The sequence below is a fragment of the Saccharopolyspora sp. ID03-671 genome (genome assembly GCF_045278815.1).
GTDB lineage: Bacteria > Actinomycetota > Actinomycetes > Mycobacteriales > Pseudonocardiaceae > Saccharopolyspora > Saccharopolyspora ipomoeae.
In genome coordinates this window covers 5,964,811-6,022,481 of the sequence record NZ_CP134054.1, presented here as the reverse complement: position 1 = coordinate 6,022,481, position 57,671 = coordinate 5,964,811, and the positions used below count along the sequence as shown (strand labels likewise).

Genomic DNA, 57,671 nt, shown 5'->3' with positions numbered 1-57,671 from the left:
AGTCGCCGAGCTGCTGGGATGCAGCCAGGGCAAGATCAACAAGATCGAGTCGGGCACGGTCGCGGTCAAGAACGCCGAGCTGCAGAAGATGCTGGAGGCCTTCAACTCCGGCAAGGCCGAGTCCGAGCTGATGCTGGAGCTGGCCCGGTCCAGCTCCGGGCAGCGCGGTCAGTGGGCCGGCTACCGCTCCGCGGTGCCGCAGTGGTTCCGCACCTTCACCGACCTCGAACCGGCCGCCACCGAGATCCTGAGCTGGCACGGCGAGCGCATCCCGGGCCCGCTGCAGTCCGAGCACTTCATGCTCACCCAGTTCTCCGAGGACCGCGCCACCGACGTGACCGCGCTGGTGCGCAACCGCCTGGACCGCAAGCAGGTCTTCGACCTGCCGCGACCGCCCTACTACCGGTTCGTGCTCAGCGAGGCGGCTTTCCACCGGGTCCCCGGCGGCCAGAACCCGTCGGTGGCGCTGGACCAGGTCGAGCACCTGCTGGACCTGCAGTCGCGGTACCCCAAGGCGTACGTGCACATCCTGCCGTTCGACGTGCGGCTGCCCTACGTGCCCAACGACTTCACGATCATGCGCTTCTCCGACGGCACCAAGGACTTCGTGTTCGTCGAGCACGTCGCGGGCGGCCTCTACCTGGACGACGAGGACGACTTCAACCTCTTCAACGACGCCTGGGACCGCCTCCGCGGCGCCGCCCTCGAACGCCACGACACGGTCGCCTACCTCCAGGACCTCGCCAAGAAGTACCGGTCCCAGATCGACTTCTGATCCCCTCACCCCCACCCGACGTCGAAAACCGCAACATTCGTCGCACGAAAACCGGGGTTTTCGACGCGACGAATGTTGCGGTTTTCGACTTCAGTGCCCTGATCGGGTGGTGGGTCAGGCGACCGGGGTGGGGAGTTCGGAGGGGGGCTCCCGGACGTCCCGGGGTGTTTTGGGGCGGGCGTGGGTGGCGTAGAGGGTGAGGCCGACGAAGACGACGCCACCGACGAGGTTGCCGAGGACCGTGGGGATCTCGTTCCAGACGAGGTAGTCGGCGATGGAGAAGTCGCCGCCGAGCATGAGGCCGCTCGGGAACAGGAACATGTTGACCACCGAGTGCTCGAAGCCCATGTAGAAGAACACCAGGATCGGCATCCACATGCCGATCACCTTGCCGGACACCGACTTCGACATCATCGCGGCGACGACACCGGTGGAGACCATCCAGTTGCACAGCACGCCGCGCACGAACAGGGTCAGCATCCCCGCGGCGCCGTGCTCGGCGTAGCCGAGGGTCCGGCTCTCCCCGATCGAGCCGAGCTTCTGCCCGACGGCGTTGGGGTCGACGCTGAACGCGAACGTCACGATGACCGCCATCAGCACCGCCACGGTTAGCGCGCCCGCGAAGTTGCCGAGGAACACCAGCCCCCAGTTGCGCAGCACCCCGGTGAGCTTCACCCCGGGCCGCTTGTCCAGCCACGCCAGCGGCGCCAGCGTGAAAACACCGGTGAGCAGGTCGAAACCGAGCAGGTAGAGCAGGCAGAAGCCGACCGGGAACAGCAGCGCGCCGATCAGCGGCGCACCCGTCTCGACGGTGACGCTCACCGCGAACGCGGCCGCCAGCGCCAGGATCGCACCCGCCATGTAGGCGCGGATCACGGTGTCCCGGGTCGACATGTGGATCTTGGACTCGCCGGCGTCGATCATCTTGCCGACGAACTCGGGCGGACTCACGTAGGACACGACAACTCCTCGAAGCCGGAAGGGGATGCGGATACCGTTCGCGGAACGGCGTCGTTCCCGGTCTGGCCAGCAGTGTCCGCAGCCGCGATGTCCCCGGTGTAACGCGGCCGCGAGATCCGCATCAACAGGAGCTCACCGCCGCGCGCGAGCCCCCGTCAGTCGAGCAGGTCGACGATCGCCGACGCCATCTCGGCCGGATCGCCGGAGTCGGGCCGCAGCACCAGGTCCGGCTGCTCCGGACGCTCGTAGGCGTCGTCGACGCCGGTGAACCCGGTGATCTCCCCCGCCCGCGCCCGCGCGTAGAGGCCCTTGGGGTCGCGCGCCTCGCACACCTCGACGGGCGTGTCGACGAAGACCTCCACGAACGTCAGACCGGCTTCCCGGTGCGCCTGCCGGGCGCGCTCCCGGTCGGCGCGGTACGGGCTGATCAGCGACACGATGGACACCACGCCGGAGTCGGCGAACAGCCGTGCCACCTCGCCGACGCGGCGGACGTTCTCGGCCCGGTCGGCGGCGCTGAAGCCCAGGTCGGCGTTGAGCCCGTGTCGCAGGTTGTCGCCGTCGAGCAGGTAGGCGGGCCTGCCGGCGGCCACCAGCCTGCGCTCCAGCTCGACGGCCACGGTCGACTTGCCCGAGGCCGACAGCCCGGTCAGCCACACCGTCGCGCCCCGGGTCCGCCGCTGCTCGCGGCGGACAGCCGTGGACACCCAGGTCACGTTCGACTCGGCCACGCCCGGTCCGGTGATCATGCCTGCGGCGACGGTGTTGTCGGTGGCCTCGTCGACGAGGATGAAGCTGCCGGTGGTGCGGTTGCGCCGGTAGGCGTCGAACAGCAGCGGCTGCTGGGTGCGCAGCCGAATCCGGCCGATCTCGTTGAGCGACAACGACGTCGCGGTCGTGTCGCGGTGCAGGGTGTTGATGTCGAGCCGGTAGTCCAGCTGCCGCACCTGGGCGCGGGTGGACCTCGTGGTGTGCTGGATGGCGTAGCGCGCACCGGGTTCCAGCGCCGAGCGCTCGGTGAGCCAGCAGACGAGGGCGTCGACGTCCTGGCCGGTGTGCGGGCGGTTCTGCGGGCGGCACAGCATGTCGCCGCGCGCGACGTCGAGGTCGTCGGTGAGCCGCACGGTCACCGCCTGCGGCGTGAACGCCTCCTCCAGCGGCTCGCCGCCGGGTCCCCAGATCTCGGCGATGCCGGTGGTGAAGCCCGAGGGCAGCACGACGACGTCGTCGCCGGGCTTGAGCACTCCCCCGGCGACCGTTCCGGCGTAGCCGCGGACGTCGCCGTCGCGGATCACGCACTGCACCGGCAGCCGGGCGTCGATGAGGTTGCGGTCGGAGGCGACGTGGACCTCTTCGAGGTGGTGCAGCAGCGACGTGCCCTCGTACCAGGGCATGTTCTCGCTGCGGTGCACGACGTTGTCGCCGCGCAGGGCCGAGACCGGGATGAAGGTCAGGTCCGGCGCGTCGAGCTTCATGGCGAAGGAGGCGAACTCGGCGCGGATCTCGTCGAACCGCTGCTGCGAATAATCGACCAGGTCCATCTTGTTGACGCACAGCACCAGGTGCGGGATGCCGAGCAGGCTGGCCACGAACGCGTGCCTGCGGGACTGCTCCAGCACGCCCTTGCGCGCGTCGATGAGCACCAGCGCGAGGTCGGCGGTGGAGGCACCGGTGACCATGTTGCGGGTGTACTGGATGTGCCCGGGCGTGTCGGCGACGATGAACTTGCGGCGAGGCGTGGCGAAGTAGCGGTGCGCGACGTCGATGGTGATGCCCTGCTCGCGCTCGGCCCGCAGCCCGTCGGTGAGCAGCGCGAGGTCCGGTCCGCCGTCGCCGCGGCCGGCGCGCTCGACGGCTTCGAGCTGGTCGCTGAGGATCGTCTTGGAGTCGTAGAGCAGGCGCCCGATCAGCGTGGACTTGCCGTCGTCCACGCTCCCGGCGGTGGCGAGGCGAAGCAGCTGCGTCATCGAAGCTCCTCTTCGGTTGCGCTGAGCGTTCCCGGTTGCCACGGCGTAGCCGTGTCTCTTTCCCCACCTCAGGCGCTCGCACCGCTCAGACGTCTTCTGGGGAGGACGGCCGACGTGCCGTGCATCGGCATGCACAAGCGGATCCCGGAGTCGGAAGGCGTCCGAGGTTCCGCTACCCGCACCGCCAAGCAACAAGGCCGCAGAACTCTCATCAGAAGTAACCTTCGCGCTTGCGGTCTTCCATTCCGGCCTCCGAGATGCGGTCGTCCGCCCTGGTCGCCGCGTTCGGTGACCCGGGCGGCGGCGACCTCGGCGACGACGTCGGCGACGGTGCTCGCGGTGGAGGGCACGCAGCCGGTGCAGGTCGCGTCGCCGACGGTGCGGAAGCGGACGGTGGCCTCGTAGGGCCGCTCGTCCTCGCCGGGTTCCAGGTGCGGGTTGGTGGCCAGCAGCATGCCGTCGCGCTCGAAGACGGTGCGCCGGTGGGCGTAGTAGATGGGCGGGAGCTCGATGTCCTCGTCGAGCACGTACTGCCAGATGTCGAGCTCGGTCCAGTCGGACAGCGGGAAGACGCGGATGTGCTCGCCCTTGCGGTGCCGACCGTTGTAGAGGTGCCACAGCTCGGGCCGCTGGTTGCGGGGGTCCCACTGGCCGAACTCGTCGCGGAAGCTGAACACCCGCTCCTTGGCGCGGGCCTTCTCCTCGTCGCGGCGGGCGCCGCCGAAGACGGCGTCGAAGCGGTGCTCGGCGATGCTGCGCAGCAGGGTCCGGGTCTGCAGGCGGTTGCGCCCGGCCCCGGGTCGTTCGACGGAGCGGCCGGCGTCGATGTCGTCCTGCACGCTGCCGACCACCAGCTCCAGGCCCAGGCGCTCGACGGTGCGGTCGCGGAAGTCGATGACCTCGGCGAAGTTGTGGCCGGTGTCGACGTGCAGGACCGGGAACGGCAGCGGCGCGGGCCAGAACGCCTTGCGGGCCACGTGCAGCATCACGGCGGAGTCCTTGCCGCCGGAGAACAGCAGCGCCGGGCGTTCGAAGCAGGCCGCGACCTCGCGGAAGACGTGCACCGCCTCGGCTTCCAGGCCGCGCAGGTGGGTCAGTTCGTAGGTCGTGGTCACGGCGGACCCGCCCTTCCGATCAGAACCTGATATAGAACGAGTTTCACAGAAAAGTAGAACAAGTTCTTGCGCTTGGTCAAGGTGCGCGGAAAGCTGGGGCCATCCCGGACGGACCGAGCGAGGAGGCGTCGTGGACCTGGTCGCGCTGGAGGAGATCAAGCGTCTGAAGTACCGCTACCTGCGAGCGGTCGACCTGAAGCTGTGGCACGAGCTGGCCGACACCATCACCGAGGACGCGGTCGGCGACTACGGCACCGAGGCGGCCGGCGAGAAGCTCCACCTCGTCGGGCGCGAGAAGATCCTGGAGTTCATGCGGGAGAACCTCGGCCCGGGCATCATCACCACGCACTTCGCGGGCCAGCCGGAGATCGACGTCGACGGCGACACCGCCACCGGGACCTGGTGCTTCGAGGACACCGTCATCGCCACCGAGTTCAAGACGATCATCCGGGGCGCGGCCTTCTACGAGGACACCTACCGCCGCGAATCGGACGGCGAGTGGCGCATCAGCCGGACCAGCTACACCCGGACCTACGAGTTCCTGCACACCTTCGACGACCTGCCCAACTTCACCCTCACGGCCAACCGCTGGGCATAGAACTCGTTCTACGAAGGAGGAGCCTGTGCTCACGCAGCCTTTCGCCGACGCCGTTGCCGAGGCCGAGGAGGTCATCAAGGGCGCCAAGCACATCCGCACCGATCAGGACCTGGTCGAGGGGTACGACTACCTGGCGGGCAGCATCCAGGCGTCGATGATGCTGGCCTGGGCGTTCGAGCGCGATCACCCGTACTTCATCCAGTCGACCGGCCCCTACACGAAGATGGGCCTGGACAACCCGGACGCGCTGTACTTCCACTCCTACATCCGCGACGACGCCGAGTACGTGGTGACCGGGAAGCGCGGCAGCACGACGGATCTCAGCTTCCAGGTGCTCAACGGCGACTACTCCCCGGTGGACGTCCCGGACAGCCTCGCCGCGTTCGACGACCGGCGCATCACCGTCGACGACAACGGTGATTTCGAGGTGCGCTTCGGTCCGGGACCGGCCGGGCCGAACTACTTCACCCTCGCCCCCGGTTCGGCGATGCTGGTGGTGCGCGAGGTCTACAGCGACTGGGACACCGAGCGGCGCGGCCTGATCCGGATCCGGCGGGCCGACACCGCGGGCACCGCTCCCCCGCCGCGCACGATGGACCTGATGACCAAGCGCTACGGCGTGGCCGGGAAGATCCTGCTCAGCCGGTTGCGGACGTTCCTGGCGTTCCCGGAGTGGTTCTACCTCAACCAGCCGGTGAACACGATGAACGAGCCGCGCTCCACGCCGGGCGGGCTGTCCACCCAGATGTCGTCCGCCGGGCACTTCGAGCTCACCGACGACCAGGCGATGATCATCACCGTGCCGCGTTCCGAGGCGCCGTACCAGGGTTTTCAGCTCGGCAGCCCCTGGTACATCTCCACCGACTACATCAACCACCAGACCAGCCTCACCGCCGAGCAGGCGCGCACCGATCCCGACGGCAAGATCCGCTTCGTGCTCGCCGAGCGCGATCCGGGCCTGACCAACTGGATCGAGCTGACCGGGCACCAGCGCGGCTACATGCAGATCCGCTGGCAGCGCCTCTCCCGCGACCTGGGGCCCGAGGACGGCCCGGAGGTCGAGGTCGTGCCGTTCGGCGAGCTGCCGAAACGCCTTCCGCACCACGAGGAATCGCGCACCACGCCCGAGCGGTGGCGCCAGCGCATCGCCGCGCGGCAAGCCGCCGTGCACAACCGGATGCTGGGGTGAGGCCGATGCTGGACGGACTGCTTCGCGACAAGGTCGTCGTCGTCTCCGGGATCGGGCCCGGCCTGGGCCGGTCCCTGGCGCTGCGCAGCGCGCAGGCCGGGGCCGACGTGGTGCTGGCCGCGCGCACCGAGAAGCGGCTCGAGCAGGTGGCCGACGAGGTGAGCGAGCTGGGCCGCCGCGCGCTGGTGGTGCCCACCGACATCACCTCCGAGGACGACGCCGCGAACCTGGTGTCGCGGTCGGTGGAGCACTTCGGGCGGGTCGACGCGCTGATCAACAACGCCTTCGCGATCCCCCCGCTCGCCGACCTCGCCGACACCGACCTGGACGCGATCCGGCAGGGCTTCGAGACCACCTCGATCGCCGCGCTGCGGATGACCAGGCTGTTCGCCCCCGCGCTGGCCGAGACGCGCGGCGCGGTGCTCATGGTGAACTCGGCCGTGCTGCGGCACTCCCGCCGCAACTACGGCGCCTACAAGATGGCCAAGTCCAGCCTGCTGTCGCTGGCGCAGAGCCTGGCCACCGAGCTCGGGCCGCAGGGCGTGCGGGTCAACACCATCGCCCCCGGCTACATCTGGGCGGACTCGCTCAAGTGGTACCTCGGCTACCTCGCCGAGCAGCGCGGCATCACCCGCGACGAGGTCTACGAGGAGACCGCCGCCACCACCGACCTGCGAAAACTCCCGGAACCGGACGAGATCGCCGACGCGGGCCTGTTCCTGATCTCCGACCTCTCGCGGATCATCACCGGCCAGTGCCTGGACGTCAACGCCGGCGAATTTCACCACTGAAAAGCGTTCACCCGGGTCATTTCGCGTAGCGGTGCGAGCTGCGAGGGCGGCTCGCACGGCTCGCGGCTCTCCGCCGCTTGCGACCGAGTTCCCGGGAAAACACCGTGAGGAGCTGCTCATGAGCATCGGTCGTGAGGACGTCGGCACCGTCGAGGACCTGCACGCCTCGGCCACCCGGCTCGTCGGGCTCGACGACTTCGGCACCGACGACTACACCGACGGGCTCGGCGTGCTGCTGGAGTCCTACGAGCGCGACGCCGGGCTGACGCCGCTGGGCAACAAGGTCGCGCGCGCGTTCCTGCGGGGCGCGCTGACCGCGCGGCTGATCAGCGAGGACGCGTGGAAGAAGCACCCGCAGCACGCCGAGGTCGCGATCGAGCGCCCGATCTTCGTCACCGGGCTGCCGCGCACCGGCACCACGGCGCTGCACCGGTTGCTCACCGCCGACCCCGCCAACCAGGGCCTGGAGCTGTGGCTGACCGAGGTCCCGCAGCCGCGCCCACCGCGCGAGACCTGGGCCGACGACCCGGTCTTCCAGGGCATCCAGCAGGGCTACACCCGGCACCACGTGGAGCACCCCGAGTTCATGGGCGTGCACTACATGTCGGCCGAGCAGGTCGAGGAGTGCTGGCAGCTGCTGCGGCAGTCGACGCGGTCGATCTCCTACGAGTGCCTGGCGCACCTGCCGACCTACTCGCGCTGGCTGGCCGGCCAGGACTGGACGGCGGCCTACGCGCGGCACAAGCGCAACCTGCAGCTCATCGGGCTGCCGGACCGGAACCGGCGCTGGGTGCTGAAGAACCCGAGCCACCTGTTCGCGCTCGACGCGCTCCTGGAGACCTACCCGGACGCGCTGGTGATCCAGACGCACCGCGAGCCGCGCACCGCGATCGCCTCGGTGTGCAGCCTCGCCGCGCACGCCACCCACGACTGGTCGGAGACCTTCCGCGGCGAGACCATCGGCCGCGACCAGCTGGAGCTGTGGTCGCGGGGCCTGGACGAGTTCACCGCGGCCCGCGCCCGGTACGATCCGGACCGCTTCTTCGACGTGCGCTACGAGGACTTCACGGCCGACCCGATCGGCGTTGTCCAGCGGATCTACCGGCACTTCGGGATCCCGCTCGACGACGCCGCGACGCGGGCGATGCGGGACCTGCACGCCGAGAGCACCGCCGGTCACGCCAAGCCCGCGCACCGCTACTCGCTGGCGGACTTCGGGCTGCGCGGAGAAGAGGTCGACGAGCGCTTCGCCGGCTGGGCTCCGGTCGGTTAGATTCCGGGCGGATTCGACGCACCGGAGGGCGAAGCATGGCGTACGGCGACTACCAGCTGGAGATCTACCTCAACGGTCTGAGCGGGGTGCTTCCCGACCTGCCGATGGAGTTCGAGGAGCTGGAGGAGCGGGCGAAATCCGCCATGTCGCCCTCGGTGTGGTCCTACGTCCACGGCGGAGCGGGGTCGGAGCGCACGCAGCGCGCGAACGTCGCCGCGTTCGACCGGTGGGGGCTGGTGCCGCGGATGTTCGTCGGCGCCGAGGAGCGCGACCTCTCGGTGGACCTGTTCGGGATGACGCTGCCGTCCCCGGTGTTCATGGCACCGATCGGGGTGCTGGGCATCTGCGGGCAGGACGGGCACGGCGACCTGGCCACCGCGCGGGCCGCCGCGCAGACCGGGGTGCCGATGGTGGCCTCGACGCTGTCGTCGGACCCGTTGGAGGACGTGGCGGGCGAATTCGGCGGCACACCGGGGTTCTTCCAGCTCTACACGCCGAAGGACCGGGATCTGGCGGAAAGCCTGGTGCGCCGCGCCGAGAAGGCGGGCTACAAGGGCATCGTCGTCACGCTCGACACCTGGATCCCGGGCTGGCGGCCGCGCGACCTGGCGACCTCGAACTTCCCGCAGCTGCGCGGGCACTGCCTGAGCAACTACTACACCGACCCGGTGTTCCGGGCGGGTCTGGACAAGAGCCCCGAGGAGGACCCGGGCGCGGCGGTGCTGCGCTGGGTCTCCACCTTCGGCAACCCGCTGACCTGGAACGATCTGCCGTGGCTGCGGTCGCTGACGGACCTGCCGCTGCTGGTCAAGGGCATCTGCCACCCCGACGACGTCCGCCGCGCCAAGGACGGCGGCGTCGACGGCATCTACTGCTCCACCCACGGAGGCCGCCAGGCCGACGGAGGGCTTCCGGCCCTGGAGGTCCTGCCGGAGGTCGTCGACGCGGCCGACGGAATGCCGGTCCTGTTCGACTCGGGAGTCCGCAGCGGCGCCGACGTCGTCAAGGCCCTCGCCCTGGGCGCCACGGCGGTCGGCGTCGGCCGCCCCTACGCCTACGGCCTCGCCCTCGGCGGCACCCCCGGCATCACCCACGTCCTCCGCAGCCTCCTCGCCGAAGCCGACCTGATCATGGCCGTCGACGGCTACCCCGCCCTCTCCGACCTCACCCGTGATGCCCTCCGCGCCCTCCGCTGAGCCCGTCTCGGTGCGCGGGTGGTCGCCAGGGGACGGTTTTTCCTCGAATCACCCATGATCAATGTCCGTTTTGCCCGGACAGTTCTCACTAAAACCGTCCACTGGCGACCACCTCACCAGGCCGAGCGCTCGGAGGACCCGATCGGACGAAGAGCGGGGTCACAGTCGGAATCGATAACGTGCGGGGAGTCAGGAGCGATCTTCCCAGTGGAGGTAAAACCTACCTTTACTCGGAGATCGGAGGTCGCGATGGCGCAGGTTCTGAGCCTGGCGTTCGTCGGCTCCGCCGTCGTGCTGCTCATCGCCGTGCTGATCGTGCGGGAGAGCGGACGTCGGAGCACCGCGCGGTGGGAGCTCGAACGGGAGCGGCTGCGGCGGGACACGCTCACCCAGCTCGCAGCGGACGACCGGGAGCACGCACGCGCGCTGCTCAAGAGCGCCCGCGAGCTGTTCGGCGCGGGCCACACCGCGACCGCGGCGATCCTGGAGATGCAGGCGACCGACTACGAGATGCGCGCCGACGACCACGAGGCCGCGCGCTCCGACCCGACCTTGCCGATGTTCCCGGCGCGGCAACGACAACTCTCCCTCTGACCACCGGAAACCGGGGCCTGCGCGGCACTTTCGCGCAGGCCCCGGTGTGGTCTCGACCATTCGCGGCGAAACCGCGCCGCCGAACGGACGATCGGCGCTCACACCGGACCGCCAGGGTCCCGCCGCGTTGCGACCACCGATAGACTCCCCGAAAACGTGATCAAATCCACGGGGAGCGCGGCACCGATGGCCATCGAGGGCGAAGCCGCCGACGTCGGGGCGGCGGCCGGCATCGACACCAGCAAGGCGAGCATCGCCCGCGTCTACGACATGTTCCTGGGCGGCAAGGACAACTTCGCCGTCGACCGCGAGGTCTACGAGACGATCCAGGCCGTCTCACCGCACGGCGACGACGTCGCCCAGTCGATCCGCCGCTGGCTGATCCGCGTGGTGCGCCACCTCGCCGGTTACGAGGTCGGCATAGACCAGTTCCTGGACATCGGCTCCGGGCTGCCGACCGTGGAGAACACCCACGAGATCGCCCAGCGCCACAACCCGGACGCCACCGTCGTCTACGTCGACAACGACGCGACGGTCGCCGCCTACGGCCGGGCGCTGATGGAGGAGAACGACCTCACCCACTTCGCCACCGCCGACCTGCGCGACCCTGCCGCGCTGCTGGCGACGCCGCACGTCGCCAAGCTCGACTTCGACCGGCCGGTGGCGATGATCCAGTGCGCCACGCTGCACCACGTCGACGACGCCGACGACCCCGCCGCGTTCATGCGGGCCTACGTCGACGCGCTGCCCTCCGGCTCCTACCTGGCCATCTCGCACTGGTGGGACCCGGTCGACGAACTGCCCGAAGGGCACCTGATGGCCCGCGAGCTGGAGCAGCGCTGGCGCGAGTCGTCGATGGGCAGCGGGCGCTACCGCACGCGCGAGGAGATCGGCGCGCTCTTCGGCGGCCTGGAACTCCTCGAACCGGGCCTGGTGGAGCTCAACCACTGGTGGCCGGACGGCCCCCGCATGCGCGAGATCTCGCTGGTGGAGCGCCTGATCCTCGGCGGCGTCGCCTACAGCCCTGAGCTCGGCGCCCGCGGTCAACCCGCGCGGTGCGCCCTGATGCGCGTCCACCCGGTCAGCGCTCGCGCAGCGCCGTGCGCAGGATCTCCGCCTGGTCGTCATCGAGCGACGCGACGAAGTGCGCCAGGACGACCTCGGGCGCCCCGGAGCCGTCGAGCACCTGGCCGAGCATGCGCGCGGCGGCCTCCTCGCGGCTGCGCGTGGGCCGGTAGCGGTAGGCCCGGCTCTCCATCTCCCGCTGCACCCAGCCCTTGCGGTGCAGGTTGTCGAGCACCGTGAGCACCGTCGTGTAGGCCAGCGATCGACCGGTGTCGAGCCGATCCAGCACTTCGCGCACCTTGACCGGCTCCGGTTCCTCCCACAGAACCTGCATCACAGCGGCTTCGAGCTCACCCAGAAAACGCATGGCCCCTCCTCCCCGGGGCACATCGTACGTCGGGGATTCGCACGTCGCGCACGCTATGTGAATGGCCTTCGGGTTAAGCGCGGACGCCCTCCCTGAGGACCGGCACGCCCGCGGCAACCCCGTTGACCACCAATCGGATTCACATCTACTATGCTTATTAGTAGCGGCGCTCACCCCCAAATCCCCGAGGCCGCTATGCGCGCGAGGTCCCCGACATCCCCCCTCGTCGGTCCTCGCCGATTGCTGAGCGGGCCCTTTCCCCCCAGAGGGCCCGCTCAGCCCCGTTCCGAGACGGCAAGCGGAATTGCCGAATCCATTTCGAGCGCATTCCGAAGGCGACCCCCGCCGCTCCCTCGCACCTGCCTACCAGCGACTTCGGGCAAAAGCGGGCGACCTATCCGGACGTGTCGACTTCGATGAACGACGAATGCACTGGCTAAAGCTCCCTGCGCTGGAACAACGCAGTTCGGCGCGCACAACCTCCAGTTAGTCCGACGCACAAGGTTACCGCGCCGTGATAGGTGCGTTCTCGGATCGTATTCGCCGATGTGAATTCGATCCTATTCCGCTCCAGTACGCTCTGCGATGCTGGCCAGCCGCCTCGGGCGATCGCGAATCCGGGGCAGACGCAGAAGAATTCGGATGGCTCCATGACACGCACACCGCAACCACGACGTCCCGACGCCGCGCGCCGGTGGGGCGTGCGATGACCGCGCAGAGCGACCACGGCGGCGAGGTCGAGCAGCTGCTGCGCGCCTTCGAAGCGGCGCTGGCCGAGACCGACCTGCTCGGCAGGCACGCCGACCCCGACGAGGAGCCGGATCAGCTGCGCGACCTGCGGCACCAGGTCGTGCAGTACGTGCGGGCCGTCCCGGCCGAGCAGCTGCCCCGCGCGCAGTGCGGGAACTGCTCCGGCCAGGGCGAGGTCTCGGCCGTGCACGTGCGGCGGGGCTCCCAGACCGACCTGCCCGAGGTCACCACCGCCCAGCGGCTGTGCCCCAACTGCTGGGGGACCGGGCTGACCCTGCGCCACACGGAGCAGCCCCCGGAGCTGTGAACCCGGCACCCGAAAAATGGGTGGCGGGGTCCGCCGTTCAGGAGCATCGTTCTTCCCGTGGTTGTGGACCACGTCGGTGAGGAGCTCCCGTGCGATTCTCGGGCTCGCGGTGGAGCCCCTCACCGACCCCCGCCGATCCGCCGGGCGATGGGCGGACTGGTGAAAGACGTTTCTGCGAGCGGATATTATTAGTCCACATCGGATGATCGACTGGGCCCTCGGGCTCTGGTAGGAAGCGCGCATGCGCTTCTACGCCGAACGACCGATTCGCGTTGCGGGACAGCTGCTCTTCGACCTCGTGGCGATCGGGTGGGTCGCCGCGTTCTGGTGGCTCGCGGACCGGACCGAGGCCGCGGTGCTGGAGCTGCGGGCTCCCGGCCACCGGATGATCGAGGCGGGCGGCGGCCTCCGGACCACCTTCACCGACGCCGCGCGCACGGCCTCCGACGTCCCGTTCGTCGGCGACGACCTGGCGGGCGCGCTGGGCAGGGGGACCTCGGCCGGTGACGTGCTCGTGGACGCGGGCGGGCGCGTGCTGGAGGTGATCGACCTGACCGCCGGCGCGGTGTCGGTCGCGATCGTGGCGCTCTCGCTGATCCCGGTGCTCGCGGTCTGGTTGCCGCGCCGGATCCGCTACGCCCGCGCGGCCGGGCAGGCCGTGGCGATGCGCGCCCAGGGCCCGGACCTGCTGGCCCTGCGAGCGCTGACCGAACTCCCCCACCGTCGGCTCAAGCGGGTCGGCCGCGAGCCCGCGATGGCTTGGCGCGAGGGCGATTCCGAGGTCATCGCCCAGCTGGCCGGGATGCGGCTGGCGTCGCTGGGGCTCCGGGTCAGCTGACCGTTTCGGAGCGGTCGACGAGGCCGAGGCGCAGGTGCTCGCTGTGGTAGACGGCCTCGTCCAGCAGCTGGGCGACGTGGTTGTCGTAGAGGCTGTAGACGATGCTGCGCCCCGAGCGGGCCCCGATGACCAGACCGAGGTTGCGCAGCAGCCGCAGCTGGTGGGACACGGCGGACTGCTCCATGCCGACCGCCTCGGCGAGCTCGGTGACCGGGCGCGGCCCCTGCCGCAGCTCCGCGAGGATGAGCAGTCGGCTCGGAGTGGCCAGCGCCTGCAGCGTGTTCGCCACGTGCTGCGCCGACTCGGCGTCGAGCCTGATCTCCTCCCGTTCCACTCCGTGTCCCATGCGGGCAGTCTAGACCGCTGTTTGCATGAACGCATGTTCATGTGTTCTCCTGTGCGGGTCACGCCCGCTCTGCGAAGAGGTCTTCACCCGTGGTCACCTCCACCACCGCTCCCCCGCGCACCGCGCCACCCGCGCGGACCAGGCTGTTCGCGCTGCCCGAGATGCGGTGGGCCGCCGCCGCGCTCGGCCTGTTCCTCGCCGGGCTCGCCCTGCAGCTGTCCGGTGCTCCCGAGTGGTCCTGGTGGGCGCTCTACCTGGCCTGCTACATCACCGGCGGCTGGGAACCGGCGCTCGCCGGGCTGCAGGCGTTGCGGGAGAAGACGCTCGACGTCGACCTGCTGATGGTGCTGGCCGCGATCGGCGCCGCGTCCATCGGCGAGATCACCGACGGGGCACTGCTCATCGTCATCTTCGCGACCTCCGGTGCGCTGGAGGCGCTGGCCACCGCGCGCACCGAGGACTCCGTGCGCGGGCTGCTCACCCTCGCCCCCGAGACCGCCACGGTCGTCACCTCCGACGGCGTCGAGCAGGTCCGGCCAGCCGCCGAGCTGGAGATCGGCGACGAGGTGCTGATCCGCCCCGGCGAGCGCGTTCCGGCCGACGGCACCGTGCTGTCCGGCTCCAGCGACGTCGACCAGGCGACGATCACCGGCGAGCCGCTGCCGGTGGACGTCACGACCGGCTCGGAGGTGTTCGCCGGCACGCTCAACGGCACCGGTTCGCTGCGCGTGTGGGTCGGGCGCCGGGCCGAGGACTCCGTGGTCGCGCGGATCGCCGCGCTGGTCGAGCAGGCCGGGCAGACCAAGGCGCGCACCCAGCTGTTCATCGAGAAGGTCGAGCAGCGCTACTCGATCGGCATGGTCATCGCGACCGTCGCGCTGTTCACCATCCCGCTGCTGCTGGGCTCCGACCTGCGGGAATCGCTGCTGCGGGCGATGACGTTCATGATCGTCGCCTCGCCGTGCGCGGTGGTGCTGGCGACGATGCCGCCGCTGCTGGCCGCGATCGCCAACGCCGGACGGCACGGCGTGCTGGTCAAGTCCGCCGTAGTGATGGAGCACCTGGGCACGACCACCAAGGTCGCCTTCGACAAGACCGGCACCCTGACCCGCGGCACCCCGGAGGTCGCCGAGGTGCGCGTGCTGGACCCGGCGCTCTCCCGCGAGGAGCTGCTGCGGCTGGCCGCGGCGGCCGAGCGGCCCAGCGAGCACCCGCTGGCGGCGGCCGTGGTGCGCGCCGCCGAGCGCGAGGAGCTGACGCTGCCGCCCGCCGAGGAGTTCGCGGCGCTGCCGGGGCGCGGCGTCACCGCCCGGGTCGCCGGCCACCACGTCGAGATCGGGGCCGCGCCCGACACCTACGAGGTCACCGCAGGCCGCACCCCGGTGCTGGTGCGGCGGGACGGCGAGCCGGTGGGCCTGTTGGCCATCACCGACCGGCCGCGACCGGAGGCCGCCGAGGCCGTGGCCTCGACCCGGGCGCTGACCAGCGATCCCGTGCTGCTGACCGGCGACAGCGCCGCCGGGGCGAGCGAGCTCGCCGCGCACGTGGGCATCACCGACGTGCGCGCGGGGCTGCTGCCGGAGCGCAAGCTCGACGAGGTCGAGGCGATGCAGGCGGCCGGGCACCGGGTCGCGTTCGTCGGCGACGGCATCAACGACGCGCCCGCCCTGGCCACCGCGCACGCCGGTGTCGCGATGGGCGGCGCCGCCTCGGACCTCACGTTGCAGACCGCGGACGCGATCATCGTCCGCGACGACCTCAACGCGATCCCGGCCGTCATCGATCTCTCCCGCCGCGCCCGCCGCGTCGTCACGGCGAACCTCGTCATCGCGGGCACCTTCATCGCGGTCCTGGTGACCTGGGACCTCGTCGGCCACCTCCCGCTGCCGCTGGGCGTCGCGGGCCACGAGGGCTCCACGATCCTCGTCGCCCTCAACGGCCTACGCCTCCTCCGCCGCGCGGCCTGGAAAGCGGCGTGACCCCGGCCGAACCGCTCGTCCCCGGAGCGGTTCGGCCGGGCTCCGCCCGTCTACTTCAGCGCGTCGGGGCCGGCGACCAGCGAGGTGATGCGCAGGCCGGTGACCTCCAGGCGCACCTCGTCGGTGCCGGTGACGTGAATCGGCTGCGGCTGGGACATGTCCGGCAGCGAACCCTGGAAACCGCTCACCACGTAGGTGTCCGGGGCGTTGGGGCCCGAGACGGCCTCGATCTCGGTGTGGACGAGGTCGCCGGGCTGGAGGGTGAACTCCTCCGGAGCGCCCGGCACCGAGATCTTGTCGACCGGGAGTTCCTCGATGGGCGAGTTGGTCATGTCCAGCCCGGCGAGGGCGGGAACGCCGCCGTTGATCGTGCAGGTCTTGTCGGATCGGTTGCCGAAGCTGACCAGGAAGTGGCCCGGCCGGCCCTGCACCGCGCTCGCGCTGGCGATGAAGTCCTCGGCCGAGCAGTTCGAGGTGCCGATGTCGGCCCGGTCCTGGTCCTGACCCGGCTGCGTGGCCGAGACGCGGGCCACCGACGCGGTTTCCGCCCCGCTGCCGTGCTGGGCCAGCGCTGCGGCTCCGCCGCCGGTGGCCAGCAGCGCGCCGGCGACGATCCCGGTGACGGCCAGGGTCTTCCTGCTGGTCTTGCTCATCACTTACCCCCAGGGTTGCGTTCGTGGCGCCCCAACGCCTTGACACCCCTGAAGACGTCCCGTCGCCGATGTCGTTGCGTCCTGATCGAGACGAGATTCCTCGGACGCCGCGGCGGTGGACGGTTTTAGCCATAACTGTCCGGACGAAACGGACATTGATCATGGGTGATTATGGCTAAAACCGTCCGCGGTCTCCCCGGCCCCACCGCGAGCCCGAGGAGACCCCGGCAACGGCTCACATGTTCTCGGCGGCCTGCTTGATGGCCTGGCGGATCCGGCCGTAGGTGCCGCAGCGGCAGACGTTCTCGATCTTGTCGATGTCCGCGTCGGTGACGTCGTCGCCCTTCTCGTTGAGCAGCGCGACGGCGGTCATGATCTGGCCCGGCTGGCAGAAGCCGCACTGGGCGACGTCGCGGTCCAGCCACGCCTGCTGCACCGGGTGCAGCTCATCTCCGTCGGCCAGGCCCTCGATCGTGGTGATCTCGGTGCCGTCGGCGTCTTCGGCCTTGACCATGCAGGTCTGGACCTCTTCGTCGTCCTGCAAGCAGGTGCAGGCCCTGCAGACGCCGACGCCGCAGCCGTACTTGGGACCGGTGATGCGCAGCTGATCGCGCAGCACCCACAGCAGGGGCATCTCCGCCGGGACGTCGACCTCGACGTCCTTGCCGTTGACGGTGAACTCGTACTTGGGCATGTCGCTCGGGAACTCCTCGAAGGATCAGGCCGGAATCAGAAGTTGATCGGGAAGCTGCGCGGCCGAGTGCCGGTCGCACGCGCGTAGGCGCAGGCCACGGCGCCGGCCGCGACCGGTACGCCCAACTCGCCCACACCACCGGGATTTCCGGTCGGAGGCATCACGAAGACCTTCGTCTCGATCGGCGAGTGCCGCTGCCGCGCCCACTTGAAGTCGCTGAAGCTGCCCTCGCGCACCGCGCCGTTGTCGAAGTGCAGGCCCGCCTGCAGGATCGTGGAGATCCCGTCGATCAGGCCGCCCTGCATCTGCGCCTCCACGCCGCGCGGGTTGATCGCCCGCCCCACGTCGACGGCGACGAAAGCCTTGGTGACGCGCGGATTCCACGGATCGGTGGCGTCGATCTCCACCAGGCAGGCCGAGGACGAGCGGTGCTCCTCGTGCACGGCCAGGCCCTGCGCGTGGCCCTTCGGCAGCGGACGCCCCCAGCTCCCCTCGGAACCGACCTTGCGCAGGACCGCCTTCGCCCGGTCCGTCTTGAGCGAGTCCATCCGGAACTGCAGCCGGTCCTCGCCCAGCTTCGCCGCGAGCTCGTCGACGACGAGCTCCTGCGCCGCGCGGAACGATCCGCCGTGCACCCCGCGCCACTCGGCGGTCTTCACGCCGGGGACCCGCTCGCCCTTGCCATCGATGGTGACCAGCCCGAACTCGTAGGGCACGTTCTGGCTGATGTAGAAGACGATCTCGTCGACGGGCTTGTTGATCGCCCCGAAGATCTCCGAGGTCAGCACGATGCCCGCACCGTGCGAGAGGTCGACCATCACGCCGCTCATCTTCTGCTGGAAGGAGCGGACCTTCCCGCCCCGGTAGGAGGCGATGATGCGGTGGTGGGTCGGCGGGCGCATCCGCCCGTGCCGGATCTCGTCGTTGCGGGTCCACATCAGCTTGACGGGCTTGCCGATCGCCTTCGACACCCGAGCCGCCTCGACCGCCGCGTCGTTGAAACCGCGCGCACCGAAGGAACCTCCGGCCCGCGTGATGTGCGCGGTGACGGCGGTCTGGGGAAGCCCGACGGCCTTGGCGACGTCGACCTGCACGCCCATCCCGACCTGCCCCGGGTACCAGACTTCGGCGCGGTCGCGACGCACGTCGGCCACCGCGTAGCTGACCTCCATCGGCGCGTGGCTCACCCCGGCGAAGCTGAAGCTCGCGTCGATCTTGCCCTCGCCGTCGTCGAGGTTCAGCGCGTCCATCATGCTGCCGGTCTTGTCGCTCAGCTTCGCCTGGATGTCGGCGTCGGAGGTCCGGGCTCCCGGTCCGGGAACCCAGGTGACCTGGAGCTGCTGAGCGGCTTCCAGCGCCTGCCAGGTGTTCTCGGCGCAGACCGCGACACCGCTGGGCAGTTCGACCACGTCGGACACGCCTGCCAGGCCGCGCACCGCGGAGTCGTCGAACGCCGCGACCTTCCCGTCCACTGTGGGCGGTCGCACGACGACGGCGACGACCGAGCCGGGAATCTTGATGTCACCGACGTACTGGGTGGCGCCGGTGACCATGCCGCGCGCGTCCACCCGGTTCATCGGCTTGCCGAGGACCTCGTGTTCCTCGGGCTTCTTCGGCGTCGCCGGGACGGCGGGCGCGACGACCCGGGCGGCGTCCCGGGCCAGCTCGCCGAAGGTCACCGAGCGACCGTCGGGCGCGTGCACCGCGGTGTCCTCGACCGTCAGCTTCGCCGCCGCCACCCCCAACCGCTCGGCCGCGGCGGTGACCAGCCGGGACCGGGCGCCCGCGGCCATCGAGGCCAGCGGTTTCCACAACGCCCGAACACCGCTGGAGAAGCCGGTGAAGTGGTTGATGAACAGCTCCGGCCGGGCATCGGAGATCTCGACGACGACGTCGGAGGGCCGGGCATTCATCTCCTCGGCGATCATCATGACCACGGAGGTGTTGATGCCCTGCCCGACTTCCAGCCGGGGCATCTCGAACCGAACCTTGTTGGTACCGGTGATCTCCAGCCGCATCAGCGGCATCGTGGGCATGGCCAGCAGCGTGACGGCGTCGGCGAAGTCGACCATCGGTTCCAGCGGTGGCAGCGGGACCGGGATCTGGGTCTTCGCCGCGGTGGCGACGGCCTGGCCTGACTCCTCTCAAGGGTTGCCCGAGCAACAACCCCAAGCTTCGGCTCGAACACGGCGAGCAGGGCGTGACAAGCCCACACGCGGCGTTCAGCGCTCCGCGCCTCAGGAACCCCCGCAGATGTGACCGTGCGTGTTGAGCCGTATGCGCAGACACACCCTGCTGACTACGGCGGAGCACCATAGCGGAGTCAATAAGCACCTGTGCGTGACGAAATCGGGCCATTCCCAACCTGAACGCACCAGTTCCTGATCACTGTCGGGTGAACCCAAGCAAACGCTTGCCCCGGACCTGCGGAAACGGCGAATCGGGCGCCTTCCGCCCGCACCGGACATCTCACACGACCCCGGCGGCGCATATCGTTGAGTGACGCAACCGATACCGCTTCGTCACCACCGCCCGGCGCCGAACACCGTTTCCGCGCGCCCGGCAACGGAACTCGGCCGCGCGCGGTTCTCACGCACCGCTACGACGGGCGCTCACAGGTCGAGTTCGACCTCGCCGCGCGCCCGGGACACGCAGGGCGCGATCCGGGTGGCCCGGTCCTCCTCGGGCAGCACGAGGTCGCGGTGCAGCGGCACGCCACCGGTGACCTCGACGACGCACTCCCCGCACACGCCCCGGCGGCAGCGGTTCGCCACCGCCGCACCGGCGGATTCCAGCGCCTCCAGCAGGGTTTCGCCGTCCCCCACCGGCACGGACGTCCCACTGCGGCGCAGGTGCGCGGTGAACGGCTCACCCCCGGCGGGCCGCGCACCGAAGCGCTCGACGTGCACCCGGCTGCCCGGCCAGCCCGCTTCGCGGGCGCGCGCGGTCACCTCGGCGAGGAACGACTCCGGGCCGCACGCGTAGAGGTGGGTACCCAGCGGCTGGTCGGCGAGGTCCAGCCCGCGCCAGAACCGAGCGCGGGAATCGGTGAGGTGCCCGCGCAGGTCCCCGGCGTGCACCCCGTCCCGGGAGACGTGGTGCACCTCGACCGAACGCCGCCAGAACCGCGCCGCCCGGAAGTGCGAGAGGATCGGCGTGACACCGATCCCGGCGGCGACGAGCAGGTGGTGCCGCGCGGACTGCACCGGCGCGAAACCGCTTCGGGGATCGTCGGTTTCGACGACGTCGCCGGGACGCAGCCGGTGCATCCAGCGGGACCCGCCGGTGCCGAGGCGCACCGAGATCTCGTAGTGCTCGGGGCGGAACCCGTCACCGGTGAGCGAGTAGGCGTTGCGCCGCTGCCGTCCGCGCTCGTCGGTGCCGCACAGAACGTCGAGGTGACTGCCGGGCACGTAGGACCGCAGGTCACCGACCAGCCGGATCCGCCGGACGCCCTCGGCGATGAGGCGGGTGTCGGAGACCGTCAGCCGGTTCATCGCCGCAACCACGCCAGCAGCTCCGGCCGGATCTCGCCGTAACCCTTGTAGTCGGCCATCTCGTCGGGCAGTTCGGCCAGTACGGTCGCGAACTGCTCGCGCCAGGCCGGGACCAGCACCAGCTCCCGCATCGGCAGCAGGTAGGTGCGGATCAGGAACAGGATCGAGCCCGTCAGCGGCAGCCGGATCAGGTGCTGCACCTCCACCCGCAGGTGCAGGGCCTCGCCGAGGTCGCCGACCGAACCCCGCTCGGCGCCCCACTCGTCGTAGGTCTCCAGCGAGGCGTCGAGCCGGTGCCCCACGGTGGAGCTCCAGTTCAGCCGCCGGTAGCAGTCGCCGGGCTGCAGGCCGAGCAGGAACCGCTCGGCTCGCGGGATCGCGCCGTCGGCGAGGTCGCGCGGCACCGGGCCGTGCAGGTCGGTGAACGACATGCCGAGCACGAACTTGATGGACCAGTTCGACGCGAACGTGACCACTCCGGCATCGGCGAACAGCCGTCCTGCGCGCTCGTCGAGGAGCACGAGGTCGTCGTTGACCTGGGAGGCGGCGAAGCGCAGCGGCGACTCGCCCAGCGAGTCCTCGTCACCGACCCGGAACCGCCGGGTCACACCGAGCCTGCCGTTCTCCCAGCGGAACTCGCGGTCCCCCGTGCTGCTCAGCGTCATCGCCGGGTCGGTGGCGGCGGCTTCGGCGAGCAGGTGCAGCAGCGCGTCCCAACCGGCCTCCCGCATGTGCGGGAGTTCGACGTGCCTGCCCGGGTCGCGCCGCAGGATCGCGGCGCGCTCGGCCAGTTCGGCCTCGTAGTCGGCGTGGAAGTCGAGGACGGTGCCGCCCCACTCCCCCGCCGCCGTGCGGTGGGCGCGGGGCGCGGCCTCGACGTTGACGCTGTAGCGGTAGTGGTCGCCTTCCAGCGGCCACGGGAACCGTCGCACCCGCTCGGGCAGGATCACCGGAACGCCTCCACGTCGGCGTGGAACCCCAGGTAGGAGCCCCGGTGGCGGGAGAGGTGGCTGTAGATGTGCAACGGATGTCCGCAACCGGAGCAGGTGGTGCGGGAGCCGGGCGGGGCCGTCACCGGGGTCTCGGCCGTGCAGTGCGCGCAGTGCACCCGCAGCCGCTCGCGGGAGGTGACGTGGCAGCGGACCTCCTCGTCCACGGCCCCGGCTGCGAGCGCTCGCGCCCGCAGGGCGAGGACGTCGGCCTCCGGCCCGGCCAGCATCAGCCGCCACCCGACCCGCGCCCGCCCGAGCTGCTCGTCCAGGGCGTCGACGACCTCGTCGGCGCGGTCGGCCTGGGCCGTCCACACCGGACTGGGCGCAGTTCTCATGAGAACTTCCCCCACCCAACCACGCACGATCCCCTCGGCCGGGTCCCCGATCCCGACGAGCGCGTAGCTCGTCCCCTCGGGATCGACGGCGACCCGCGCGGGCCACTCGGGCAGGCTGGTGCGGGCACCGGCCGCCATCCGCTCGTCCACCCGCCGAGTACACAAAGGCCGGGCGCGGTGTGTCAACCGCGCCCGGCCCAGGTCACGCCGCTGCTGAACCGGCCGGGCTACTGGACCGCCCAGTACCCGAAGGCCTGGAAGTCCGGGGACGGGCCGAACGGGCTCATCGGTGCCAGGCGGATCGTCAGGTCCGGGCCCGTCACCAGGTGCCCGGGGATCGTGATGACGGTCTCCGACCAGCCCTTCTGCTCCGGCTTGAGCCAGTGCTTGCCCAGGTCGGTGCCGTCGGCGTACACCCGCACGTCGCGCGCGCCGGTGTACAGGCCGGGCTTGGGACCGGTGGAGTCGTGGCGGGCGATGAGCCGCACCTGCCGACCCGGGACGAGGTCGTGGAGCGTGAACTCCTCCTCGCCGATGATGTGCCGGGCGCTGTCGACGACCTCGTGCCCACCGGTTTCGAGGGTGCGGGCCTCGGTCATCGGCTGGAACCCGGCGCGCGCGGTGTGCACCTCGTGGTCGTGGTCGGCCTCGGAGGTCATCGACCCGACGTCGACGTAGTCGCGGATGGTGCCGGTGACCGGGCGGATCGGCTCGTCACCGGTGTCGATCAGGCTCCAGTCGGCCTTGTAGACCGTCATGACCGGCAGCGACAGCACCGGGGCGCCGAGCACCCCGGCGTCGGCGAGGTGCTCCAGCTGCACGCCGTCGGGCATCCGGTCGTAGATGGCGATGTAGTCGGGCCGGTCCTCGGGCGACATCGCGCGCAGCTCCTCGTAGAGCGCGCCCATCCCGTTGAGCGCGGGCTCGGCCAGCCCGTTCGTGGTGAGACCGACGAGGTCGACGGTCGGGTGACCGCCCAGGTAGGCGGCGGCGCCGACGTCGTGAACGCCCAGCCGCGCGTCCTCCGGCAGGTTGCCCTTGGTCCAGTTGGCAAGCGCGACCACGCGCTCCCGGATGCCGCCCGAGTCCTGCACGGCGTTGTGCACCCAGGTCGGCACCGACAGGGCCGTGAACAGCGCGGCCACCGCCAGCAGCGCCACCGGGGTCTTGTCGCCCAGGCGCAGCCGCTTGCCGACCTCGATCAGGCCGATGACGGCGGCGAGCACGAACAGCGGCAGGAACGGCTGCAGGTACCGGACCTGCTGCCACAGCGCGGTTCCCATCGTGGAGATCGCGCCCAGCGCGAGGATCGTGCCGACGCCGATCGTCCAGCCGACCCAGCGGCGCGGGCCGCCGTCGCGCACCAGCACCGCCACGCCGAGCGCGGCCAGCGCGAGCGCGCCGGGGAACGCGAAGTCCTGCCGGTTGAGCCCGGCGAGGATCTCCATGAACGCCGAGAAGTTGTCCGCGGTCTTGCCCGCGAGCTCGCCGAGGCTCAGGTTCGGCATGCTCAGGTGCGACTTGGCCTGCGAGCCGTTCGGCGACGAGTGACCGGTGGTGGCCAGGTAGAACAGCAGCTGCGCTGCGATCACCGCGAACGGCAGCGCGCACCAGACCAGCGACCCGAACCGGGCGGGCAGGCTCCGGGCGCGGCGCGCGCTGACGTAGATCATCAGCGACGGCACCACCAGCAGGAACACCAGCGCTTCCAGCCGGCACAGCGCCGCCAGCGCCACCAGGACCGGGGTGAACCGGAAGACCCCGCTCGGCAGTTCCCGCACCAGCACCAGCAGCGTGCCGACCAGCAGCAACGAGGTGATCGAGACCTCCATGCCGCTGGAGGCGCCCCACAGCAGCGGCCCGCTGAGCGCCACCAGGAATCCCGCCCACGCACCGGCGACCGGACCGGCGACGCGACGGCCGAGCAGCACGACTCCCCCGGCGGTGAGCGCGTGGCAGACGACGCCGAAGAGGACGGCGACGGGCAGGAACAGCCCGCCGTGCACGCCGAGGAAGTAGAACGCGCCCAGAACCAGCACATAGAGCAGGCTGCTGGCGCCGGTGGAGATCGGGTCACCGTCGTTGTACTGCAGGAACTCGCCCTGCCCGATCTGCTTGGCGTACTGGGCGTGGATGTAGGCGTCGTCCAGCGGCGGGATGTAGCGGCCGCCGTTGTAGTGGACGTTGATCAGCACGAACGCCAACCCGGCGGCCAGCGCCACCAGCGGTACCGCCCACATCCCGATCCGGTCGAGGCGCCACCGGCGCGCGGACGCGTCCGCGCGCGTCGTCGGCTCGGCTAACTCCGGTTCGACCAGATCTTTCGTCACGCTCAACCCAACGGGTCCTTCCAGGCAGGGGTTTTCGCGCCCGCACACCTTTGGGCCGGCCCGTGCGATCGACTATAGAGGGCGGTTTTCCCGGATTCGCCGGGAGTCACCGCACAACGCGGTAATCGTTCGACACCCCGGTCACCGCCCGATAACGCGGTGCTCACTGCACGGCCCAGTAGCCGAAGGACTTGTAGTCCGGGTAGGGACCGACGAATTCCTGCGTCGCGCCCATCCGCACGGTCAGGTCCGGTGAGGTGACCAGGTGGGCGGGGATCTCGATGACCGACTCGTTCCAGCCCTTGGGGTCGGGCACCAGCTCGTGCTTGCCGAGGTCGACGTCTCCCGCGAACACCCGCACCTCGCGCATCCCGGTGTAGAAGCCGCCCTTGGGCCCGCTGGCGTCGTGCCGGGCGATGAGGTGGACGGGCCGGCCGGGTTCGAGGTGGTGCAGGGTGAACTCCTCCTCGCCCCAGATGTGCCGGGCGCTGTCGACCATCCGCCTGCCGCCGGAGTCGACGGTGCGCAGTTCGGTCATCGGCGGGAAGTCCGAGCGCGCGGCGTCGAGGTGGTGGTCGTGCGCGCGCTCGGAGTCCATCGAGCCGACGTTGACGCGGTCGCGAATCCGGCCCTGCACGGGGGTTTCCGGCTGATCACCGGAGCCGAACAGGCTCCAGTCGGTCTTCCAGACGGTGATCTGCGGGGTCGCCAGCACCGGGTCGGTGTAGACGCCCGCGGCGGCGAGCTTGTCGAGCTCGATGCCGCCGGGCATGGCGTCGTAGGCGGCGACGTAGTCCGGCAGCTTCTCGGGCGGGAGGGTGCGCAGCTCCTCGTAGAGCGAGCCCATCCCGTTGAGCGCGGGCTCGGCCAGGTCGTTGGTGGTGAGCCCGACGAGGTCGACGGTCGGGTGGCCGCTGAGGTAGGCGGCGGCGCCGACGTCGTGCACGCCCAGCCGCGCGCCTTCCGGGAGTCCGCCCTTCGCCCAGGCGGCGAGGCTGACGAGCCGTTCCCGGATGCTGGCCGATTCGACCACCATCACGTGCGCCCACAGCGGCACCGACACGGCCGTGAACAGCGCGGCGACCAGCAGGATCGCGGTGGCCGCCCGGCCGGACAGGCGCAACCACCCGACGACCGCGCCGATGCCGATCACGGTGACCAGCAGGAACAGCGGGAGGAACGGCTGCAGGTACCGGACCTGCTGCCACAGCGCGGTTCCCATCGTCGAGATCGCCCCCAGCGCCAGCACGGTGCCGATCCCGATCGTCAGCCCGACGTAGCGCCGGGCGTCGTCGTGCCTGGTCAGCGCGACCATGCCGACGGCGGCGAGCAGCAGCGCGCCGGGGAGGACGAAGTCCTGCCGGGTAAGTCCGCTGAGGATCTGCAGGAACTGCGAGAAGTTCTCGGAGGTCTTGCCGACGAACTCGCCGAGGTTGAAGTGCGGGATGCTGGTCAGCGACTTCGACTGGGAGCCGTTGGGCGAGGCGTGCCCGGTGGCCAGGCGGTAGAACAGCAGCTGCGCGCCGACGACCGCGAACGGCAGCAGGCACCAGGCCATCGCCCCGATGCGGGCGAGTCCGGCGCGGCGGCGGCAGGCGTGCATCATCAGCGGCACCAGCACGGCGAGGAACGCGAGCGCCTCCATCCGGGACAGCGCCGCCAGCGCGGCGAGCACCGGGGTCCAGCGGAAGACCGCGGTCGGCGCCTCGCGCACCACCATCAGCAGCGTTGCGACCAGCAGGAACGCGGTCAGCGTGATCTCCATGCCGCTGGTGGCGCCCCACAGCATCGGCCCGCTGAAGGCCACCAGCGCACCGGCCCAGCGGCCGGTGGTGCGGTTGACCAGGCGCTGCCCGAGCAGCAGCACCCCGGCGGCGGTGGCGGCGTGGCAGACGATGCCGAGCAGCACCGCGGCCGGCATCAGCAGACCACCGTGCATGCCGACGGCGTGCAGCGCGCCGAGGACGAGCACGTAGAGCAGGCTGCTGGCGCCGGTGCTGATCGGTTCGCCGTCGTGGAACCGCAGGAACTCGCCCTGTCCGATCTGCTTGCCGTACTGCAGGTGGATGTAGGCGTCGTCGAGCGACGGGATGTAGCGCCCGCCGTTGTAGTGCACGTCGACGACGACGAAGAGCAGTCCGGCCAGCAGCGCCCCCGCCGCCACCAGCCACACCGCGCGGTCCCGCTTCTGCCGGGGCGGGACCGCGCTCCACTCCGGTTGAGCCACATCCGTTGCTACTGCGTGCTTCTCAACGGGTTCTTTCTCAATCGTCACCCGAAAGGTCCTCTCGATCCGCCCAGCGGACGCCGCCCCCAGCGACCGTCGGACCCGACACGCACCCGAACCGGATCGCGTTGCCGGGCATGGGGTCATCCACGGTGAAATTAGCCCTCTCGGAGCAGTTTCCCGGGCCAATCGGCATAGAGGTTAGACCCGAGCGGGGGTTCTCACCGCATCCGGGGGCTCAGGCGTGTTGCATTCAATCCCAGGCGTCGACCGCGTCGATCAGGTTCTCGGTCCAGGAGCGCAGGATTCGGCGGCCCTCGGAGCCGCTCGCGCCGCGCGGGTCGCCGAGGACGCCGCTGTCGCTGACCGCGGCGGTGCCGCCGGTGCGAAGCCGGTCGATGAGCTCGGAAAGCGGTGCGGTGTTGCCGATCTCGGCCTGTTCGAGGTGCACGACGTGCGGGCGCAGGGCCAGCATCACCGAGGTCTCGGTGCGCCCGGCGTGGCTGTCGTCGGCGCGCCCGGTCGGCGACCACGCCAGCACTCGGCGGCCCTCCGCGCGCAAGGTGCGCACGGCGTTGCGCACCGGCACGGCGTTGCCGCCGTGGCAGGAGACGAGCACGACGCCGGCGAAGGCGTCGGCGGAGCGGCCGAGCTCGGTGAGCAGCAGCTCGGTGGCGGCCTGCCCGATCGACAGGGTGCCCGGGAACGCGGCGTGCTCGCCGCTGGAACCGTAGGCGACCGGCGGCGCGATCACGACGTCGCGCCGCTCGGCGAGGCGCTCGCACAGGGCTGCGGCGATGTCGGTGTCCACCGTGCAGGGCAGGTGCGGGCCGTGCTGCTCGGTGGCGCCGACCGGGACCGCGAGCAGCCGGGGCTCCCGCAGCTCCGGCCAGGTGGTCTCGCCGAGGTTCACGCCTCGCCTCCGCCGACGGGGACGCTGCTGCGCCCGCCCCGGTCGGTGAGCACCGGCCGCAGCGCGACGGTGCTGCGCTCGCGCAGCGCGCCGCGCAGCACGCCGCAACCGTAGGCGGCGTCCTCGGCGACGCGGGCGAGGGTGTGCCGCAGCGGGTCGAGCTCGCGCGGTTCGGTGAGGTGGCGAGCGGCGACGCAGGCCAGCACGAGGCGTCCGCGCTTGCTCAGCAGCAGCGGCGGGATCGCCAGCGGTGCCCACGCGCGTCCGGCGGATTCGACGAGGAGCCGTGCGGCGCCGATGTTTCCGCGCACGGCGAGGGAGATCGACTCGCGGGCGGGGATGCCGAGCGCGCCGAGCTTGCGGGTGAGCAGCACGGCGGCCGCACCGGTCACGGCCAGGGCCAGGCGGGGGCGGCCCAGGACGACGAGCAGCCAGGCCAGCGCGCTCCACAGCGACAGCCGCACCGGGGCGACGTTCTCGCCGTGTCGGCGGCCGAGCGGACCGGCCGAGCAGCCGTAGCCGTAGCGCTGCTTGAGCAGCGCGGGCCAGCTGGGGCGCGGGGCGTGCTCGACGATCGCGGCGGGTTCGTAGCGGGCCTGGTGGCGCGCGGTGAGCCGCCAGACGAGGTCGACGTCCTCGCCGAAGCGCAGCGTCTCGTCGAAACCGCCGAGTTCGGCGAGGGTTTCGGTGCGCACGAGCAGCGCGGCGGTGGGCACGTAGCTGATCCGGCTCCCCGCGCGCACCGGTCCGGGCTGCTCGCCGAGGTCCAGCGGCGAGCAGGCCCGCTCGAACCGCTCCAGAGCCGAATCCCCTCTCCTGCTGCGGACTCTCGGCGCCGCGGCGGCGACCTCGGGGTCCTCGAAGTGCCGCAGCAGCGGGTCGAGCCAGCCGGGCTCGGGGACGGTGTCGGCGTCGAGGAACGCCACCAGCGGCGTGTCGGCGAGCCGCCACCCGGCGTTGCGGGCGGCGCCCGGTCCGCGCGCGGTGTCGTGGCGGACGGCGGCGCCGGGGATCGGAGTCGGCGAGCCGTCGTCGACGACCAGCACCCGCATCCCCTCCAGCGCGTCGAGCAGTGCGCCCGGTCGCGGGCCGCGGACCGGGACGACGACCGTGACGTCGTCGGGCCCCAGGCTCGCGGTGTCGTGCTCGGGGTGCAGGACGCCGCTGCGCACCAGCCGCTGCGCGAGCGAGTTCCCGCTGGTCACGGGTTTCCCGGCCAGCCAGTCGTCGAGGAGTTCGGAGCCGCGCGCGGTGAGCCGCAGGATGCGGTACGGCGAGCCCCCGGCGACGGTCCGGCCGTCGTCGAAGCGCTGCAGGCTCGGGTCGGCCACCACTCTCACGCGGTGAACCCCCCGTCGGCGTGGACGACGGTTCCGGTGATCGCCGAGGCGCGCTCGTCGCACAACCAGCGCACGGCAGCGGCGACCTCCTCGGGTTCCAGGAGCCGGTCGACGACCTGGTGCGTCGCGAACTCCTCGACGTCGTCGAGGTCGTAGAAGGCCGCGGTGGCGGTGAGCATGTCGGTGCGGGTGGAGCCGGGCGAGACCGCCGTGGCGTTGACGCCGGTGCCCCGCAGGTCGGTGGCCAGCCCCCGGATCAGCCCGACGACCGCGTGCTTGGCCGCGTTGTAGCCGGCCAGGTGGTAGAGGCCGCGGTGCGCGGCGGCCGAGGCCAGCGCGACGAACCTGCCGGAGCGGGGTTCGGGTCGGCGCAGCATCGCCGGGACGGCGGCGCGGGCCAGGTTGGCCACGCCGCGCACGTCGACGTCGAAGAGCAGGTCCAGCTCGGCGTCGCCGGTCTCCCACAGCGGCGCGCCACCGGCCATGATCGCGGCCGCGGCCACGGCGGCGTCGAGCCCGCCGAACTCGGCCTCGGCGACCTGCACCGCCTCGGCCAGCGCGGCGGCGTCGCGCACGTCGGCGACGACCTCGCGCACCGACCCGGGGTGCTCGTCGGCGAGCGCCCGCAGCTCGTCGCGGGTTCCGAGCGAGTAGGGCACGCCGGGCAGGTCGGCGCACACGTCGAGCGCGACGACGTTCCAGCCGTCGGCGGCGAGCCCGCGCACGACGGCGGCCCCGACTCCCCTCGCGGCGCCGGTGACGAGGGCGACCCGGCTCATCCGCGGTACCCGTGACGTCGCAGGTAGCCCAGCAGTTCGTCGGCCGCCTCGGCCGGGTCGAGAGGTCCGACGACGGTGGGCGGGGTGCGGTCGACGAGCGCCCCGGTGAGCTCCAGGACCCGGTGGTGCGCGGTGTCGCCGCTCGGCGGCGGGTAGGCGCGCGCTCGCGGGGTGCGCGGGCGGGTGGAGATCACGTCGACGTCGGTGTCCGGCCGGGAGCCCGGCACGACGGTGATCTCCGCTTCCTGCGCGGCGAGCACGGCGGGCAGCGCGGCGCGGCGCAGCCGCAGGCCGCCCTCGACCGAGATCACGGCGGGCCTCGGCATCCGCAGGACCTCGCGTCCCCCGCCGTCGAGGCGGCGGTGCACCAGCACCCGGCCGCCGTCGAGCTCGACGTGGACGACGCCGAGCGCCTGGGCGGCGTCGAGGTGCGCGGCCAGGAACGCCGGGGTCGCGCCGGTACCGCCGTCGCCGGAGCGGTCGCCGCACAGCACCAGGTCGATCTCGGGCAGCGCGCGAGCGAGGCACCCTGCGGCGGAACCGTTGTGCGTCAAGGAGTTCAGCGGTGTATCTAGGTCCACGCGGGTGGCCCGGTCGGCCCCGGCGGCCAGCGCGTCCCGCAGGCCCCGCTCGGTCTCCGGCGGCCCCGCGGTGATGGCGTGGACGCTGCCGCCGGTGAGCTCGGCGAGCCGCAGCGCGTGCTCCAGCGCGGCGTGCTCGGCGGGCGTCTCGCCCCGGTGGGCGGTGCCCAGCGCCCCGGTCAGCGGGTCGACCTCGACGCCTTGCCAGGGCCGGCTCAGTGCCACTGCGATGCGCATGCGCTCAACCCCTCCGGAACACGACGCCGTTGCCGCCGTCGGGATAGGTCCAGGTGATCGCCCCGGCGTTGTTGCAGATCTGGTAGCAGGTGCCGCACTCGAAGCACTGCTCGTAGTTGAACAGGATGCCGCCGTCGCCGGTCGGCACGAACAGCTTCGCCGGGCACGCCGACACGCACGCCTGGGTGGTGCAGGACCGGCAGACCTCGGTGTCGACGGTGATGTGGGCGCGCTCGCCCACGTCGAAGTCGACCGTGCCCATGCGGTCCTCGAAGGAGATGTCTCGGTACATGGCCGCCTCTCTTCAGCCGAAGGTGCGCAGACCGGTCCAGGCGTCGGCGGCGAGCTGCCGCAGCCGGACGCCGTGACGGGCGGCGGTGTCGCGGAACAGCTTGCCCAGCCGGGGTTTCGGCGCCGGGTTGCCGACGGTGAACACCCCTTGGGCGAAGTCGCACAGCAGCTTCGGGTACTGCTGCTGCACCCGGTCGGAGAGCACCAGTTCGGGCGCGCGCTGCAGCCGCTTGTGGTCGGCGAGCACGAAGTTGCCCTCCAACCGCTCCCGGTACCCGTCGAGCCCGCCGCCGGTCTCCACGGCCTCGGCGGCGGTGCGCCCGGCGGCCAGTCCGGACCCGATCGCGAAGTTGACGCCCTCCAGCCAGATCCCGGCGGCCAGGCACATCGCCGCGGCGTCGCCGGTGACGAGCATCCCGGGCGTGGACAGCGGCGGCATGCTGCGGTAGCCGCCCTCCGGGATGAGGTGCGCGGAGTACTCCTTGAGCTCGGCGTCGCGCAGGTAGGGCGCGATCGCCGGGTGCGCCTTGAGGTCGGCGACCACGTCCTCCGGCCGCCGACCGGATTCCGCCAGGTCGCTCAGCGAGAGCACGACGCCGACGCTGACGGTGTCGCGGTTGGTGTAGAGGAACCCGCCGCCGGCGATGTCACCGGTGCAGCCGAGGATCTCGAAGTCGGCGCCCTGGTCGCCGCTGAGCTGGAAGCGCTCGTCGATGGTCTTGCGCGGCAGCGCCAGGGTCTCCTTCACGCCGAGCGTCTGGTGCTCGGGGTCGGTCCGGGGCAGCAGCCCGGCCTGCTTGGCGAGGAAGGAGTTGACGCCGTCGGCGGCGATGACGACCTCCGCGCGGATGTCGCCGTCGGGCCGGTCGGTGCGGACGCCGACGACGCGCCCGTTCTCCCGGATCACGTCGGTGGCCACCGTCGAGGTGACCAGCCGGGCCCCGGCCTCGACGGCCTTGCCCGCCAGCCAGGAGTCGAAGTCGGCGCGGAAGGTCGTCATGCCGTTGTAGGGCGCGCTGCCCCAGTCCTCGGTGCGGAAGTCGACGGTGAGCGCCTGGTGGTCGGTGAGCATCATGGTGCTGCGGCGGGTAACCCAGCGCTGCACGGGCACCTCGCGCCACCACTCGGGCAGCACCTCGTCGAGCACGCGGGCGTAGACGACGCCGCCGTAGACGTTCTTGGAGCCGGGGAACGGTCCGCGTTCGAGCAGGATGACGCTGCGCCCGGCGCGGGCGAGTTCGAGGGCGGCGGCCGATCCGGCGGGACCGGCGCCGACCACGACGGCATCGACTTCAGTCATCTCGCCTCCGGCGGTCGAGTTCGGCCAGGACGGCGGGGGCGTCGGCGATGATGCCGAGATCCGCCATCGCGGTCATCGGGCAGTGCGGGTCGGTGTTGATGCTGACGACGTGCTCGGGTCGTCCGAGGCCGCCGGTGTGCTGGGTGGCGCCGGAGATGCCGAACGCGACGTAGAGGTCGGGGTCGACGACGACGCCGGTGGTGCCGATCTGGCGATCGTGCCCGGCCCAGCCCGCGTCGGTGACCACGCGGGTTGCCCCGGCGGAGGCACCGAGCCAGGCGGCGACCTCGGTGAGCGTGCGCATCACGGCGGTCCCGTCCTCGCCCGGGCGGACGAGCCCGGCGCCGCCGCCGAGGATGCGGCGCGCTTCGGTGAGCTCGACGGTCTCGGGTTCGGGCGGGCGGACCTCGACCAGCTCGGCGTCCCGGGCGGTGCCGGGTGCCGCGTCGAGCGGGACGGGTTCGGGCGGCGGCAGCGGTGTTCCGACGCCGCGCACCCCGGGCGTCAGGGTGACGACGACGGGTCCGATGAAGCGGACGCGCACCTCCACCTGGTCGTCCACTCTGGACAGGTCGGCGGTGTCGGGGCCGCAGCGGACCGCGCCCGCGTGCAGCGCCCTCCCGGTGTCGAACGCCAAGCGGGGGGCGAGGTCTCGCCCGTCGGGCGAACCGGGCAGCAGCACCACCCGCACCTGGTCGAGCAGCGGAGCCAGCGTCGCGGCGAGCGAACCGGGCGCCACCACGGCGGTGTCGACGGTCCAGGTGCTGCGGGCGGCGGTGAGCTCCTTGGCGGCGCGGGCGGTTCCGGTTCCGGTGAGCAGCACCGCTCCCCCGGCTTCGGCGACGGTCTCGTCGGCACCGGCGGGCAGCGCGCCGTCGCGGACGACGACGATCGCGAGGGTGTCGGGCAGCGCGCTCACAGTTCCACCGCCACTCGGTGTCCTTCGATCACGGCCGCGTGCGCGCGGCGGGGCGCGAGGCAGTCCCCTGCGCGGTGCACCGGGAACGGCGCGTCGCGCAGCTCGTGCCACAGCTCGTCGACCGGGCTCTGGTGCACGGCGCACACCACCCAGTCGACGACGTGCTCGGTGGTCTCGCCGGTGGTGTGCTTGAGGATCTGCAGCGACACGCGTTCGCCGTCGGCCGAGGCGCCCATGACGACCTCGTCGGTGCGCTGGCCGATCCCCTTGGCGTCGGCGCGGATGTTGAAGGTCTCCATGTCCAGCGTGACGCCGAGGTCCTGGCAGACGACCATGCCCGGGGTGCTGATCCGCACCCGGCAGCCCCGGTCGGCCAGCAGCTCGGCGACCGAAGCGGCCTGGTGGAAGCCGAGCTCGTCGACGACGAGCACCTCGCCCTCGGGCGCGGCGTCCCCGGCGAGCACGTCCCGAACGTCCACGATCCGCTCCAGATCACCCGCCCACCACGGCTTTTGGGGCCGCGCCCCGGTGGCCAGGACGACGGCGTCGGGGTGCTCCTCGCGCAGCAGCTGCGCGGTCGCCGCGACACCGGTCTTGACGTCGACCCCGTGCCGGGCGCACTCGGCGCGCAGGTTGCGCACCACGTCGAGGAATTCGGCCCGACCGGGCACGCTCGCGGCCTGCGCGACCTGCCCTCCGGTCTCGGGCTCCTGCTCGAACAACGTCACGTGATGACCGCGCTCGGCGGCGGTGGACGCGGCCTGCAGCCCGGCGGGCCCGCCCCCGACCACGAGCACCCGGGAGCGCCTGCGCGGCATCGGCAGCGTCACCGATTCCCGCCCGGTGCGCGGGTTCTCGATGCAGCCGAGCCAGCGGTTGAGACCCATCCGGCCGACGCACTCCTGGTTGCAGGACAGGCAGGTGCGGATGTCGGTGGCGTGCCCGGAGCGGGCCTTGGCGGCGAAGTCGGCGTCGGCGATCTGGCCGCGCACCACCCCGACCAGGTCGCAATGCCCTTCCTCCAGGGCGCGTTCGGCCTGGAGCGGGTCCTTGATGCGGCCGACGCCGACCACCGGCAGGTCCACGGCCTGGCGGATGGCGTTGGAGATGAACAGCGCGTAGCCCGGCGGGATCGCCATCGACGCCTCGATCATGTACAGCGTCGAGGTGGCCACGCCGATCGAGGTGTTGATGTAGTCGACCTTGCCGGTGGCCTCGACCATCTTGGCGACCTCGACGGCCTCGTCGATCGTGGTGCCGCCCTCGATGAGCTCGTCGCCGCAGATCCGCACGCCCAGCGCCCGGTCGGGTCCGAGGGAGGCGCGGACCGCGTCGATGATCTCCAGCAGGATCCGGGCCCGGCCCGCCAGCGATCCGCCGTAGGCGTCGGTGCGCTTGTTGGTGGCGGGCGACAGGAATCCGCGCACGATCGACGAGTGCGAGCACTGCAGCTCCACCCCGTCGAAGCCGCCCTCGGCGCAGTGCGCGGCCACGGTTCCGTACCCGGCGACGACCTCGGCGATCTCGCGGGTGTCGATGGCCTTGGGGACCTCCCGGAACATCGGGTCGGGCACCGGCGAGGGCGCCCACACCGGCAGCCGGGAGTACATCGACGACGCCTGCCCGCCGTTGTGGTTGAGCTGCGCGAAGATCGGGGTCCCGTGCGCGTGCACCGCTTCGGTGATGCGCCGGTAACCGTCGATCACTGACGGGTTGAACCCGTGGATGAGCTTCTCGTACGGCCAGTCGGTGGGGTGGGTCGAGTGCTCCTCGGTGATGACGAGCCCGGCCCCGCCTTCGGCGCGCGCCGCGTAGTAGGCGGCGTGCTGCTCGGTGGGGTGCCCGTCGTGCGCGTAGTTGGTGAGGTGCGCGGAGAACACGATGCGGTTGCGCACCGTCACCGGCCCCACGCGCAGCGGGGAGAACAGGTAGCGGCTCATCGCAGACCTCCCGCCGCCCGGCGGCCTTCCAGGACCGCTTCGTGGATCGTGCGCGGCGCCACGCAGTCGCCGATCGGCAGGCCGGCGAGGCGCTGATCGGGCAACCGGTGTCCGCAGTGGACGACGGCGGCGGCCGGGCGCTCGCGGGTCTCGGCGGTGAACACGTCCTCCAGGACGACGTGCCCGTCGCGGACCTCGCGGAGCAGGGACCGCTTCTCCAGCGCCACGCCTGCCCGCTGCAGCCGGGCGTTGGCGTCGGCGAGGTCGCCGGTCAGCGCGACTTGGGTGCCCACGACCTGATCCTGCGTCACGATCGCGGTCTCCACACCGCGACCCGCCAGCAGCTCGGCGATCCCGACACCGACGAAGTCGCCGACGGGATCGTGCACCACCACCGGCCCGTCGGGCGTCCCGCCGCTGAGCAGCTCGACGACGTCGAGCACGACTCCCCCGTCGACCTTGAAGTTCCACGGCCCGGGCGCGGACCCGGTCGCCACCACGACCTCCCGCCCGTCCAGCTCGTCGGGCCCGGCCTCCGACCCGGTGCGCACCTGCACCCCGAGCCGCCGGACCTCGCCCTCCAGCCACTCGACCAACCCCAGCAACCGCCCCCGACCAGCGACTTCGGCGGCGGTGCGCGCCATGCCCCCGAGCCGTTCGTCCCGCTCGACGAGCTCCACCCGCCGCCCCCGGGACGCCAGCACCCGAGCGGCCTCCAACCCGGCGGGACCACCCCCGACCACCAGCACGGGCTCCGAGGACGCGATTTCAATGGAACTCGGGTTCCCGATCTCCATTGAAATCGGGATCTCGTCGGTTTCGTGACCGGCGGTGGGGTTGCCGATGCAGGTGACGAGGGGGTTGCGGTTGTCGCGGACGGAGCACTTCTGGTTGCAGAGCACGCAGGGTCGGACCGGTACGCCTTCGCGGGTCTTCGCGACGAGGTCCGGGTCGGCGATCTGGGCTCGGGTCATCTCGACGAGGTCCGCGACGCCGTCGTCGAGGGCCCACTGGGCCTGGCCGGGGTCGACCACGCTGCCTTGCAGGACCACCGGCGTGTCACCGGCGGATTCCCGGATGCCCCGGCAGAGGTCGATGTTGAAGCCGGGTTCGGTGTGCAGGTCGGGACGGGTGGCCGAGGTGCCCATCGCCGAGCCGCGGACGACCGCGAGGTAGTCGACTTCGTCGCGGATCGACTCGACGATCCCGGCGGCGGCCTCGGGGGTGATCCCGGCCCAGGGCGCGAGTTCGTCGCAGGACAACCGCAACCCCAGCACGCCGTCGCCGATCGCCTCGCGGACGGCGGCGACGACCTCCCGCAGCAGGCGGGTGCGGTCGGCGCCGTAGTCGTCGCCGCGCTGGTTGGTCAGCCCGGACAGGAACTGCCGCAGCAGCGAGAACTGCCCGGCGTTGAGCTCGACCCCGTGCAGCCCGCTGTCGACGGCGAGCCTGGCCGCGTCGGCGAAACCGCCCACCAGCGCGGAGATCTCGGGCTGCTCCATCTCCATCGGCATCTCGCGGCTGGCCACGTCGGCCACCCGCGACGGCGCCCACAGCACCTGCTGCGAGAACGCCGAGGAGCCCTGCGACCCCGAGTGCCCGAGCCCGGCCAGCACGACAGTCCCGTGTGGACGGCAGGCCTCGGCCACCGCGGCCCAGCCGGGGCCGCACCGCGACGCCAGCGGGGCGCGTTCGTAGGGCCGGTCCGAGTCGTGGACGCTGGCGACCTCGGTGACCAGCACGCCGGTCCCACCGGCGGCGCGAGCCGCGTAGTAGGCGACGTGCCGGTCCGAGATGTCCCGCTCCCGGCCGAGATTGGTCTCGTGCGGCCCGAACAGGACGCGCGACGGTGCCGCGGCCCGGCCGAGCCGGACCGGGTGGACGAGTTTCACCGCTCGCTCACCAGCGGAGACGAGTCGCACGGCTTGGCGGGCACGGCGGGCATGCCCAGCCCGACCTTGCGCCGCGAGGAGCGCGAGTGGTCCTGGGTGGACTTCGGCAGCACGCTCTTGTCCACGATGGACAGCGCGGACTGACCGTGGCCCTGCACGCACTCGGGATCGGGCCCGTCCAGCGGCAGTCCGGTGAAGAACTTCGCCGCCATGCACCCGCCCTGGCACGCGTCGTAGTGCGAGCAGGACGCGCAGGCGCCCGCCGACTGCGGTTGCCGCAGGTCGTTGAACAGCTCCGACTCCCGCCACACGCGGGCGAAACCGCCCTCCTCGCGGACGTTGCCGCCCTTGAACACGTCGTGGATGGCGAACGGGCACGCGTAGACGTCGCCGACCGGGTCGATCAGGCACACCACCCGCCCCGCGCCGCATAGGTTCAGCCCCGGCAGCGGGGTCGATCCCAGCGCGTTGAGGTGGAAGAACGAGTCACCGGTGAGCACCTGGTCGCCGTGGGCCACCAGCCAGTCGTAGATCTGGCGCTGCTGCGCGTCGGAGGGGTGCAGCTCGTCCCACACGTCGGCGCCGCGCCCGGAGGGCCGCAGCCGGGTGATGCGCAGCTGCGCGCCGAAGCGGTCGGCGATGGCCTTGAAGTCGTCGAGCTGGTCGACGTTCTGGCTGGTCATCACCACCGAGATCTTGAAGTCGCGCATGCCCGCGTCGGAGAGGTTCTGCAGCGCCGTCATCGCCATGTCGAACGATCCGGGCCCGCGCACGGCGTCGTTGACCTCGCGGGTCGCGCCGTCGAGGGAGATCTGCACGTCGACGTAGTCGGTGGCAGCCAGCCTGCGGGCGCGCTCGGGATCGATGCGCAGGCCGTTGGTGGAGAACTTGACGCCGACCTGGTGGTCGATGGCGTAGTCGAGCAGTTCCCAGAAGTCCGGGCGCACGGTGGGTTCCCCGCCACCGACGTTGACGTAGAAGACCTGCATGCGCTGCAGCTCGTCGATGACGGCCTTCATCTCGTCGGTCGAGAGCTCGTTCGGGTCGCGTCTGCCCGATGAGGACAGGCAGTGCTCGCAGGCGAGGTTGCAGGCGTAGGTCCATTCCCAGGTCAGGCAGATCGGGGCGTCCAAACCGCCCTTGAACTGCTCGACCAGCGGGAGAACCGGTGCTGTGGTGGTCATTCTCGGCTCACTTCCAACCGGACGTCGCTGTCGGGCCAAGGAGTCGGGTTCTCGGGAGGGCCTGCTACTCCGCTTCCGCCTGCGGGCGGATCATGTCGGAGGCGGCGAGGGAGGCCAGGGCCTTGCGGAACTGCGGCCGGCGCTGCTCGGGGAGGGTTTCCAGCGCGTCTTCGACGCTGGGGTGCTCACCGAGTTCGCGGACGAGGTCCACCAGTTCGGGAACTTTCAGGAACGACAGCTTCCGGTTGCCGAAGTGGTACGCGAGCGCCCCGAAGGGTTCGGGGCGCAACGCGACCTGCGGATTCAACCGGTAGCCGCGGCTGATGTCGAACTCCGCGGCGGCCACGGTCAGTAGACCCCGCACATCCCGTCGATGGAGACCTCCTCGACGAGGAGCTCTTCCTCGACGACGGGCTCGTTCCCGGTGCTCTGTTCGATCTGCTGGTCAGCCATGTGCGATGCTCCTCACAGTGTCGAGCTACCATCGACACGGTATTTGCACCCAGTGCACTTTCACAAGACGTGGAGCGGAATTCCTTGCGGCCTGACACATCTGGAGCAGTGCAGCGACCCGGCGGACGCCGAAAGGTCACCACCGCAGCGGAATTGGAGCAGGTCGCGTTCGACCTGTTCGACGAACAGGGATTCGACCGCACCACGGTCAGCGACATCGCCGCCGCGGCGGGCATCGCGCGGCGCACGTTCTTCCACTACTTCCCGTCGAAGAACGACATCCCGTGGGGGGACTTCGACTCCGGTTTGGACCGGATGCGCGCCGAGTTCCGCGCGCTACCGGGGGACCTCCCGCTGATGGACGCGGTGCGGCACTGCCTGGTCGAGTTCAACCGGGTGCCCGCCGAGCAGGTCCCGGACCACCGCAGGCGGATGCGGTTGATCCTGGGAGTCCCCGCGCTGCAAGCGCATTCGACGCTGCGCTTCGAGTCGTGGCGCGAGGTGGTGGCCGAGTTCGTCGGCCACCGCCTCGGCCAGCCGTCCACCGCGCTGACCCCGCAGACCATCGCGCACGCCTCCCTCGGCGTGGCGCTGTCGGCGTACCAGCACTGGCTGGACCACCCCGAGCAGGAGCTCTCCGACCTGCTCGACACGGCCATGCGCGAACTCGCGCTCGCACACACCGATCAGTAGGCATCAATCCATGCGGCGGAGCCGCATTCTCCTCCACCACCCGAGCAACCCGCACCGCCGCGGGTTCTGAGCGCCTTCGTGGCGAGTACGCCGGGACGCCGTGTATTGGCATACATCAGGAGCGCGGCGCACGGAGTCCACGGAGGCGCTCAGGTTCCGCCACCCGCACCGCCACGCAGGTCGACCACCAAACAAGATTTCTCAGTAGTCGGCGTCGGTGTAGCGGATGATCCCTCGCATGTTCTTGCCGGCCATCATGTCCGCGTAGCCGGTGTTGATGTCTTCCAGCTTGTACTCCGTGGTGATGAGCTCGTCGAGCTTGAGCGTGCCGTTGCGGTAGTGCTCCAGCAGGCGCGGGATCTGGGTGCGCGGGCTGACGCCGCCGAAGATCGCGCCCTGCAGCCGCTTCTGCAGCAGGGTGAGCTCGAACAGCGAGACCTGGGCGTCGATCTGGTCGGCGCGGCCCATGCCGGTCACCACGACCTGGCCGCCCTTCTTCGTCATCGACAGCGCCGGTTGCAGGTGCTCACCGGTGGTCTCGCCGATGCAGATCAGCACGCTGTCGGCCAGCTGCCCCCAGGTCAGGTCGCCGACCGCCGCGTGCGCCTCCTCCATGCTCGCGAAGGAGTGCGTGGCGCCGAGCTCCTCGGCCTTGGTGCGCTTGAACTCCACCGGGTCGACGGCCACGACGTAGCGGGCACCGGCGGCCGCCGCGCCCTGGACGGCGTTGATGCCGACGCCACCGCAGCCCACAACGACGACGGTGTCGCCGGTGCGGGTGTCGCCGATCTCGGTCGCGGTGCCCCAGCCGGTGGACACGCCGCAGCCCAGCAGCGCCGCCTTCTCCAGCGGGATGTCGTTCTCGATGGTCTGCACCGACGCCTGGTTGACCGTCACGTACGGCGCGAAGGTGCCCAGCAGGCACATCGGAGCGGCGGGTTTGCCCTGGTAGGTGATGCGGTGGCCACCGGAGATGGCCTCACCGGAGAGCAGTCCCGCGCCCGCGTCGCAGAGGTTCTGCATGCCCTTGGCGCACGCCCGGCATCTCCCGCACCCGGGGATGAAGGTGAGCACCACGTGGTCGCCCTCCTCGATCCCGGAGACCCCGGGACCGACCTTGGTGACGACGCCGGCGCCTTCGTGACCACCGACCGCGGGGTAGATCGCCATCGGGGTGGCACCGGTGCGCAGGTGCTCGTCGGAGTGGCACAGGCCTGAGGCCGCTAGCCTCACCTGCACTTCGCCCTCGATCGGATCGCCCAGTTCGATCTCCGCGATTTCCCAGTCTTTGCCCGGCTCGTGCAGGATTGCGGCCTTCGTCTTCATAACCACTCCTCGTCGAGTGCGGAAGAACATGCGCATCCGAGAATGAGAACCCGGTCACAGCGAAGTCAAGGACGTGAGCGCACGATCAGAAGCGGTGCCGGAGCGTGGTGGATCAGCTTGTGGCTGGTCGATCCCAGGTGCGCCCCGGCGACACCACCGCGGCCGTGGGCCCCGACGACGACCAGCTGTGACTCGGTCGAGTGATTGATGAGCGCGGCGACCGGCGAGCCGCGTCCCACCACCCGTTCGACGGCGACGTTCGGGAAGCGCTCCTGCCACCCCGCCATGATCTCGGCGAGGAACAGCTGTTCCTTCTCCGCGACCTCCTCGGCGGGCAGCCTGCTGCGCAGCCACATCATGTCGATGCCGACGACTTCCCAGGTGTGCACGACGTGCAGGGGTTCGCCGAGCGAGTCGGCGAGCCGGAACGCCTCGGCGAGCACCGGAGCCGCCGATTCCGCGTCGTCGACGCCCACGACGACGGGCCCGGCGGTGGGGAACGTCGGCGGGTCGCCGACGTCCGGGACGACGGCGACGGAGCCGAGGGCGTGCGCTGCGACCTTGACGGCGACCGCCCCGGCCAGCAGGCCCGTGAACCCGCCGAAGCCGCGGTCGCCGACGACGACCAGTTCGGCGGCGGCCGACTCGGCGACGAGCACCCGCTCGGGTGAACCGGGCAGTGCCGCGGTGCTCACCTTCGCGTCGGGTTGCTGGGCCTGGGCGTGCTCGGCCGCGTCGGCGAGCCAGCGGGTGACCTGGGCGCGCACGTGGTCTTCCCCGGCGTGCGCGGTCGGATCCGCGTAGACCATCCGCAGCTCGCAGCCGCGACGCACGGACTCGCGCGCCGCCCAGGCGGCGGCGTTGCGCGCGACCGCCGAACCGTCGACACCCACCACGACGTTCATCCCGGCCTCCCCCGGTCGATCCCTCCCAGGGTGCGCGACGAGGGCGGCGGGCGCCTTCCGGATCAGCGGGGCAGGCGGCCCGGCAGCAGCAGTTCGGTGTTGCGGTCGGTGTGGTCGCCGAGCTGGTCGAGGTCGGCGTTGGGGTCGTTGAACGACAGCTCCCGGTACAGCGCGGCGAGCCCTGCGGGTGAGCGGTCGTCGTAGTCGGCCTGGTACGGGCTGTCGGCCTCGATCAGGGTGGTGAACAGCGAGATCGTGCCGTCGCGGTTGTCGGCGATCTCGATGACCCGGGCCAGCTGCGGGTAGTCGACGTGCGAGGCGGTGTTGATCTCCCAGAAGGCGCGTTCGGGGTCGTCGGCGCCGTGCGGGGTGATGGTGTTGCGGTGCGTGTGACCGTTGACCCAGGCCAGGACGTTGGGGAAGCGCTGCAGCAGACGCACGACGCCGTCGCCGCCGACGCGGGGTTCGCCGGGCGAGCGGAAGTCGGGCCACAGCGCGGTCATCGTGCCGGACGTGTGGTGGCTGAACAGCACGAACAGCTCGTCGGTGACGTGCTGGGTCTGCTTGCGCCCGATCGCGTCGTAGTAGGTGGAGCTGCCGCGGGTGAGCACGTCGTCCAGCCAGCGGTACTGGTCGAGGCCGAGCGAGCCCTCGGCGAGCCCGGCGGTGTTGGTGGAGTCCATCGCGATGCCGGTGACGCCGGGCGCGATCCGGAAGGTGTAGTGCGGCTTGGGGTCGGCGGCGTCGAAGCCGTGGCCGACCGGGCCTGGGCCGGTGCGGGCCTCGTCGAGGTGGGCGGCGATGAACTCCTCGGTGGTGAACGGGTGCCGCCGCTGGTCGGGGGTCACGGTGCGCACGACGGTGTTGCCGCCGAGGATCGTCCGCCCGGAGACCTCGCGTCCGCCGCGCAGCATCTCGGCGACGGCGGCTGCTTCGCGCTCGTCCCGGCCGATGATCTTGCGGTCGCCGGTGTACCAGTCGTTGACGCGCGGGATGACCTGGTCCGCGAGGGTGCCCATGACGCTGTTGTCGTGGTTGCCGAACACCGCGTACCAGGGGATGTCCAGCCCCGGGCCGGCGAAGGGGCGCAGCGCGTCGGTCAGCAGTCCGGGCAGCACCGGGAACCCGCGCTCGCGGTAGCGGTCGTCGATCCCGCCCTCGGGGTGCCAGTACAGCGGGTCGCCGGAGTCCTGGACGCCCTCGTAGTGCGCGGCGCCGGTGTTCTGGGCGATCGGGCCGCCGTTGAGGACGGCGAAGTACCAGTCGAGCTCGGCGCGCTCGTGGTTGTCGGTGCTGTCGCCGGTGGTGATCATGAAGTCCATCGGGTGCCCGGTGACCGGACCGGTGCGCAGCTGGTTGACCCGCTGCACGAGGTGCGCGGCGGCCAGCGCGCCCAGCGTCTCCTGCGGCCGGAAGGCGCCCCCGGCCAGCGGGTGCAGGTACTCGAAGCGGGCTGGGCTCTGGGCGTCGGTGATGTGCAGGTCGGTGAACTGCGTGAACGCGGTGACCGGGACGCGGCGGTCGATCCGGCCGGGGTCGGCGACGGCGAGGTCGGTGCGCACGATCTGCGGCCAGCCCGGGCCGGCGATCAGCCGTCGGTAGCCCTCGCCGGGGGCGGGTTGGGCGGCCACGTCCAGGGTCGTTCGCGCTGGTGCGGCGCTCGCGGTGCCGCTGAGTCCGAGCGCCGCACCCGTCATGCCTACGCCCGTCATGCCCGCGGCCAGCATGAAGCCGCGCCTGCTCAAGTCCGTCATGTCGGTCCTCTGATCAGCCGGGAACTGATCAGAAAATCTTTCATGTTCAACGCATGCGAAACACCACAGTTCAGGTGAAAATCCGACGAACGGCGGCGAAACGGATCAGCGCAGCACGCCGGTCGGCAGCACCGCGTGCGCGCCCCAGGTCTCGTTGGCGATCTGGGTGATCCGCATGTCGACGGTGGTGCTCGCCAGCGCGAGCGCGGAGGGCCGGTCGAGGGCCTGCTCGATCTGCAGCCAGTCGACCATCGCGCTCAGCGCCGTGGCGGTGGCCTCGTTGAGGTCGGCGTCGAAGCCGAAGGTGACCAGGCCGCCCGGGGTTTCGGCGTGGATGCCCGGCACCGGCCGGTCCACGACCAGGTCCAGCCGGACCCGCGTGGTCATGCCGCACTCGATGGCCGTGCCGCCGACCTCCCCGTCGCCTTGGCGCGCGTGCCCGTCGCCGAGCAGCAGCATCGCGTCCGGCACCGTCACCGGCAGGTACAGCGTCGACCCGGCCACCAGCTCGCGGCAGTCGATGTTGCCGCCGCCCTCGGACCGCGGCGGGATCGTCGAGTGCTCACCCGGTTCCGCGGGCGGCATCCCCACCACCCCGAGGAACGGCGCCAACGACACCCGATGCCCGTGCTGATCGGTCCCGGTCTCCCCGTCGAGCTCCCACAACAACCACGCCCGCTCCGCCTCGGCCACCCGGAGCCGACGCGTCAACCAGGTGTCCTTGCCTGCGGCCGCGGTCCACCCCCACCCGGCAGGCGTGATCTCCTCGAAGTGCACGGCCAGCACCATCCCCGGCTTCGCCCCGCGCACCGCGATCGGCCCGGTCAGGCAATGCCCCCGCCGCCCGGGGAACGCCCGAGGCCGCTCCTCTCCCGGCACCCGCTGCCGCTCCAGGTGCCCCGCGCAGTCCAACGACTCCACGGTCACCACGTCCCCGGCTCCGACGCTCACCGCGGGAGCGCTGTCCCGGTTGAACACGTCGACGAGATTCCCGCCCTCAGCCCGAACCTCGAAAGAACCCACCGCGAAACCTCCACCCCTGAGAACCCCCACCACCCAACCAGGGCGAACTCCCCCAGCCAAGTGACGATCCCCACCCACCACGACGAGAACCGCGACATTCGTCGTGTCGAAAACCCCGGTTTTCGCGTCGCGAAAACCGGGGTTTTCGACGTGAGAACACCCGATGAGGTGGTTTGGGGGTGTCGGGGTACGACCGCACCAACGGTTCTCAGCGGTGGATGAGGTCCAGGGCGGAGCTGATGATGGTGTCGGTGTCGAGGCCGTGGTGGCGGTAGACGTCGTCGAGGGAACCGGACTGGCCGAAACCGGTGACGCCCAAGTGGATCGAGCGGGTCCGGTTGATCCCGGCGAGGAAGGCCAGTGCGTGCGGGTGTCCGTCGAGGACGGTCACCATCGGGCGGGCTCGGTCGGCCGGGAAGACCTGGTCGAGGATCGTGCGGTCGGCGTCGCCGCGGTGGGCGCGGAAGAGCAGGTCCGGGCTGGTCACGCAGAGGACGTCCGCGTCGACGCCCTGCTCGGCGAGGCGGTCGGCGGCGGCCAGCGTCTCGGTCATGAGCGCGCCCATGCCGACCAGCGTCACCTGCGGGTCCGCGGCGCGGCGCAGCGCGTAGGCGCCGCCGACGACCTGCCTGCGACGGCGTTCCCGGGCCGCGGGATCGGTCGGCACCGACGCCAGCGACTGGTCCACCGGGCGCGTCGACAACCGCAGGTAGGACGAGGACCCGCCGGGCTTGCCGAGCTGGGACATCGCCGCGAGCAGGCACCACTCGGTGTCGACGGCGAACGCGGGCTCGTAGCTGGTCACGCCCGGCTGCTCCAGCCCGATCGACGGCGTGCCGACCGACTGGTGCGCGCCGCCCTCCGGCGCCAGGCTCACCCCGGACGGGGTGCCGACCAGGATCGACTGGCCGCCGCCGTAGACGCCGAACGACCACGGTTCCAGCGCCCGCCCGAGGAAGCAGTCGTAGACCACCCCGATCGGCAGCAGCGGCTGACCCCAGCGGCTCCACGTCGAGCCGAGCTCGCCGAGCAGGCTCACCAGGTTCGTCTCGGCGATGCCGAGCTCGATGTGCTGTCCCGCCGGGCGTTCCCGCCAGTGCAGGATCGTCTCGGCGTCGTCGGCGAACCAGTCGACGCGCTCCGACGGCGACCACACGCCGACCTTGTTCAGCCAGCCGCCGAGGTTGGTGGTGGAGCTGACGTCGGGCGCCAGCGTCACGATCCGCTCGGCGGCCTCGGGGGATTCGCGGGTCAGGTCCAGCAGCGTGCGCCCCAGCGCGGCCTGGGTCGTGGTGGTGCCGCTGGGGGTGCGGCCGATGTCGGCGGGCAGCCGCGGCGGCTTCACCCGAGCCCGCTCGCGACGCCTCAGTCGGGAAGCCGTTGCGGCGCAGAGCTTCCCGGCCGGGCTGTCGTCGGCGAAGCGGTGCCACGGGTCGTCGAGGTCGGCGCCGACCTGCGCGGCCAACTGCCGCATCTGGTCCTCGCCGAGCAGCGAACCGTGGTTCTGCGGGTGCCCCTCGGTGGCCAGGCCGTAGCCCTTGATGGTGTAGGCGAAGATGACGGTGGGGCGGGTGTCGTCGATGGCCTGGAACGCCGAGTCCAGCGCGTCGAGGTCGTGGCCGCCGAGGTTGCGGATCGCCACCGCCAGCGTCTCGTCGTCCACATCGGACAGCAGGCGCTCGATCGCGCTGTCCCCGGCGGGAATCCGCGCGCGCAGCTCCTGCGGGGTGCAGCGCAGCAGGCGCTGGTACTCGGGGTTGCTCATGCCGTCGATGCGCTCGCGCAGCGCAGCGCCCCCGGGCCGGGCGAACAACTCCTCCAGCACCTGGCCGTACTTGAGCGTGATCACCTGCCAGCCGGCGGCGGTGAACATGCCCTGCAGCCGGTTCGCGGCGATGTTGGGCACGACGCGGTCCAGCGACTGCCGGTTGAGGTCGACGATCCACACGACCTCGCCCAGGTCGGCGACGGTCGGGTCGAGGATCGCCTCCCAGCAGGCGCCTTCGTCGAGCTCGGCGTCGCCGAGCAGCGAGTACTGGCGTCCGGTGCCCGCCCCTCCGCCGTGGGTGTCGACGTAGCGGCGGGCCACGGCACCCCAGATCGGCGCGGTGGCGCCGATGCCGACCGAGCCGGTCGAGTAGTCGGCCGGGTCGGGGTCCTTCGTGCGGCTCGGGTAGCTCTGCACGCCGCCGAACTCGCGCAGCGTCGTCAGGTGCTTCTCGTCGAGCGATCCGAGCAGGTAGTTGATGGCGTGCAGCACCGGCGAGGCGTGCGGCTTGACCGACACCCGGTCGGCGGCGGTGAGGTGCTCGAAGTACAGCGCGGTCATGATCGACACCATCGAGGCGCAGGACGCCTGGTGCCCGCCGACCTTGAGCCCGGTGCTGTTCGGCCGGACCCGGTTGGCGTGGTCGATCATCGCGGTGGCCAGCCACAGCACCCGCTGCTCGACCTCGCGCAGATCCGCCGTCTCGGTGCGCGCCGGTACCACGCTCGTCATCACGCCTCCTCGCGTTGCCACATTGCGCTCAGAAGAACACCAAGGCAACAATCACTGCACAAGACCTGGTCGCGGAATCGAGCAATCTGCTCACGACACCGGGCCGGAACGACCGACGAGGTGAACAGATTGCCCACCGCCGAGCCGCTCGACGACATCGACATCCGCTTGCTGCTGGCGCTGCAGGACGAGCCGCGCGCGACCGTGGTGGCGCTGGCCGATCGAGTCGGGTTGTCCCGCAACACCGTTCAGGCTCGGCTGGCGAAGCTGGAACCGCGACTCGGCGCGTTCGAACGCCGCATCGACCCGAGCACCCTGGGTTACCCGCTGACGGCGTTCATCACCGTCCAGGTCACCCAGCAGCACCTCGACCGGCTGGCCGCCGAGCTGGCCGAGATCCCGGAGGTCGTGGAGGTCTTCGGCCTCACCGGCGACTCGGACCTGCTGGTGCGCGTGGTGGCCACCGACGCCGACCAGCTGTACCGCATCGCGGGCCGCATCCTCGACACCCCGGGCGTGGAGCGCACGAACTTCTCCCTGGCGATGCGCACCCTGGTCGAGTTCCGCCTGACCCCGCTACTCGCGGACAAGCTCCGCGCGGACTCCCAGTAGCCGCACCGGCCGGTCCAGCGGGAAGCGGCCGAGGGCCTCCTGAGCTGCGATGTCGATGGGTTCGAAGTCGCGGGTGGGGGCGGCGAGGGTGACGCCGTGGGTGTGGGTGCCGAAGCGGGAGTCGCGGACCTTGACCACCACGCGGCGGGCGAGGGTGTCGTCGGCGGCGAGGTCCTCGGAGACCTGGCGGGACAACCGGGTGATCTCGGCGCGCATCGGCTCGACCTCCCGCAGGTCGCGCTGGAAGGTGACCTCGCGGCCGTGCGAGCGGGCCCGGAACGGCTCGTCGCTGACCGGGCTGGAGTCGTAGCCGTGCGCGAGCGCCACCAGCCACGGGCCGATGTTGGGCCCGAACTCGCCCGCCAGGTCGGCCATCGGGGTGCGGGCCAGCTCGGCGACGGTGGCGATGCCGCGGGCGGCGAGCTTCTTGGCGGTCTTGGCGCCGACGCCCTGCAGCGCGTCGGTTGGCTTGTCGGCCATCACCTCGACCCAGTTGGACGTCGAGGCGGAACACCCCGGCGGGTTTTCCCATGCCGGAGGCCAGTTTCGCGCGCAGCTTGTTGTCGCCGATGCCGATCGAGCAGTTCAGCGCGGTCCGCTCGCGCACGTAGCGCTGGACGTAGCGGGCGGTGTCGAGGGCGTCGTCGGTGTCGACGAGCATGAACGCCTCGTCCCAGCCGATGACCTCCAGGAGTCCGCCGAGCTCGCCGAGCGCGGTCATCACGTCGGCGGAGGCCGCCAGGTAGGTCTCGCGGTCGGCGGGCAGGAACACCGCTTCCGGGCAGCGCGCCGCGGCCGTGCGCAGCGGCGTTCCCGACTTCACGCCCCGGGCGCGGGCCTCGTAGGAGGCACCGGCGACCACGCCGCGCTCGGTCGGATCGCCCGAGCCGCCGACCAGCACCGGTTTGCCGGCCAGGTCGGGGTGCCGCAGCAGTTCCACGGCGACGATGAACTGGTCGAGGTCGATGTGCAGCACCACCCGTTCCACGCCGATCAGCATCGCCGGAAACACCCGTTCCCGCCAGGCCCCGCGCCGATGCGGGGCCCTGTTCCGATGAGCGAGACTGCCGGGGTGAGCAAGCGCAGCGCGGGAATCCTGCTGTACCGGCCCGAGGGGCCGGAGGTCCTCGTCGTGCACCCGGGCGGTCCGTTCTTCAAGAACAAGGACGACGGCGCCTGGAGCCTGCCCAAGGGCGAGCACGAACCCGACGAGGATCCCCGCCTCGCAGCGCTGCGCGAGTTCGCCGAGGAGACCGGCATGTCGCTGCCGGACCGCGAGCTCCTCCCGCTGGGCGAGGTCAAGATGCGCAGCGGCAAGACCATCACGGCCTGGGCCGCCGAAGGCGATTTCGACGTGACGTCGTTGCGCAGCAACACCTTCGACCTCGAATGGCCACCCCGCTCGGGCCGAACCCGGTCCTTCCCGGAAGTCGACCGGGCCCTCTGGTGCGACCTGGGAACGGCCCGCACCAAGCTCAACCCGGCCCAAACCCCCTTTCTGGACCGCCTCCTCAACCACCTCACCCCCTGACCCCGGCCACCACACCGCGGACCAACACAATCGGCGCAGGGGCGCGGAGGGCCGCAACGCTGCGGAGGGGACAGTTTTAGCCATAATCACCCATGATCAATGTCCGTTTTGCCCGGACAATTATGACTAAAACTGTCCCCTGGCGACGAGTGCGATCCGGATGATGGTGGGATGGAACTGATCGATCCGCCGATGGTCGGTGGCGAACGTGAGTCGTTGCGCGGTTTTCTTGACTACCAGCGGGTGGTCCTGGGCCGGAAGTGCGCGGAGCTCGACGACGAGCAGCTGCGATGGCGAGCCGTGCCGTCGTCGGGCTTGACGTTGCTCGGGCTGATCAGGCACATGGCCGAGGTGGAGCGCTTCTGGTTCCGGGTCACCGCGAACGCCGAGCGCACCCTGCCTCGCGTCTGGGCGGAGGAGGACTTCCAGGTCGCGTTCGACGTCACTGACGCGGCTCCGGCGGAAGCGTTCGAGGCGTGGGAAACCGAGATCGCGCTCGCCCGCGAGATCGAGCGATCGGCATCGTCGCTGGACGTGTGCGCGCTCCAACCGAGATGGGGCCGCGAGGTCTCGCTGCGCTTCGTCCTGATGCACGTGATCGAGGAGTACGCCCGGCACAACGGCCACGCGGACCTGATCCGCGAAGCCATCGACGGCGCGACCGGCGACTGAGACGACGAGGCCCCGCCCGGAAGTTCCGGGCGGGGCCTCGTTCGGTGAGGGGTCAGGATTCCAGGGAGGTTTCCTTGGTTTCGCGGCTGGCGATGAGGGCCGCGAGGGTGATGGCGCCGGCGACCGCGAGGTAGACGCCGACCCAGCCGAGGCCGTAGGAGCCGGCGAGCCAGGTGGCGATGTAGGGGGCGACGGAGGCGCCCAGCAGGCTCGCGATGTTGTACGACACCGAGGCGCCCGTGTAGCGCACGGCGGTCGGGAACAGCTCCGGCAGCAGCGCGCCCATCGGCCCGAACGTCATGCCCATCAGGCCCAGACCGACCACCAGGAACAGCACGGTCGCCACCGTCGAGTGGGCGCCGAACCACGGACCCATGAGCAGGCCGAACACGATGATCGCGGTGGTGGTCACCAACAGCGTGGAGCGGCGGCCGTAGCGGTCGGCCAGCAGGCCCGCGACCGGCACCGTCAGACCGAAGAACACCACGCCGACCAGCAGCATCACCAGGAACGTCGAGCGCTCGTAGCCCAGGCCCGAGTCCGAGGTGCCGTAGGACAGCGAGAACACCGTCATCAGGTAGAACAGCACGTAGGTCGCCAGCATGATGAACGTGCCCAGCACCAGCGCCTTGAAGTCGGTGCGGAAGACCTGCACGAACGGCACCTTCGCCCGCTCGTTGTTCTCCAGCACCTTCGCGAACGCCGGGGTCTCGCTCAAGCTCAGCCGCACCCACAGGCCGACGATCACCAGGACGGCCGACACCAGGAACGGGATCCGCCAGCCCCACGAGGAGAACGCGTCGTCGGACATCACGCCGGAGAGGATCAGGAACAGGCCGTTGGCGAAGAAGAACCCGATCGGCGCGCCCAGCTGCGGGAACGTGCCGAACAGCGCGCGCTTGCGCGGCGGCGCGTTCTCGGTGGCCAGCAGCGCCGCGCCACCCCACTCGCCGCCCAGGCCCAGTCCCTGGCCGAACCGGCACAGCGCCAGCAGCAGCGGCGCCACGATCCCGATCTGCGCGTAACCCGGCAGCAGACCGATCAGCACGGTCGAGATGCCCATCGTCAGCAGCGACGCCACCAGGGTCGCCTTGCGGCCGATGCGGTCGCCGAAGTGGCCGAACAGCGCCGATCCGACCGGCCGGGCGACGAAGGCGATGCCGAAGGTCGCCAGCGAGTTCAGCGTTGCGGCCGTGTCGTCACCGGCCGGGAAGAACAGCTTCGGGAAGATCAGCACCGCAGCCGTGGCGTAGACGTAGAAGTCGTAGAACTCGATCGAGGTGCCTACGAGGCTGGCGAGCACGACCTGTCGGGTCGAATTGCGCCGGGGTGAAGACCCCGCATCCCCGGAACCTCGCACGTCTGGTGACGAGGTGTGGCCGACAGCCATAGCGCCGAACCTCCTGATTAACACGAACGGACGAACCCACTCTAAACCTCGGTGACCACGTCCCGAGACGGGGCTCCCGCATGGTGGGCACTCAGGAGGCGAGGAACTCCGTGATCAGCGCGGTCACCCTGGCCGGGTTGTCCTCCTGGACGAGATGGCCGGCACGTGGGATCCACTCCAGCCGGGCGTGCGGGATGCGACGCGCCAGCTCGCGCCCGCGATCGGCCGGGAGCCAGGTGTCCTGCTCCCCCCAGCCGATGAGCACCGGGCACTCCAGCTCGCCGTAGCGGTCCTCGACCTCGCGGGTGTAGCGCTCGTCGGCCTGGGCGATCTGGCGGTAGAACGCCGGCTGCCCGTCCGCGCCGAGCCACGGCGCCACCATCCGGTCCAGCACGTCGGGGCGCAGCTCGCGGTGCGCGGCGGTGGCCAGGTAGCCGCGCACCAGGGACTCGTGCAGGTGCGGCGGCAACGCGGCGAAGACCTCGGCGTTGGCGTTGACCAGGCGGAAGAACTCCGATCCCCACGGCCGGATGCTCACCGCGTCCAGCAGCGCCAGCCGCCGGTAGCGCACTCCGTCGAGCAGCGCGCTGCGCAACGACACCGCGCCGCCGAAGTCGTGCGCGATCACCGAGGGCTCGTCGAGCCCGCAGTGCCGCAGCCAGCCGGTGAACACCTCCTGCTGCGCGGCCAGCGACACGTCCTGCCCCTCGAACTTCGCCGAGGTCCCGTACCCGGGCATGTCCCACAGGTGCACGCGGTAGCGCGCGCTCAGCGCGTTGGCCACGTCCCGCCACACGAAGGAGGAGAACGGCGTCCCGTGCATCAGGACGACGTCCTCCCCCTCCCCGAAGCTGTCCCACCGCACCGTCCCGTGCGGCGACTCGTACACCTCGGCCAGCGTCCACTCCATCCCGACCTCCGTGGCTCGTGCGGGCACGACCCTCGTGCCCCGCAAGGGGATTCGAATCCGGCCGGGACCGGTCCGTCAGACGACGGCTTCCTCCTCGTCCGGGGTGTCGTCGGCGCGCAGCGGCAGCGTCGCGAAGGCGGCCGGGGGTTCCTGCCAGCACGTCGCCGAGGCACCGTAGCGGATGGCGCGCCAGACCCGCTCGGGCGTGGCGGGCATGTCGACGTGGCGGACGCCGAGGTGCTTGAGGGCGTCGACGACGGCGTTCTGCACCGCCGGGGTCGACCCGACCGTCGCCGACTCGCCGATCCCCTTGGCGCCCAACGGGTTCAGCGGAGTCAGGGTCTCGGTGTTGGACGCTTCGAAGAACGGCAGCTCGGCCGCCGACGGGATCGCGTAGTCGGCCAGCGTCGCCGTCTCCGGGTTGCCGTCGGCGTCGAAGGTGACCTGCTCCCACAGCGCCTGGGCGATGCCCTGGGCGGCGCCGCCGTGCTGCTGGCCGCGCACCAGCAGCGGGTTGAGCACCCGCCCGCAGTCGTCGACCGCGATGTGCCGCAGCGGCGTCACGAAGCCGGTCTCGACGTCGATCTCGACGACCGAGACGTGCCCGCCGAACGGGAACGTCGCCCCGTCGGGGGCGAAGTCGACGTTGGCGGCCAGCCGCTCGTCCGCCACTTCGGAGACCACGTCGGCCCAGGTCACGGTCGCGCCCGGGACGCCGGCGACGCCCAGCTCGCCCGCGTCGGTGACCTCGATGTCGTCGGCGTTCGCCTCCAGCCGGGACGCAGCGATCTCCTTGGCGCGCCGGAGGACCTCGGTCCCGGCCTGGCGCACGGCGCTGCCGCCGATCTGCAGCGAGCGGGACCCGCCGGTGCCGCCACCGCGCGGCACCTCGGCCGTGTCGGACTGGATGAACTCGATCTTGTCCAGCGGGATGCCGAGGGTGTCGTTGACGATCATCGCGAACGCCGTCGCGTGCCCCTGGCCGTGCGCGGAGGTGCCGACCCGGATGCGGGCGCCGTCGGCGTGCACCTCGACCTCGGCGTACTCGCCGGAACCGCCGCCGGTGATCTCGACGTAGGCGCTGACCCCGATGCCCAGCAGCTTCGTCTCGCCGGCCTCGATGCGGCGGGCCTGCTCGGCGCGCAGCTCCTCGTACCCGGCCAGCCGCAGCGCCTCGTCGAACGGCACCGCGTACTCGCCGCTGTCGTAGGTGGCCCCGGTGACCGTCTTGTACGGGAAGCTGTCGGGGACCAGGAAGTTCTTGCGCCGCAACGAGACCGGGTCCACGCCCAGCTCGGCGGCGGCCAGGTCCATCATCCGCTCCACCATCGCCGCGGACTCCGGGCGGCCCGCGCCGCGGAACGCGCCGACCGGGGTGGTGTTGGTCAGCGAGGCGATGCCGTCGTAGCTGATCCTGGGGATGTCGTAGACGCCCTGGGCCATCGTGCGCGTCGGGCCGAGCGCCAGCGAACCGCCGAACCCGGCGTAGGCGCCGCAGTCGCCGACGACCCGGCAGCGCATGCCGACGATCCGGCCGTCGCGGCGCAACCCCAGCTCGGCGTACTGCACCTGGCCGCGCCCGTGCGGCATGCCCTGCATGTTCTCCGAACGCCCCTCGACCCAGCGCACCGGGCGCCCGAGCTTCAGCGCGAGACCGACGGCCACCACGTGCTCGGAGATCGCCCCGGCCTTGCCGCCGAAACCGCCGCCGACGTGCGGCGAGATCACCCGCACCCTCTCCAGGTCGAAGCCGAACGCCTTGGCCAGACCGGCCCGCACGCCGTGCGGCATCTGCGTCGAGACGTGCACGGTGATGTCGTGGTCCTGCTCGGCTCCACCCGGCTGGACCGCGACGGCGTTGCCCTCCAGCGGGACCACCGCCACCCGCTGGTTCTCGATGCGCGCCCGCACCACCACGTCCGCGCCGTCGAGCGCGGAATCGCCTGCGCGGTCGCGGTATCCGGCGGCGATGTTGGAACCGAGCTCGGGGAACTGCAGCTCGGCGTCCTCGTCGAGCGCGCGCTCCGGGTCGGCGACCACGGGCAGTTCGCGGTAGTCGACGTCGACGAGTTCGAGCGCGTCGGCCACGGCCGAGGCGGACTCGCCGACGACGACGGCGACCGGTTCGCCGACGAAGCGCACCCGGTCGGTGGCCAGCGGTGGGCGGGTGACCTCGGGGTTCACCACCACGAACGGCGGCGGCACCGGCAGGTCCAGGTCGGCGGCGACGTAGGCACCGACGACACCGGGCGCGGCGGCGGCCTCGGAGGTGTCGATGCTCGTGATCTCGGCGTGCGCGAGGGGCGAGCGCACGAACCCGATGTGCAGCAGCCCATCGGCGGCGAGGTTGCCGATGTAGGTGCCCCGGCCTCGGAGCAGGTCGGGGTCTTCGACCCGCTGAACTTCAGTCCCCAGAAGCGAACCAACCATGCGATGAACCCTATCCCTCCGAACGCCCACCGGCAGCGGCCGAAAACCGCGTCGCAGGAGGTGATCAACGGTTTTCGGGGCTTCGGAATTCCCGGTCTCGCAGATCGATTGACCGGCCGTGTTCGCGTGGGTAGCTTTTCACAACCGTACGAAAGTTTCACAACCGTGAAAATCGCATGTCTTTCGCACAACCTCTAGGCACAAGGGAGTGCCCGATGGGAACCAAGGTCGCGACCGCCAACGGCGATCCCTACCTCCTGACCGCCGACGGCATCAAGGAACCACCCACCGGCTGGGCGGGCAGCCTGCGCTATCTCGGCCCCGGCCTGATCGTCAGCGCCTCGATCGTCGGCTCCGGCGAGCTCATCGCCACCACCGCGCTCGGCGCGAAGGTGGGATTCGTCCTGCTGTGGATGGTGATCCTGTCCACCGCTGTGAAGGTCGCGGTGCAGGCCGAGCTCGCGCGCTGGACGATCCTCACCGGCAAGCCCGCGCTGACCGGGTTCAACGAGGTACCGCCCAAGATCGGCCGGATCGGCTGGATCAACGCGCTGTGGATCCTCATGGCGCTGTCGAAGTTCCTGCAGATCGGCGGCATCGTCGGCGGCACGGCCTCCGCGCTGAGCATGCTGATCCCGGTCGGCGGTGACCCGCTCAGCGCCACCTCGCTGGGCGTGTGGACGGCCATCGTGGTGGCCGGCAGCATCGCGCTGCTGTACTCCAACAGCTACAGCCTCATCGAGCGCGGCGCGTTCGCGCTGGTCGTGGTGTTCTCCATCGCCACCGTGGTCATCGCGCTCGGCCTGCCGTTCACGCCGTTCAGCTACGGCGGCACCGACGTGCTCAGCGGCCTGACCTTCACCATCCCGGCGGGCGCGATCGGCGCCGCGGTGGCGATGTTCGGCATCACCGGCGTCGGCGCCGACGAGATCACCTTCTACACCTACTGGTGCGTGGAGAAGGGCTACGCGCGCTGGGTCGGTCCCAACGACGGCTCGGACGAGTGGAAGGCGCGGGCGCAGGGCTGGATCCGCGTGATGTACAAGGACGTCTTCGTCTCCTGGATCATCTACACCGTCGGCACGCTGGCGTTCTTCATCATGGGCGCGGCGGTGCTGAACCCGCAGGGCCTGGTGCTCGAGGGCAACGAGATGATCACCACGCTCTCCCAGATGTACACCGACGTGATCGGCGAGTGGGCTGCCATCGGCTTCCTCATCGGCGCGATCGCGGTGCTCGGATCCACGCTGTGGGCCTCGATCCCGAGCTGGTCGCGGATGTACACCAACGTCCTGGCCACCCTCGGCGTGCTGGACTGGAACAACCAGGTGGCGCGGGAGAAGTGGGTCCGCGGGTTCATCGTGGTGCTGCCGATCCTGTGGGGCGCGACGTACCTGTCGGTGTCCTCGCCGGTGGTGATGGTGCAGATCGGCGGCGTGGCGACCGGCATCTTCCTGCCCGCCGTGGTGGTCGCGACCTGGTACCTGCGCAAGACCCAGGTCGACCCGGAGCTGCACGGCGGGCGCTGGTTCAACGTGGTCCTGCTGATCAGCAGCATCGCCATCACGCTGCTCGGCATCTACAGCCTGCTCAAGGTCTTCGGTCTGGGCGGGGACTGAGCAAACGGCGAACTGCGGAAATCAGTGGACTGCGGAAATCGGTGGACTGGGCGGCGAGAATCGCCGTGTGCACACCGAACTCGATTTCCGCGCCGAACCGGTCGGCGGACCGCTCGCCCGCTCGCTGCTGCGCGAGTACACCGACGAGATGGCGAGCCGCTACTACGGCCGCCCGGCCACCGGGACCGAGGTGGACGAGGCGCTCGTCGAGGACCCGGACGACGGGCTGGGTCCGCCGACCGGCGTGTTCCTGATCGCCCGCGAGGGGACCGAGCCGGTCGGTTGCGCGGGCGTGCGCGCGCAGGGCCCCGGCGTCGCCGAGCTCAAGCGGATGTACGTCCGGCCCGCCGCCCGGGGACGCGGACTGGGTGGTGCGCTGCTCGCGGAGATCGAGCAGCGCACCACCGCGCTCGGCTATCGCGCGATCCGGCTGGACACCCGGTCCGATCTGGTCGAAGCCCGTGGTCTGTACGCCACGCGCGGTTACGTCGAAATCCCGGCTTACAACGACGCCCGCTACGCCTCACACTGGTTCCAGAAGGACCTGCGGAGAGGATGAGTGTGGGCAACGCTTTCGACCCCGTGACGACCAGCGCCGTGACGATCGAGGACCTGCGTGCGCGCGGGGGTCTCAAGTGGACGCTGCACGGGGACGCGATCGGCGCGTTCGTCGCCGAGATGGACTTCGGCACCTCGCCGGCCGTGCTGGAGGCGCTGCACACCGGCGTCGACGGGCTGAACTTCGGCTACCTGCCGCCCCTCCTGACCGCCGAGATGTCCCGGGCGTGCGCCGACTACCAGGCACGGCGCCACGGCTGGCGGATCGAGCCGGATCGCGTGCACGCGATCCCCGACGTCATCCGGGCGCTGAAGCTCACCATCGAGCACTTCAGCGAGCCGGGCAGCAAGGTCGTCCTGCCCACCCCGGCCTACATGCCGTTCCTGAAGGTTCCGGGCGCGATGGGGCGCGAGCTCATCGCGGTTCCGCTGGTCGATGACGGCGACCGGTTCACCCTCGACCTCGACGGTCTGGACGCGGCGTTCCGGGTGGGCGGGAACCTCCTGGTGCTGGTCAACCCGCACAATCCGCTGGGCCGCGTGTTCACCCCGGAGGAGCTGTCGGCGGTCTGCGAGGTCGTCGACCGCCACGGCGGCCGGGTGTTCTCCGACGAGATCCACGCACCGCTGGTCCACGAGGGACACCGGCACACGCCGTACGCGTCGCTGTCGGACACCGCAGCCGGTCACACCATCACCGCGACCTCGGCGTCCAAGGCGTGGAATCTGCCGGGCCTGAAGTGCGCCCAGCTGCTGCTGTCCAACGACGCCGACGCCGAGCTCCTGCGCTCCCTCGGCGAGCACGTCACCGAAGGCGCCTCCAACCTCGGCGTCATCGCCAACACCGCCGCCTACACCGCCGGGCAGCCGTGGCTGGACGAGGTGCTCGACTACCTCGACGGCAACCGCCGCGCCGTCGCGTCGCTGCTGGCCGAGCACCTGCCCGAGGTCGGCTACCGGAAGCCGGAGGGCACCTACCTGGCCTGGCTGGACTTCCGCTCCCTGGACCTGGGCGACCACCCCGGCGAGTTCTTCCACGAGCGCGCCGGTGTGGTCCTCACCGACGGTCCCGCCTGCGGCG

49 protein-coding genes and 3 pseudogenes (2 of these 52 only partly in view) are annotated in these 57,671 nt (G+C 71.1%); 18 read left to right on the top strand and 34 right to left on the bottom strand.

What is annotated here, in order from left to right; all coding sequences use genetic code 11:
• Positions 1-775 carry the 3' portion of a helix-turn-helix transcriptional regulator gene (locus tag REH65_RS27890; protein WP_281453580.1) on the top strand. 86 nt of this gene lie to the left of the window's left edge, so only the last 775 of its 861 coding nucleotides appear in the window; its start codon lies off the left edge, out of view; the stop codon is at positions 773-775.
• A 114-nt stretch (positions 776-889) separates the two neighbouring features.
• On the opposite strand, the gene REH65_RS27885 is transcribed toward REH65_RS27890, so the two are convergent.
• The 3 genes and pseudogenes from REH65_RS27885 to cysD form a co-directional block, all read right to left on the bottom strand.
• A complete protein-coding gene (locus tag REH65_RS27885; RefSeq protein WP_406689756.1) occupies positions 890-1,735 on the bottom strand; it encodes a formate/nitrite transporter family protein in 846 nt (281 codons plus the stop codon).
• Between the two features lie 155 nt (positions 1,736-1,890).
• Positions 1,891-3,702: an adenylyl-sulfate kinase gene (gene cysC / locus REH65_RS27880; RefSeq protein ID WP_406689755.1), complete on the bottom strand. Its 1,812-nt coding sequence runs from the start codon at positions 3,700-3,702 to the stop codon at positions 1,891-1,893.
• A gap of 211 nt (positions 3,703-3,913) precedes the next feature.
• Positions 3,914-4,817, bottom strand: a pseudogene (gene cysD / locus REH65_RS27875) (sulfate adenylyltransferase subunit CysD).
• 130 nt (positions 4,818-4,947) lie between these two features.
• Between cysD and REH65_RS27870 the strand changes: the two are divergent.
• The 7 genes and pseudogenes from REH65_RS27870 to REH65_RS27840 form a co-directional block, all read left to right on the top strand.
• On the top strand, positions 4,948-5,415 hold the full coding sequence (locus REH65_RS27870) for a nuclear transport factor 2 family protein (protein ID WP_406689754.1): 468 nt from the start codon (positions 4,948-4,950) through the stop codon (positions 5,413-5,415).
• 25 nt (positions 5,416-5,440) lie between these two features.
• Positions 5,441-6,604, top strand: a complete 1,164-nt coding sequence (locus REH65_RS27865; RefSeq protein ID WP_406689753.1) for a hypothetical protein — start codon at positions 5,441-5,443, stop codon at positions 6,602-6,604.
• 5 nt (positions 6,605-6,609) lie between these two features.
• Positions 6,610-7,395 carry an SDR family oxidoreductase gene (locus REH65_RS27860; RefSeq protein WP_406689752.1) on the top strand — a complete coding sequence of 262 codons (786 nt, stop codon included), beginning with the start codon at positions 6,610-6,612 and terminating at the stop codon, positions 7,393-7,395.
• Between the two features lie 118 nt (positions 7,396-7,513).
• Entirely contained in the window at positions 7,514-8,668 is a 1,155-nt protein-coding gene (locus REH65_RS27855) for a sulfotransferase family protein (protein WP_406689751.1), read from the top strand.
• A 35-nt stretch (positions 8,669-8,703) separates the two neighbouring features.
• Positions 8,704-9,864 carry a lactate 2-monooxygenase gene (locus tag REH65_RS27850; RefSeq protein WP_406689750.1) on the top strand — a complete coding sequence of 387 codons (1,161 nt, stop codon included), beginning with the start codon at positions 8,704-8,706 and terminating at the stop codon, positions 9,862-9,864.
• Between the two features lie 249 nt (positions 9,865-10,113).
• A complete protein-coding gene (locus tag REH65_RS27845) occupies positions 10,114-10,458 on the top strand; it encodes a hypothetical protein (protein WP_406689749.1) in 345 nt (114 codons plus the stop codon).
• Positions 10,459-10,644: 186 nt separating this feature from the next.
• A pseudogene (locus tag REH65_RS27840) lies at positions 10,645-11,466 on the top strand (SAM-dependent methyltransferase); the annotation flags it as partial.
• A gap of 73 nt (positions 11,467-11,539) precedes the next feature.
• On the opposite strand, the gene REH65_RS27835 reads toward REH65_RS27840, so the two are convergent.
• Positions 11,540-11,890, bottom strand: a complete 351-nt coding sequence (locus REH65_RS27835; protein WP_281453590.1) for a BlaI/MecI/CopY family transcriptional regulator — start codon at positions 11,888-11,890, stop codon at positions 11,540-11,542.
• Between the two features lie 706 nt (positions 11,891-12,596).
• Between REH65_RS27835 and REH65_RS27830 the strand changes: the two genes are divergently transcribed.
• Positions 12,597-12,947 carry a hypothetical protein gene (locus REH65_RS27830; protein WP_281453591.1) on the top strand — a complete coding sequence of 117 codons (351 nt, stop codon included), beginning with the start codon at positions 12,597-12,599 and terminating at the stop codon, positions 12,945-12,947.
• A 241-nt stretch (positions 12,948-13,188) separates the two neighbouring features.
• Complete coding sequence (locus tag REH65_RS27825) at positions 13,189-13,785, top strand: hypothetical protein (RefSeq protein ID WP_406689748.1); 597 nt, start codon at positions 13,189-13,191, stop codon at positions 13,783-13,785.
• Here REH65_RS27825 and REH65_RS27820 read toward each other — a convergent pair.
• Complete coding sequence (locus REH65_RS27820; protein WP_406689747.1) at positions 13,778-14,131, bottom strand: ArsR/SmtB family transcription factor; 354 nt, start codon at positions 14,129-14,131, stop codon at positions 13,778-13,780. The two genes, REH65_RS27825 and REH65_RS27820, sit on opposite strands and share 8 nt — an antisense overlap.
• Positions 14,132-14,292: 161 nt before the next feature.
• Here REH65_RS27820 and REH65_RS27815 point away from each other — a divergent pair, with 161 nt between their 5' ends.
• Positions 14,293-16,110: a heavy metal translocating P-type ATPase gene (locus tag REH65_RS27815; RefSeq protein ID WP_406693254.1), complete on the top strand. Its 1,818-nt coding sequence runs from the start codon at positions 14,293-14,295 to the stop codon at positions 16,108-16,110.
• A gap of 50 nt (positions 16,111-16,160) precedes the next feature.
• On the opposite strand, the gene REH65_RS27810 is transcribed toward REH65_RS27815, so the two are convergent.
• The 20 genes from REH65_RS27810 to mftA form a co-directional block, all read right to left on the bottom strand.
• On the bottom strand, positions 16,161-16,763 hold the full coding sequence (locus tag REH65_RS27810; protein ID WP_406689746.1) for a DUF4232 domain-containing protein: 603 nt from the start codon (positions 16,761-16,763) through the stop codon (positions 16,161-16,163).
• Positions 16,764-16,998: 235 nt separating this feature from the next.
• Positions 16,999-17,457 carry a (2Fe-2S)-binding protein gene (locus REH65_RS27805; RefSeq protein ID WP_281453595.1) on the bottom strand — a complete coding sequence of 153 codons (459 nt, stop codon included), beginning with the start codon at positions 17,455-17,457 and terminating at the stop codon, positions 16,999-17,001.
• Between the two features lie 35 nt (positions 17,458-17,492).
• The gene (locus tag REH65_RS27800; protein ID WP_406689745.1) at positions 17,493-19,529 is read right to left on the bottom strand and encodes a molybdopterin cofactor-binding domain-containing protein; all 2,037 of its coding nucleotides are present in this window, start codon (positions 19,527-19,529) and stop codon (positions 17,493-17,495) included.
• A 540-nt stretch (positions 19,530-20,069) separates the two neighbouring features.
• Positions 20,070-20,954 (bottom strand): PDR/VanB family oxidoreductase, encoded by an 885-nt coding sequence (locus REH65_RS27795; protein WP_406689744.1) that lies wholly within the window; start codon positions 20,952-20,954, stop codon positions 20,070-20,072.
• Entirely contained in the window at positions 20,951-21,904 is a 954-nt protein-coding gene (locus tag REH65_RS27790) for a heme-dependent oxidative N-demethylase family protein (protein WP_406689743.1), read from the bottom strand. The genes REH65_RS27795 and REH65_RS27790 overlap by 4 nt, the downstream gene beginning before the upstream one ends.
• Entirely contained in the window at positions 21,901-22,431 is a 531-nt protein-coding gene (locus REH65_RS27785; RefSeq protein ID WP_406689742.1) for a dimethylamine monooxygenase subunit DmmA family protein, read from the bottom strand. The genes REH65_RS27790 and REH65_RS27785 overlap by 4 nt, the downstream gene beginning before the upstream one ends.
• A 77-nt stretch (positions 22,432-22,508) precedes the next feature.
• Entirely contained in the window at positions 22,509-24,611 is a 2,103-nt protein-coding gene (locus REH65_RS27780) for a hypothetical protein (RefSeq protein ID WP_406689741.1), read from the bottom strand.
• Between the two features lie 163 nt (positions 24,612-24,774).
• Entirely contained in the window at positions 24,775-26,886 is a 2,112-nt protein-coding gene (locus REH65_RS27775) for a hypothetical protein (protein WP_406689740.1), read from the bottom strand.
• A gap of 205 nt (positions 26,887-27,091) precedes the next feature.
• Positions 27,092-27,751, bottom strand: a complete 660-nt coding sequence (gene mftE / locus REH65_RS27770; RefSeq protein WP_406689739.1) for a mycofactocin biosynthesis peptidyl-dipeptidase MftE — start codon at positions 27,749-27,751, stop codon at positions 27,092-27,094.
• Positions 27,748-29,091, bottom strand: coding sequence for a mycofactocin biosynthesis glycosyltransferase MftF (mftF, locus tag REH65_RS27765; RefSeq protein WP_406689738.1), 1,344 nt, complete (start codon positions 29,089-29,091; stop codon positions 27,748-27,750). The genes mftE and mftF overlap by 4 nt, the downstream gene beginning before the upstream one ends.
• Positions 29,088-29,870: a mycofactocin-coupled SDR family oxidoreductase gene (locus REH65_RS27760; protein ID WP_281453603.1), complete on the bottom strand. Its 783-nt coding sequence runs from the start codon at positions 29,868-29,870 to the stop codon at positions 29,088-29,090. Before REH65_RS27760 ends, mftF begins: the two co-directional genes overlap by 4 nt.
• Positions 29,867-30,688, bottom strand: a complete 822-nt coding sequence (locus REH65_RS27755) for a mycofactocin-associated electron transfer flavoprotein beta subunit (RefSeq protein WP_406689737.1) — start codon at positions 30,686-30,688, stop codon at positions 29,867-29,869. The genes REH65_RS27760 and REH65_RS27755 overlap by 4 nt, the downstream gene beginning before the upstream one ends.
• 4 nt (positions 30,689-30,692) lie before the next feature.
• Positions 30,693-30,980, bottom strand: coding sequence for a ferredoxin family protein (locus tag REH65_RS27750; protein WP_281453605.1), 288 nt, complete (start codon positions 30,978-30,980; stop codon positions 30,693-30,695).
• 12 nt (positions 30,981-30,992) lie between these two features.
• Positions 30,993-32,279: an FAD-dependent oxidoreductase gene (locus tag REH65_RS27745; protein ID WP_406689736.1), complete on the bottom strand. Its 1,287-nt coding sequence runs from the start codon at positions 32,277-32,279 to the stop codon at positions 30,993-30,995.
• Positions 32,272-33,198: a mycofactocin-associated electron transfer flavoprotein alpha subunit gene (locus REH65_RS27740; protein WP_406689735.1), complete on the bottom strand. Its 927-nt coding sequence runs from the start codon at positions 33,196-33,198 to the stop codon at positions 32,272-32,274. Before REH65_RS27740 ends, REH65_RS27745 begins: the two co-directional genes overlap by 8 nt.
• Positions 33,195-35,138 carry a mycofactocin system FadH/OYE family oxidoreductase 2 gene (locus REH65_RS27735; protein WP_406689734.1) on the bottom strand — a complete coding sequence of 648 codons (1,944 nt, stop codon included), beginning with the start codon at positions 35,136-35,138 and terminating at the stop codon, positions 33,195-33,197. Before REH65_RS27735 ends, REH65_RS27740 begins: the two co-directional genes overlap by 4 nt.
• Positions 35,135-37,030 carry a mycofactocin system FadH/OYE family oxidoreductase 1 gene (locus REH65_RS27730; protein ID WP_406689733.1) on the bottom strand — a complete coding sequence of 632 codons (1,896 nt, stop codon included), beginning with the start codon at positions 37,028-37,030 and terminating at the stop codon, positions 35,135-35,137. Before REH65_RS27730 ends, REH65_RS27735 begins: the two co-directional genes overlap by 4 nt.
• Positions 37,027-38,214 carry a mycofactocin radical SAM maturase gene (gene mftC / locus REH65_RS27725; RefSeq protein WP_281453610.1) on the bottom strand — a complete coding sequence of 396 codons (1,188 nt, stop codon included), beginning with the start codon at positions 38,212-38,214 and terminating at the stop codon, positions 37,027-37,029. Before mftC ends, REH65_RS27730 begins: the two co-directional genes overlap by 4 nt.
• Positions 38,215-38,278: 64 nt before the next feature.
• Positions 38,279-38,560 (bottom strand): mycofactocin biosynthesis chaperone MftB, encoded by a 282-nt coding sequence (mftB, locus tag REH65_RS27720; RefSeq protein WP_281453611.1) that lies wholly within the window; start codon positions 38,558-38,560, stop codon positions 38,279-38,281.
• A gap of 2 nt (positions 38,561-38,562) precedes the next feature.
• Positions 38,563-38,667, bottom strand: a complete 105-nt coding sequence (mftA, locus tag REH65_RS27715; RefSeq protein ID WP_132673720.1) for a mycofactocin precursor MftA — start codon at positions 38,665-38,667, stop codon at positions 38,563-38,565.
• Positions 38,668-38,775: 108 nt separating this feature from the next.
• Between mftA and mftR the strand changes: the two genes are divergently transcribed.
• On the top strand, positions 38,776-39,360 hold the full coding sequence (mftR, locus tag REH65_RS27710; RefSeq protein WP_406689732.1) for a mycofactocin system transcriptional regulator: 585 nt from the start codon (positions 38,776-38,778) through the stop codon (positions 39,358-39,360).
• A gap of 201 nt (positions 39,361-39,561) precedes the next feature.
• Here the strand turns inward: mftR and REH65_RS27705 are convergent, their stop codons facing one another.
• The 5 genes from REH65_RS27705 to REH65_RS27685 all read right to left on the bottom strand — a co-directional run bounded on the left by REH65_RS27705 (position 39,562) and on the right by REH65_RS27685 (position 46,868).
• Complete coding sequence (locus REH65_RS27705) at positions 39,562-40,686, bottom strand: NDMA-dependent alcohol dehydrogenase (RefSeq protein ID WP_406689731.1); 1,125 nt, start codon at positions 40,684-40,686, stop codon at positions 39,562-39,564.
• 65 nt (positions 40,687-40,751) lie between these two features.
• Complete coding sequence (locus tag REH65_RS27700; protein ID WP_281453614.1) at positions 40,752-41,591, bottom strand: universal stress protein; 840 nt, start codon at positions 41,589-41,591, stop codon at positions 40,752-40,754.
• A 62-nt stretch (positions 41,592-41,653) separates the two neighbouring features.
• The gene (locus tag REH65_RS27695; protein ID WP_406689730.1) at positions 41,654-43,345 is read right to left on the bottom strand and encodes a TIGR03767 family metallophosphoesterase; all 1,692 of its coding nucleotides are present in this window, start codon (positions 43,343-43,345) and stop codon (positions 41,654-41,656) included.
• A gap of 105 nt (positions 43,346-43,450) precedes the next feature.
• Positions 43,451-44,368, bottom strand: coding sequence for an acetamidase/formamidase family protein (locus REH65_RS27690; RefSeq protein ID WP_406689729.1), 918 nt, complete (start codon positions 44,366-44,368; stop codon positions 43,451-43,453).
• A gap of 208 nt (positions 44,369-44,576) precedes the next feature.
• Positions 44,577-46,868 carry a transketolase-like TK C-terminal-containing protein gene (locus REH65_RS27685; protein ID WP_406689728.1) on the bottom strand — a complete coding sequence of 764 codons (2,292 nt, stop codon included), beginning with the start codon at positions 46,866-46,868 and terminating at the stop codon, positions 44,577-44,579.
• 129 nt (positions 46,869-46,997) lie between these two features.
• Here REH65_RS27685 and REH65_RS27680 point away from each other — a divergent pair, with 129 nt between their 5' ends.
• The gene (locus REH65_RS27680; RefSeq protein WP_406689727.1) at positions 46,998-47,480 is read left to right on the top strand and encodes an Lrp/AsnC family transcriptional regulator; all 483 of its coding nucleotides are present in this window, start codon (positions 46,998-47,000) and stop codon (positions 47,478-47,480) included.
• Here the strand turns inward: REH65_RS27680 and REH65_RS27675 are convergent.
• Positions 47,445-48,480 (bottom strand): annotated as a pseudogene (locus REH65_RS27675) (DNA polymerase IV). The gene REH65_RS27680 and the pseudogene REH65_RS27675 sit on opposite strands and share 36 nt — an antisense overlap.
• Positions 48,481-48,534: 54 nt before the next feature.
• On the opposite strand from REH65_RS27675, the gene REH65_RS27670 reads away from it, so the two are divergent.
• Together REH65_RS27670 and REH65_RS27665 are read left to right on the top strand one after the other, a co-directional pair.
• The gene (locus REH65_RS27670) at positions 48,535-49,011 is read left to right on the top strand and encodes an NUDIX domain-containing protein (RefSeq protein ID WP_406689726.1); all 477 of its coding nucleotides are present in this window, start codon (positions 48,535-48,537) and stop codon (positions 49,009-49,011) included.
• A gap of 171 nt (positions 49,012-49,182) precedes the next feature.
• Complete coding sequence (locus REH65_RS27665) at positions 49,183-49,683, top strand: DinB family protein (RefSeq protein ID WP_406689725.1); 501 nt, start codon at positions 49,183-49,185, stop codon at positions 49,681-49,683.
• 52 nt (positions 49,684-49,735) lie between these two features.
• Here the strand turns inward: REH65_RS27665 and REH65_RS27660 are convergent, their stop codons facing one another.
• The 3 genes from REH65_RS27660 to REH65_RS27650 all read right to left on the bottom strand — a co-directional run bounded on the left by REH65_RS27660 (position 49,736) and on the right by REH65_RS27650 (position 54,413).
• Entirely contained in the window at positions 49,736-50,986 is a 1,251-nt protein-coding gene (locus REH65_RS27660; RefSeq protein ID WP_406689724.1) for an MFS transporter, read from the bottom strand.
• A 178-nt stretch (positions 50,987-51,164) separates the two neighbouring features.
• Positions 51,165-51,983, bottom strand: coding sequence for an alpha/beta fold hydrolase (locus REH65_RS27655; RefSeq protein ID WP_406689723.1), 819 nt, complete (start codon positions 51,981-51,983; stop codon positions 51,165-51,167).
• A 75-nt stretch (positions 51,984-52,058) separates the two neighbouring features.
• Complete coding sequence (locus REH65_RS27650; protein WP_406689722.1) at positions 52,059-54,413, bottom strand: xanthine dehydrogenase family protein molybdopterin-binding subunit; 2,355 nt, start codon at positions 54,411-54,413, stop codon at positions 52,059-52,061.
• Positions 54,414-54,628: 215 nt separating this feature from the next.
• Here REH65_RS27650 and REH65_RS27645 point away from each other — a divergent pair, with 215 nt between their 5' ends.
• From REH65_RS27645 to REH65_RS27635, 3 genes are all read left to right on the top strand, one after another.
• Positions 54,629-56,032, top strand: a complete 1,404-nt coding sequence (locus tag REH65_RS27645; RefSeq protein WP_406689721.1) for an Nramp family divalent metal transporter — start codon at positions 54,629-54,631, stop codon at positions 56,030-56,032.
• Positions 56,033-56,099: 67 nt separating this feature from the next.
• On the top strand, positions 56,100-56,591 hold the full coding sequence (locus tag REH65_RS27640) for a GNAT family N-acetyltransferase (RefSeq protein WP_406689720.1): 492 nt from the start codon (positions 56,100-56,102) through the stop codon (positions 56,589-56,591).
• On the top strand, positions 56,588-57,671 hold the 5' portion of the coding sequence (locus REH65_RS27635; RefSeq protein ID WP_406689719.1) for a MalY/PatB family protein. It continues 98 nt past the right edge of the window; only the first 1,084 of its 1,182 coding nucleotides appear in the window; it begins with the start codon at positions 56,588-56,590; its stop codon lies beyond the right edge, outside the window. Before REH65_RS27640 ends, REH65_RS27635 begins: the two co-directional genes overlap by 4 nt.

Excerpts from the sequence above, each read along its gene's own strand:
- cysC (WP_406689755.1), bottom strand. The coding sequence starts at position 3,702 with ATGACGCAGCTGCTTCGCCTCGCCACCGCCGGGAGCGTGGACGACGGC.
- REH65_RS27860 (WP_406689752.1), top strand. The coding sequence starts at position 6,610 with ATGCTGGACGGACTGCTTCGCGACAAGGTCGTCGTCGTCTCCGGGATC.
- REH65_RS27855 (WP_406689751.1), top strand. The coding sequence starts at position 7,514 with ATGAGCATCGGTCGTGAGGACGTCGGCACCGTCGAGGACCTGCACGCC.
- REH65_RS27850 (WP_406689750.1), top strand. The coding sequence starts at position 8,704 with ATGGCGTACGGCGACTACCAGCTGGAGATCTACCTCAACGGTCTGAGC.
- REH65_RS27845 (WP_406689749.1), top strand. The coding sequence starts at position 10,114 with ATGGCGCAGGTTCTGAGCCTGGCGTTCGTCGGCTCCGCCGTCGTGCTG.
- REH65_RS27835 (WP_281453590.1), bottom strand. The coding sequence starts at position 11,890 with ATGCGTTTTCTGGGTGAGCTCGAAGCCGCTGTGATGCAGGTTCTGTGG.
- REH65_RS27830 (WP_281453591.1), top strand. The coding sequence starts at position 12,597 with ATGACCGCGCAGAGCGACCACGGCGGCGAGGTCGAGCAGCTGCTGCGC.
- REH65_RS27825 (WP_406689748.1), top strand. The coding sequence starts at position 13,189 with ATGCGCTTCTACGCCGAACGACCGATTCGCGTTGCGGGACAGCTGCTC.
- REH65_RS27820 (WP_406689747.1), bottom strand. The coding sequence starts at position 14,131 with ATGGGACACGGAGTGGAACGGGAGGAGATCAGGCTCGACGCCGAGTCG.
- REH65_RS27815 (WP_406693254.1), top strand. The coding sequence starts at position 14,293 with ATGCGGTGGGCCGCCGCCGCGCTCGGCCTGTTCCTCGCCGGGCTCGCC.
- REH65_RS27810 (WP_406689746.1), bottom strand. The coding sequence starts at position 16,763 with ATGAGCAAGACCAGCAGGAAGACCCTGGCCGTCACCGGGATCGTCGCC.
- REH65_RS27805 (WP_281453595.1), bottom strand. The coding sequence starts at position 17,457 with ATGCCCAAGTACGAGTTCACCGTCAACGGCAAGGACGTCGAGGTCGAC.
- REH65_RS27800 (WP_406689745.1), bottom strand. The coding sequence starts at position 19,529 with ATGGTCGACTTCGCCGACGCCGTCACGCTGCTGGCCATGCCCACGATG.
- REH65_RS27795 (WP_406689744.1), bottom strand. The coding sequence starts at position 20,954 with ATGAACCGGCTGACGGTCTCCGACACCCGCCTCATCGCCGAGGGCGTC.
- REH65_RS27760 (WP_281453603.1), bottom strand. The coding sequence starts at position 29,870 with ATGAGCCGGGTCGCCCTCGTCACCGGCGCCGCGAGGGGAGTCGGGGCC.
- REH65_RS27755 (WP_406689737.1), bottom strand. The coding sequence starts at position 30,688 with ATGCGCATCGCAGTGGCACTGAGCCGGCCCTGGCAAGGCGTCGAGGTC.
- REH65_RS27750 (WP_281453605.1), bottom strand. The coding sequence starts at position 30,980 with ATGTACCGAGACATCTCCTTCGAGGACCGCATGGGCACGGTCGACTTC.
- REH65_RS27745 (WP_406689736.1), bottom strand. The coding sequence starts at position 32,279 with ATGACTGAAGTCGATGCCGTCGTGGTCGGCGCCGGTCCCGCCGGATCG.
- REH65_RS27735 (WP_406689734.1), bottom strand. The coding sequence starts at position 35,138 with ATGAGCCGCTACCTGTTCTCCCCGCTGCGCGTGGGGCCGGTGACGGTG.
- mftC (WP_281453610.1), bottom strand. The coding sequence starts at position 38,214 with ATGACCACCACAGCACCGGTTCTCCCGCTGGTCGAGCAGTTCAAGGGC.
- mftA (WP_132673720.1), bottom strand. The coding sequence starts at position 38,667 with ATGGCTGACCAGCAGATCGAACAGAGCACCGGGAACGAGCCCGTCGTC.
- REH65_RS27705 (WP_406689731.1), bottom strand. The coding sequence starts at position 40,686 with ATGAAGACGAAGGCCGCAATCCTGCACGAGCCGGGCAAAGACTGGGAA.
- REH65_RS27700 (WP_281453614.1), bottom strand. The coding sequence starts at position 41,591 with ATGAACGTCGTGGTGGGTGTCGACGGTTCGGCGGTCGCGCGCAACGCC.
- REH65_RS27695 (WP_406689730.1), bottom strand. The coding sequence starts at position 43,345 with ATGACGGACTTGAGCAGGCGCGGCTTCATGCTGGCCGCGGGCATGACG.
- REH65_RS27685 (WP_406689728.1), bottom strand. The coding sequence starts at position 46,868 with ATGACGAGCGTGGTACCGGCGCGCACCGAGACGGCGGATCTGCGCGAG.
- REH65_RS27670 (WP_406689726.1), top strand. The coding sequence starts at position 48,535 with ATGAGCGAGACTGCCGGGGTGAGCAAGCGCAGCGCGGGAATCCTGCTG.
- REH65_RS27665 (WP_406689725.1), top strand. The coding sequence starts at position 49,183 with ATGGAACTGATCGATCCGCCGATGGTCGGTGGCGAACGTGAGTCGTTG.
- REH65_RS27655 (WP_406689723.1), bottom strand. The coding sequence starts at position 51,983 with ATGGAGTGGACGCTGGCCGAGGTGTACGAGTCGCCGCACGGGACGGTG.
- REH65_RS27650 (WP_406689722.1), bottom strand. The coding sequence starts at position 54,413 with ATGGTTGGTTCGCTTCTGGGGACTGAAGTTCAGCGGGTCGAAGACCCC.
- REH65_RS27645 (WP_406689721.1), top strand. The coding sequence starts at position 54,629 with ATGGGAACCAAGGTCGCGACCGCCAACGGCGATCCCTACCTCCTGACC.